The organism is Nostoc sp. 2RC, assembly GCF_014222165.1.
Classification (GTDB): Bacteria; Cyanobacteriota; Cyanobacteriia; order Cyanobacteriales; family Nostocaceae; genus Nostoc; species Nostoc linckia.
The window spans coordinates 1-40,978 of the sequence record NZ_JACKZU010000021.1; the positions used below are offsets into that span (position 1 = coordinate 1).

Annotated in this window: 40 protein-coding genes and 1 CRISPR repeat array; of the genes, 10 read left to right on the forward strand and 30 right to left on the reverse strand. The window is 37.3% G+C overall.

Annotation, left to right across the window (positions count from 1 at the left end; genetic code table 11):
* The first annotated feature begins 82 nt into the window (after positions 1-82).
* The 4 genes from GNE10_RS04275 (at position 83) to GNE10_RS04290 (ending at position 3,308) form a co-directional block, all read left to right on the forward strand.
* On the forward strand, positions 83-751 hold the full coding sequence (locus GNE10_RS04275) for a heme-copper oxidase subunit III (protein ID WP_185563804.1): 669 nt from the start codon (positions 83-85) through the stop codon (positions 749-751).
* A 38-nt stretch (positions 752-789) separates the two neighbouring features.
* Positions 790-1,029, forward strand: coding sequence for a hypothetical protein (locus tag GNE10_RS04280; RefSeq protein ID WP_185563805.1), 240 nt, complete (start codon positions 790-792; stop codon positions 1,027-1,029).
* A gap of 70 nt (positions 1,030-1,099) precedes the next feature.
* Positions 1,100-2,467, forward strand: coding sequence for an NAD(P)/FAD-dependent oxidoreductase (locus tag GNE10_RS04285; RefSeq protein WP_185563806.1), 1,368 nt, complete (start codon positions 1,100-1,102; stop codon positions 2,465-2,467).
* Positions 2,468-2,699: 232 nt separating this feature from the next.
* Positions 2,700-3,308, forward strand: a complete 609-nt coding sequence (locus GNE10_RS04290) for a TetR/AcrR family transcriptional regulator (RefSeq protein ID WP_185563807.1) — start codon at positions 2,700-2,702, stop codon at positions 3,306-3,308.
* Between the two features lie 158 nt (positions 3,309-3,466).
* Here the strand turns inward: GNE10_RS04290 and GNE10_RS04295 are convergent, their stop codons facing one another.
* Positions 3,467-4,333, reverse strand: coding sequence for a DUF4435 domain-containing protein (locus GNE10_RS04295; protein ID WP_185563808.1), 867 nt, complete (start codon positions 4,331-4,333; stop codon positions 3,467-3,469).
* Positions 4,330-5,685, reverse strand: coding sequence for an AAA family ATPase (locus GNE10_RS04300; protein ID WP_185563809.1), 1,356 nt, complete (start codon positions 5,683-5,685; stop codon positions 4,330-4,332). Before GNE10_RS04300 ends, GNE10_RS04295 begins: the two co-directional genes overlap by 4 nt.
* A 603-nt stretch (positions 5,686-6,288) precedes the next feature.
* Here GNE10_RS04300 and GNE10_RS04305 point away from each other — a divergent pair.
* Positions 6,289-7,200, forward strand: coding sequence for a fatty acid desaturase (locus GNE10_RS04305; protein ID WP_185563810.1), 912 nt, complete (start codon positions 6,289-6,291; stop codon positions 7,198-7,200).
* A gap of 183 nt (positions 7,201-7,383) precedes the next feature.
* On the opposite strand, the gene GNE10_RS04310 is transcribed toward GNE10_RS04305, so the two are convergent.
* The 10 genes from GNE10_RS04310 to GNE10_RS04355 form a co-directional block, all read right to left on the reverse strand.
* A complete protein-coding gene (locus GNE10_RS04310; protein WP_185563811.1) occupies positions 7,384-8,133 on the reverse strand; it encodes an SDR family oxidoreductase in 750 nt (249 codons plus the stop codon).
* Between the two features lie 119 nt (positions 8,134-8,252).
* Positions 8,253-9,674 carry an MFS transporter gene (locus tag GNE10_RS04315; protein ID WP_185563812.1) on the reverse strand — a complete coding sequence of 474 codons (1,422 nt, stop codon included), beginning with the start codon at positions 9,672-9,674 and terminating at the stop codon, positions 8,253-8,255.
* 229 nt (positions 9,675-9,903) lie between these two features.
* Positions 9,904-10,530: an rRNA large subunit pseudouridine synthase E gene (locus tag GNE10_RS04320; protein ID WP_185563813.1), complete on the reverse strand. Its 627-nt coding sequence runs from the start codon at positions 10,528-10,530 to the stop codon at positions 9,904-9,906.
* Between the two features lie 582 nt (positions 10,531-11,112).
* Entirely contained in the window at positions 11,113-11,802 is a 690-nt protein-coding gene (locus GNE10_RS04325; RefSeq protein WP_185563814.1) for a DevA family ABC transporter ATP-binding protein, read from the reverse strand.
* Positions 11,803-11,869: 67 nt separating this feature from the next.
* A complete protein-coding gene (gene devC / locus GNE10_RS04330) occupies positions 11,870-13,051 on the reverse strand; it encodes an ABC transporter permease DevC (protein WP_185563815.1) in 1,182 nt (393 codons plus the stop codon).
* Positions 13,052-13,096: 45 nt separating this feature from the next.
* Complete coding sequence (locus GNE10_RS04335) at positions 13,097-14,284, reverse strand: ABC exporter membrane fusion protein (protein ID WP_185563816.1); 1,188 nt, start codon at positions 14,282-14,284, stop codon at positions 13,097-13,099.
* 259 nt (positions 14,285-14,543) lie between these two features.
* Positions 14,544-14,807 (reverse strand): hypothetical protein, encoded by a 264-nt coding sequence (locus GNE10_RS04340; protein ID WP_185563817.1) that lies wholly within the window; start codon positions 14,805-14,807, stop codon positions 14,544-14,546.
* Positions 14,808-14,950: 143 nt separating this feature from the next.
* Entirely contained in the window at positions 14,951-15,163 is a 213-nt protein-coding gene (locus GNE10_RS04345; protein ID WP_185563818.1) for a hypothetical protein, read from the reverse strand.
* Between the two features lie 171 nt (positions 15,164-15,334).
* Positions 15,335-15,529: a hypothetical protein gene (locus GNE10_RS04350; protein WP_099067954.1), complete on the reverse strand. Its 195-nt coding sequence runs from the start codon at positions 15,527-15,529 to the stop codon at positions 15,335-15,337.
* Between the two features lie 755 nt (positions 15,530-16,284).
* Positions 16,285-16,551 (reverse strand): hypothetical protein, encoded by a 267-nt coding sequence (locus GNE10_RS04355; protein WP_099067955.1) that lies wholly within the window; start codon positions 16,549-16,551, stop codon positions 16,285-16,287.
* Positions 16,552-17,778: 1,227 nt separating this feature from the next.
* Here GNE10_RS04355 and GNE10_RS04360 point away from each other — a divergent pair.
* From GNE10_RS04360 to GNE10_RS04375, 4 genes are all read left to right on the forward strand, one after another.
* Positions 17,779-18,426: a sigma-70 family RNA polymerase sigma factor gene (locus GNE10_RS04360; protein ID WP_185563819.1), complete on the forward strand. Its 648-nt coding sequence runs from the start codon at positions 17,779-17,781 to the stop codon at positions 18,424-18,426.
* Positions 18,427-18,608: 182 nt separating this feature from the next.
* The gene (locus GNE10_RS04365) at positions 18,609-19,334 is read left to right on the forward strand and encodes a hypothetical protein (RefSeq protein WP_185563820.1); all 726 of its coding nucleotides are present in this window, start codon (positions 18,609-18,611) and stop codon (positions 19,332-19,334) included.
* Positions 19,335-19,561: 227 nt separating this feature from the next.
* Positions 19,562-20,440 carry a phosphodiester glycosidase family protein gene (locus GNE10_RS04370; RefSeq protein WP_311774785.1) on the forward strand — a complete coding sequence of 293 codons (879 nt, stop codon included), beginning with the start codon at positions 19,562-19,564 and terminating at the stop codon, positions 20,438-20,440.
* Positions 20,441-20,855: 415 nt separating this feature from the next.
* Entirely contained in the window at positions 20,856-21,278 is a 423-nt protein-coding gene (locus GNE10_RS04375) for a hypothetical protein (protein WP_099067959.1), read from the forward strand.
* 4 nt (positions 21,279-21,282) lie between these two features.
* On the opposite strand, the gene GNE10_RS35760 is transcribed toward GNE10_RS04375, so the two are convergent.
* Positions 21,283-21,408 carry a hypothetical protein gene (locus GNE10_RS35760; protein WP_260446799.1) on the reverse strand — a complete coding sequence of 42 codons (126 nt, stop codon included), beginning with the start codon at positions 21,406-21,408 and terminating at the stop codon, positions 21,283-21,285.
* Positions 21,409-21,562: 154 nt separating this feature from the next.
* On the opposite strand from GNE10_RS35760, the gene GNE10_RS04380 reads away from it, so the two are divergent.
* A complete protein-coding gene (locus tag GNE10_RS04380; RefSeq protein WP_185563821.1) occupies positions 21,563-21,817 on the forward strand; it encodes a hypothetical protein in 255 nt (84 codons plus the stop codon).
* 17 nt (positions 21,818-21,834) lie between these two features.
* On the opposite strand, the gene GNE10_RS04385 is transcribed toward GNE10_RS04380, so the two are convergent.
* The 17 genes from GNE10_RS04385 to GNE10_RS04465 form a co-directional block, all read right to left on the reverse strand.
* Positions 21,835-22,326, reverse strand: a complete 492-nt coding sequence (locus tag GNE10_RS04385) for a DUF1499 domain-containing protein (protein WP_185563822.1) — start codon at positions 22,324-22,326, stop codon at positions 21,835-21,837.
* 202 nt (positions 22,327-22,528) lie between these two features.
* The gene (locus tag GNE10_RS04390) at positions 22,529-24,085 is read right to left on the reverse strand and encodes a hypothetical protein (protein ID WP_185563823.1); all 1,557 of its coding nucleotides are present in this window, start codon (positions 24,083-24,085) and stop codon (positions 22,529-22,531) included.
* Between the two features lie 3 nt (positions 24,086-24,088).
* The gene (locus GNE10_RS04395) at positions 24,089-25,699 is read right to left on the reverse strand and encodes a hypothetical protein (protein ID WP_185563824.1); all 1,611 of its coding nucleotides are present in this window, start codon (positions 25,697-25,699) and stop codon (positions 24,089-24,091) included.
* Complete coding sequence (locus tag GNE10_RS04400) at positions 25,689-26,102, reverse strand: hypothetical protein (protein WP_185563825.1); 414 nt, start codon at positions 26,100-26,102, stop codon at positions 25,689-25,691. The genes GNE10_RS04395 and GNE10_RS04400 overlap by 11 nt, the downstream gene beginning before the upstream one ends.
* 172 nt (positions 26,103-26,274) lie before the next feature.
* Positions 26,275-27,114 carry a type III-B CRISPR module RAMP protein Cmr4 gene (gene cmr4, locus GNE10_RS04405; RefSeq protein ID WP_185563826.1) on the reverse strand — a complete coding sequence of 280 codons (840 nt, stop codon included), beginning with the start codon at positions 27,112-27,114 and terminating at the stop codon, positions 26,275-26,277.
* 1 nt (position 27,115) lies between these two features.
* The gene (locus GNE10_RS04410; RefSeq protein WP_185563827.1) at positions 27,116-28,102 is read right to left on the reverse strand and encodes a CRISPR-associated protein; all 987 of its coding nucleotides are present in this window, start codon (positions 28,100-28,102) and stop codon (positions 27,116-27,118) included.
* 124 nt (positions 28,103-28,226) lie between these two features.
* Positions 28,227-29,777, reverse strand: a complete 1,551-nt coding sequence (locus GNE10_RS04415; RefSeq protein ID WP_185563838.1) for a Cas10/Cmr2 second palm domain-containing protein — start codon at positions 29,775-29,777, stop codon at positions 28,227-28,229.
* Between the two features lie 447 nt (positions 29,778-30,224).
* A CRISPR array of direct repeats spans positions 30,225-31,864; the repeat unit is 36 nt; unit sequence CTTTACCGATTGCTCTAAATCGGAATTAATGGAAAC.
* 128 nt (positions 31,865-31,992) lie between these two features.
* Positions 31,993-32,277: a hypothetical protein gene (locus GNE10_RS04420; RefSeq protein ID WP_185563828.1), complete on the reverse strand. Its 285-nt coding sequence runs from the start codon at positions 32,275-32,277 to the stop codon at positions 31,993-31,995.
* A gap of 189 nt (positions 32,278-32,466) precedes the next feature.
* Positions 32,467-32,796, reverse strand: a complete 330-nt coding sequence (locus GNE10_RS04425; protein WP_185563829.1) for a hypothetical protein — start codon at positions 32,794-32,796, stop codon at positions 32,467-32,469.
* Positions 32,797-33,700: 904 nt separating this feature from the next.
* A complete protein-coding gene (locus GNE10_RS04430; RefSeq protein ID WP_185563830.1) occupies positions 33,701-34,681 on the reverse strand; it encodes an aldo/keto reductase in 981 nt (326 codons plus the stop codon).
* Between the two features lie 314 nt (positions 34,682-34,995).
* Entirely contained in the window at positions 34,996-35,742 is a 747-nt protein-coding gene (locus GNE10_RS04435; protein WP_260446800.1) for a thermonuclease family protein, read from the reverse strand.
* A 55-nt stretch (positions 35,743-35,797) separates the two neighbouring features.
* Positions 35,798-36,343, reverse strand: coding sequence for an HD domain-containing protein (locus tag GNE10_RS04440; RefSeq protein WP_185563831.1), 546 nt, complete (start codon positions 36,341-36,343; stop codon positions 35,798-35,800).
* Between the two features lie 19 nt (positions 36,344-36,362).
* Positions 36,363-36,566, reverse strand: coding sequence for a hypothetical protein (locus tag GNE10_RS04445; protein ID WP_185563832.1), 204 nt, complete (start codon positions 36,564-36,566; stop codon positions 36,363-36,365).
* Positions 36,567-36,617: 51 nt separating this feature from the next.
* Positions 36,618-37,157, reverse strand: coding sequence for a DOMON-like domain-containing protein (locus tag GNE10_RS04450; protein ID WP_185563833.1), 540 nt, complete (start codon positions 37,155-37,157; stop codon positions 36,618-36,620).
* Between the two features lie 418 nt (positions 37,158-37,575).
* Positions 37,576-38,736, reverse strand: coding sequence for a phosphotransferase enzyme family protein (locus tag GNE10_RS04455; RefSeq protein ID WP_185563834.1), 1,161 nt, complete (start codon positions 38,734-38,736; stop codon positions 37,576-37,578).
* Positions 38,737-39,057: 321 nt separating this feature from the next.
* Positions 39,058-40,365 (reverse strand): agenet domain-containing protein, encoded by a 1,308-nt coding sequence (locus GNE10_RS04460; RefSeq protein ID WP_185563835.1) that lies wholly within the window; start codon positions 40,363-40,365, stop codon positions 39,058-39,060.
* Positions 40,366-40,578: 213 nt separating this feature from the next.
* Entirely contained in the window at positions 40,579-40,800 is a 222-nt protein-coding gene (locus tag GNE10_RS04465; protein WP_185563836.1) for a DUF4327 family protein, read from the reverse strand.
* Between the last annotated feature and the right edge of the window lie 178 nt (positions 40,801-40,978).

The window sequence follows — 40,978 nt, forward strand, 5'->3', positions numbered from 1 at the left end:
GAGATGGGGAGATGGGGGGATGGGGAGACGCGGGGAATAAGCAATGACCAATGACTAATGACCAATGACTAATGACTAATTTATGACCCGTCGTATTATTCATATAGATGAAAGTCCTATTCGTTTTGAACGATGGCGGCGATATTTACCAAGTTGGTTGCAACGTTTTTTGCCAAGTGGTGGCGGAAATGTGGAAGACCATCATGGTAAAGGGATGTTTGGGTTTAGTGTATTTTTGCTGTCAGAAAGCTTAGTTTTTGTGAGTTTTATATTTACATACGTGGCTTTGAGATTGACGCACTCCAAAAATTGGCTGCCGCCTGGTGTTTCAGGGGTGGAATTGTCTAATTTTGTAATTATTAATACGGTGGTTTTGCTCTCTAGTAGCTTTGTGATTCAACCAGCCGAAAATGCTCTCAAGGATGGCAGATTAAACAGATTTCGGTGGCTTTGGTTAATGGCGATCGCAATGGGAACTTACTTCTTAATTGGTCAAGCAATTGAGTGGAGTAAACTGGATTTTGGATTAACTACAGGACTATTAGGTGCAACATTTTTCTTATTAACCGGTTTTCATGGTCTACACGTTCTCGCTGGTGTAATTCTCCAGATAATTATGCTCATGCGCTCATTTATTCGGGGTAATTACAACAAAGGTCACTTTGGCGTCAGTGCAGCTACTTTGTTTTGGCATTTTGTTGACATAGTGTGGGTATTTTTATTTTCGCTGCTTTATTTGTGGCGAGTATAAAAATATTAAAATAATCAAAGTTTGTCAGGAGTAAATTTATGAAATTATTAGCACAAGAATTACCATCTCCAAGAGCAATTGAAGAAACTCCCTCCCCTGGTATAAATAAAGATCCACTGATTGCGCGTAACTTACAAAAAGAACAGTATGTGGGTATTTTAGGGCTAGCGATCGCTTTAATTGCTGCTGTCGGATTTTTGAGCCGCAGAATTGAATACGCCATTATATTCGCCATGATTCTGAGTGCCATTCTCATTGCTTTCTTTTTATTTGTATAGCGAATTAGTCATTAGTCATTGATTATTCCCCGCGTCAGAGCGTCTCCCCATCTCCTCATCTCTCCACCTTATGAACAGCCAAGTTTATCAAACTATAATTCTCGGCGGTGGTTTTACCGGATTATTTACGGCATTGAACCTCGCTTCCGAACATTATCCTCGTTCTGTGATTTTGATTGATAAAGAAGAACGTTTTTGTTTTAAGCCGTTGCTGTATGAATATTTTGATGGCGAAATGAATAGCTTTCAAGTAGTACCGCGTTTTTCGGAATTACTTCGAGGTAGCGGCGTTATCTTTGTTCAAGATACAGTGGAGTCAATAGATTTGCATCAACAGCAAGTCCAATTAGCTTCGGGTAACTCCTACAAATACAGTAACTTAGTATTAGCTTTAGGCAGTGTTACTGGCTATCATAGCGTTAAAGGTGCAAAAGAAAATGCCTTTGCTTTCTGGACACAAGCAGATGCGATCGCTCTCGATCGCCATTTACGCGGATGTTTCCAAAAGGCAATTAAAATTGAAGATCCAGAACTACGTCAAAAATTATTAACAGTAGTTGTAGTTGGTGGTGGTGCTTCTGGTGTGGAAATGGCAGCTACCTTAGCAGATTTTCTGCCTCATTGGTATGGTGCTTTGGGAGGAAATGCAACTGAAATTCGTGTTATTATGCTCAATCACGGACAAAAAATTCTCGATGGCGATATTAACGATCCGCTACGCTCAATTGCTGAACAAGAATTAAAAAAACGCACTGTACCAATTGAAATTATCACAGAGGCAGAAGCTACTGCTGTTAGTCAGAATGCTGTTGAATATAAAACTAACAATCAAGTCAAGATACTGCCGACACACACCACAATCTGGACGGCTGGTACTTCTGTCCATCCATTAATTCAAAATTTACCAATTCCTCAAGAACATCGAGACCATCACCATCGTCTCTTAGTTACTTCTAATATGCAATTACTGGATTTTCCAGAAGTTTTTGCAGGTGGTGACTGTGCGGCTGTTCGCGATAATTCCTTACCACCAACAGCCCAAGTAGCTTATCAACAAGGAGTTAATATTGCCAGGAATTTGAAAGCAATGGCAATAGGAGAAGACCCCAAACCTGTTGGGGTAAATATCCGAGGAACTCTCTTAAAATTAGGATTAAATGATGCTGCCGCTAACTTATTCAATGTTTTTGAAGTTGTAGGTGAACCAGCACACTTAATTCGTCAAGGCACTTATTTAACATTATTGCCAACCCCAATTCATGACTTCAAAGCTACAACTGAATGGCTGGATGAAGAGATTTTTCATCATCACCTAGACACCCACAAGACTGGTAAAAAAGTAGTACAGGCAGTAGAGTTAATTGGTGCAGGAGTCGTTAGTGTATTAGTTGCAAAAAAATTACTCAGAATGTTAGGAGAAAAAGAAAAAACCGAATAGCAAGTAGTGAATGGGCAATGGAAAAGAGTTTTTTTGCAAACCTGATATTCAATTGTGAAGAAAAAGATAATTCATTGATGAATATGTTTATTTATAACAGTTTGCCTTGAGTTTAGCCTCAGGAATTACGAGCCTCCAGGGTGTTGAAAACTGTTATAAATTTTAGAAATTGGATGATGAATTATCCTTTTCAACATAACCTAGTGATATCAGTGAGTATTTGCCAGCATAAATGAATAAAGCCATCCGTTCGTCAGCCCTTACCCGTAAACGTTTGATTGAAGCAGCCTCGCAGGTATTTGCTAGTTTAGGGGTTCAAGGAGCAACCACCCGTGAAATAGCTCGTGTTGCCAGTGTGAATGAAGTGACTTTATTTCGCCACTTTGCTAGCAAAGAACAACTTTTGGGAGCAGTAATCGAAAATGTTTTGGCACTCCAGATAGAATCCCTTGCACATCCCGAAGCATGGACGCAGGATTTGAAAATTGATTTAGAACGGTATGCCCAACTTTACAATACTATGTTAGAGTCACACGAAGACTTAATTCGTACCTTCATTGGAGAAGCCAAGCGTCATCCAGAGGCCGCCAGACAAGTGATTCAAGAAGCTGCTAAGCCATTAGGGGAAAAACTAGTAGCTTACTTACAATGTGGTCAAAGACGAGGTATTGTCAGAGCAGATATCGATCCGTTTCCAGCAGTTGATATGTTTACAGGAATGTTGTTAGCGGGAATGCTATGTCGTACTGCAAAATTCAATCAAGCTAACTATAGTTGTGAGCGCTATATTGAAACTTGTGTAGATATTTTTGTGCGTGGTATCAGCATGACTCCACTCTAAGGAACTTCCAATCAAATAATATTCCATCAGTCTGATAGCAGGGGGTAGAGAAAGTCATTTTGAAGAAATTAAATTCGATTATTGATTTTTTGAATTTTTCAAATACAGCTTCTATTAAATTGACAAAAAATAATCTGAAATTGTGAAAAGCTACTAAATTAGATATTGTTTGGCAAAACTCTAAATGGATGATTATTGGTTTCCCACGTACGAATATCTGAGTAAAGTTGTGTTTCAAAAAAGTATATTTCTTCATAAGCAAGCCGCAAATTACGCTCAAGACTATTCGGTTCAACATCAGTCGCTTTGTTAGTGCCAAGCACTCCGCGTAAACCAAAAGACAGAATTTCTACTAAATGATGACCACAGCAAACTTGCCAAGGATCGTGATTTTTACTTTTTTTAATTTTTAGTTGTTGTTGCAATTCCTCGTCTTTCAAAGAGTACGCTTGAGATTTATTTTTAAGCTCCTGAATTAGCTTTAGTTCATCAATTTGTAGAGTTTTTTCATCAATCAATTTACTAAATTTAATCCCATCAAAGGTTAGGTTTAATTGGCTGCACCTGGAAATCCAAAGTAAATAACCTACTGATCTTCCAGTTTCAAGTAATACCGATCTTACGTCTAGATTAAACTTGGTAATTTTCTCTTCAGAACCAAACTCGGCAATTACTTTGTTCAATGCTGGTGAGCTAATCAGCATAGTTTCAAGGTCATGAGTATCGATACGAAGAAGATTAGGACTACTAAATGTAGAAGTTTCCAAACGATCAAAATCTGCATCAACAATTGCTAAAATTCCTTGGAAATTTGATTTTTCTAAAATTTCTAAAACCTCTATCACGCGCTGCTTACTTGATGGTTTTCCCGAAACAACGATTAATTTACAAGCTAATTCGTCAACAAAACGATTGTAGAAAGTCTTGTCAGAATCACCTTCCACTAATACAAAAGTTCCTGAATAAGTGCTTCGCAGTAATCTAATTTTGTTCGCATCACGGTCAACTGAAAGCAAATCTCTCATTTCTCAGGCCCTTTTAGTTCAACCGTCAAATCCCAACGGTCTTGAATAATATCTGGTGAATGAGTAGCCATGAGAATATCTAAATTTGCAAGCTTTGTGATTTCTTGCAAGTCTTTTAAAAACTGAATTTGCCATCCTACATGAAGAGATAATTCAGGCTCATCAATTAATACTAAAGAGTTTTGTTGAACTTTAAATAGTAGTTCATAGAGAAGAACTAACTCATGTTGTTCGCCAGATGATAAATCTGTTGGTGAAAGAGTTTTTGAATTTGATGATGGAGATTCATAACTTGTTGTAATTACAAATCCTTTTTCTTTACTAAAGTTTATTTTTTTGTACGAGTAGGCAAACTTCTTATTAATGATTTTTCTTAATAAATCTATTTTGCTTGCTATTTCAGCAAAAACACTCAATTTTCTTTCCACATCTTCAACATATACTGACAAAGCATTTTTAGTACTTTCATCTATATCTTGGGGTTGGATTTGAAATTCTGAATCTTCATCTTTATCCAAAAGACCTACTTCTATAAGACGAGAACGAGTTGCTTCAAGTTCGTTTAGTTGATGACGAAGTTGTTCATCTGTTAAATCTACAGATGGCTGTTGCTTTACTACTCTTACTGGAAAAGTCCTATCAAGAGATTGAGATACTGTACCGTATTCCTTAAATTTATCTTGCATCAGTTTAGCAAGTTCATCAGAATAGGCGGACACAGTTGACAATATTACAGGTGTTCCACGATACATTTTGAAAGAAGCGTTAGGGATAAAGTTAAGTAAACGTTGTGATTCAATTAGGCGAATATAAATACTGCTCTTTAATTTTCTTAGCCACTGAGGCTCTTCTTGTGACCTCAATTTTGAAGGTAATACATGATCGAAGCGCTCTAAAACTTCTTCTAAAGAAAGAGTTTCTCCAGTGGAATCATACAGCCATTTTCGAGCAGCTATTCGCTCTAGCCCTGGAATGACTTTATCTAAAATACTAAGCTGTAAGTCTGTATCACGATGAATCTTGATTGGCTTAATATCAAAAGAAATTGGCTCTTGATCATTTTTATACAGATTTAAAATAATATTATTTTTTTCAGAGTCTTCAACCTTGTTAATATTTTTGATTATTTCAACGCTACTAGTATCATCAAATTCAACTCTAAATTTCTGAAACGGAATAGTTCTCAATTCCGAGTATCGAGAGTTAAAAAAACTATTCAAAATTCTTAGTATGGCTGTTTTTCCAAAACCATTTGGCCCATGAATAATAGTGATTCGTTCATCCATGTTTAATGGAATCACATGGTCAAAAATTCCAAATAAGCCACTGACAGAAATTTCCTGAATTCGCATGGTCACTGAGTCCTATAGCCATTGGCTTTATTAATTTGATTTTAACCTCTATCTTCCTTTATAAAATACAAAAGACAATGTGTAGCATTTTACCTCACATTCTGCACCTCAAAGTGTCACAGATCAAGAGAATCTAACAGTTTAGTACTAATGAACTAAAACTTAGTCAGGGGAAGGTGGAACTATTGACAATAATGCTAAGAAGTATATGTAGTGCGTGTCGTAGCCAAGCGCCGCACCAAAAGCCTTAGAATAAGAATATTGAGATAATTTTTATTTAATAAATAAGCTCTGCTAAAACAACGTGTTAATAATATCAGATTCTCATTAGGCAGCAGGATTTAGAGAGATGTAAGTATGTAATGTAACAGCAATTCTTGTACATTCTCTCAGGATTATGTCTATAAAGGGGTTGTCAAAATTAAATCTAATATTTTCTAGTTGAAGAATTAAGTATTATGTCTAATAATTTTTAGGTATTGTTGAATTTAGATGGCTTGTTTGTGGAATTTATGGTTAATATCTAATGAACGGTGGAAATGTCTGAAAAATTTTGTTTTTAATGTGTGGTGATTCTTGGCGAAGTAGCTATTAGGAGAAATTATGACAGCTATTAATAATATTTCAATAAGAAACAAACAATCTGTAAACCTTGTAATTACTTTATTTTTTTGGTTATTATATCTGTTTTTCCTACCTTATATTTATGCTTCATTCCACATATTTGCAATATTCTTTATGCTTTTTCCTGGAGTCTATCTTCTTTGTTCATTAGCACAACTTATGCATGAATGTTGGCATGAATATTTAGACCGTATTGACAATAAGCTTTTTTACTTAATATTATCTTGGGTGATTTTTCTTGAGCCACAAATTTTTGACATAGTACATCCTTATCATCATTCTCAAGTAAATACTTACAAAGATATAGAGTTTCATCCTTTAGGTGAAATTAAAAATAAATCATTACGAATTATCTACAATTTTTTAGAAATATGTTTTGGAAACATCTTTGTTATACTCGTAACCAATTTCAAAATATCCAGGCATCCGAAACTCAAACATGTGTATTCTTATAAAAAATTAATAGTTTCTATTTTGATGTGGATTATTATTTGGGGAGGAATTGGATACACTTCGCATTTAATATTAGGAGTAAGCACAAGTCAAATTGTAATTTCTTATTTTCTTACCTGTTGGATGGGTTCTTTTATCGTTCATCATTGTGAATTAATAGAGCATGGAAATCTGATTGTAGAGGGAGACCTGAAAGAACGTAACTTACAAACTAGAAACTTGAAACCTTGCGGTATCATAGAAAGATTTTTTCTATTTATTACCCATAATCATTGTCTAGAACATTCGTTACATCATTCGATGTCTAATCTTTACACTCGACCATTTCCCAAAGCATATGTCCTACCAGAAAAAACAGTATATATTTCATTTGGTGAATATTTAGTAATCCTCAAAGATATGCTTACAGGTAAATGCGTAGTTGTTAATCCTAAATAATTGCTTGCAAGGCTAGTAGTTCGCCAAGTTCACTTGGCGGGGTAAAGGGGAAGGGGTAAAGGGTAAAGGATTTAAAACTTTTTCCCTTTCCTCTTTCCCCAGCCCTCATCCAGCAAAGTTGACTTGCCAGAACACCAGGGTGGCACAGCAGTGCTACCCTAACTTCGTTGTTGGTTATTGGTGTTAGTTTTCTTGTCCGGTTGGTCGGATCAAAATTTCGTTGACATTAACGTGTGGTGGTTGAGTGACAGCATAAACGATCGCAGCAGCGATGTCTTCACTTTGCAGAGGTGTGATGGATTTGCGTCGTTCTTGGATACGTTGTTTGCTAACGGGATCGGTAATATGGTCATCAATACCTGTATCAACTAAGCCAGGTTCGATGATGGTGACGCGAATATTATCCTTGTAGACTTCTTGACGCAGTGCTTCCGAGAGAGCATTTACACCCCATTTGGTGGCGTTGTAAACACCTACACCAGCTCGCGCTGTCCGCCCTGCAACCGAGGAAATGTTAACTATATGCCCCGCTTGTTGCTGTTTCAAAATGGGCAAAGCCGTGTGAGTCACATATAACAACCCTAGAACATTGATATCAAAAGAGCGCCGCCAATCTGCTGGATTTCCGGTCTCAATAGTACCGAGCAAAGCAATACCAGCATTATTAACTACAATATCTACTCGACCGAACTCTGTATTGGCTTTGCTCACTAAGTTATTTGCCTGTGTCTCATCAGTAATATCAGTGACAACAGCTAGTGCCTGACCACCACTTGCTTGGATGCGTTCTGCCAATGCCTCAAGAAGCTCACCACGCCTAGCAGCCAGAACTACTTTTGCTCCTTCTGCCGCTAAGGCGATGGCCGTCGCTTCCCCAATTCCCGAAGAAGCACCCGTAATAATTGCTACTTTTTCTTGTAATTTACCAGTCATTTGTCATTTTCCTTAGTGATAGTGATTGGGCATGGGGCATGGGGCATGGAGCATGGGGCATGGGGAGCAGGGAGCAGAGGGGAATAAATTCTAATGACTTACCAGTCATCACTCATCACTCATTCCTTCCTTAATCTCAAAACAGATGCCATTGCTGCCGCACATAGTACTAGGGCGGCAAAACGAAAAGTTCCTTGGAAGCCGATGACAATTGCTTCTGGAGGAGCAACAGATACATCTGCACCCCCAGCCATAGTGGCGATTAAGCCTCCAAATACTGCCCCAAACAGGGAAACTCCGACGGTGTTACCTGAGGTGCGCGATAAAGACAACAACCCAGAACCAATTCCCAGCCGCTCGCGAGGCACTGTTCCCATGACGGCGCTGTTGTTGGGGGATTGAAATAAACCCAGTCCTATACCGTAAATAAAATAACGGGAGATATAGCCTACTTCAGTGATTTGGGCATCAAAGGTGCTAATTCCCAAACAGCCGCCAATCATCAACCCCAACCCAATTGAGCTAATTAATTGAGTGCCAAAGCGGTCTGCAAGTGTTCCAGCTAAGGGGGCAACGAACCCACTCAGTATGGGGGATACTGCTAGTAGTAGCCCTACTTTTGCTGTGGGATATTGCTTTACTCCCTGCAAAAAGAATGGCACGATTAGTAGAGAACCACCAATGACTGTGAAGGCTAGCCACCCACTGAGCAAACTCATACTCAATTGAAGATTGCGAAACAAGTGCAGTTCGAGTAGTGGTTGCTCTATTAGCATTTCAACTACCAAAAAAGTCGTCAAACTAATGGCGGCGATCGCTAGTAATATCAATGCATTAATACTACTAAAACCAAGGCTTTGACCTAGTGTCATACCTAAGCCAAAACTACCCAAAGTCAATAAAGCCAACATTGCTCCAAAAGGGTCAAATTTCTGTTTACCCTCAATGACTACAGAAGGTGGCACTACGCGAGCAACTAAAAAACTAGCTACGATCCCCAGGGGTACATTGACCAAAAATATACTATGCCAGCCCGACCAACCCAGCAGTAGTCCGCCAGCCGAAGGGCCAAAAGCAATACCCAATGACACCACGCTACCGATGATACCCACAGCCCGACCTCGTTCGGAAGAGGGAAAAACTTCTGTAATAATTGCCAAACCAAGGCCAGAGATAAACACAGCACCTAATCCTTGGAGTGCCCGAAAGCCGATTAACCACTCGATACCAGGTGCAAGACCACACAACAACGAACTGAAAGTGAATACAATCAGTCCGCCTTGATATAACGACTTCTTGCCCCACATATCCCCCAGCCTGGTTGCTGCCAACACTAAACCGGAACTAACCAACTGGTAACTCAATACAGCCCATTGAGTTATGGGAAAAGTGGTGTCAAAAGCTTCTACCAATGTGGGTAAAGCAACATTGATAATGCCCACATCCAAGGTAGACATGAATACCCCAAGTCCCACACCAACTAAAACCCAATTTTTTTGAGAGCTTGACAAAGCCAGAGGTTGTGCTTGCAATTTTGCCAACTTTTACTTTCCGCCTTTAACTTTACGATTATCAATAGTTTGCATACGTATATTCATTGTAGGTTGTTACCATTACTGCCAAAGTTAGAGAACTGCAAAAATAACACGTGGTGGTTGACTGTTGACCGTTGACGGTTCACAGTTAACAGTTTTTACTTGTAAGTCTATTAAAATACGTTAAATTGATAGACTTAGTGTATTTTATGCTAAAGTTGAAGCCACACAACATTCAACTAACATCAAAATCACGAATGCGGGAAAAACTTTTTGATTTGCTGAAATTATGCAGAGATTTGAGTTCTGATATTGTGATGTCCCGCCATTGACCGGGTTGTAATTCATTTAATTCTAAGTGGGCGATGCTGACCCTAACCAATCGCAAAGTTGGGAACCCCACAGCCGCAGTCATGCGGCGCACTTGGCGGTTTTTTCCCTCAGTCAAGGTCATTTCCAGCCAAGCTGTTGGTACATTTTTACGAAATCTAATTGGTGGGTTGCGTTCTGGTAGCTGTGGTTCTGCTGGTAATAGCCTAACTTCTGCTGGCTGAGTGCGGTAATCTTGAATTTCCACACCTGTTTGTAATCTTTTTATGGCCTCTGCATCGGGAATTCGTTCTACTTGTACCCAATAGGTACGTTTATGAGCAAAACGGGGATGGGCGAGGCGATGTTGTAATTGTCCGTCGCTGGTTAGTAACAATAAACCTTCGCTGTCCCAGTCTAAGCGTCCCACAGGATAGACATCAGGCACATCAATATAATCTTTGAGAGTGCTATGTGTGGGAGTTTCTTTTGTAAATTGACTGAGAACTCCGTATGGTTTGTAAAAAATTATATATCGATGGTGATTGGTCATTAGTTATTAGTGATTGATTCTTTTGTGCGTTCCTTTTATTTTGTCCAATCACCACTGTGTTGATAGCGATCGCCACTTTCAATAAAATAAATATTACACCTTATTTTACCTAACGCAACATCTTGTATAGCGGTGCATCACGGCTTAGTGTCTAACGCACGCTACTTAAGATTTACTAACCTTACTAAAGATAAAACCAGTTAAAAATAGACCTGGAATAGTCGATTGTATATATTCTGTTATCGTGGAAGTTAATCCCATGAGAACCAAGGTAATAGGCATTTTCAGCATTGTTTATACCACCAGTAGCATTAAATAAATTAACATATATATAACCTCCAAATACAGCCTGACTTTGAGATAAAGTCAAGTTGTTTATAAATACGTCCAAATCATTAGGATGACAATAACAAATTATTATTTTAGCCATTGTTTTAATTGATTTATTACAAAAAATATTTTTAATCTTAAAAATTTATCAATGATAATTCAGAAGTCATTCGTCATAATTCACTATGAATTACAGTTAAAACCAACACTAAAAAATATCCAAATTAAATGTGCCACAGCTTATTATTGATATCAGCAGTAAACTTCTTTAACTAAGCGTCCATCTTCTATATAAATGATTCTATCAGATATATCTAAAATTCTATTGTCATGGGTAACCATTAAAATCGCAGAATTTTGCTCTTTAGCTAATAATTGCATGAGATTCACAATATCTCGACCTGATTTACTATCTAATGCTGCGGTAGGTTCATCAGCCAGAATTAATTTTGGATGCTTTACTAAAGCACGAGCAATTGCTACTCGTTGCTTTTGACCACCAGAAAGTTCGCATGGATAGTAATTAGTTCGATTCCCCAATTGAACAGCTTGAAGCATAGCTTCTGCTTTTTTTTCGGCTTCGGATTGAGGCATATTATTGTCTAATTCAAGTAGCATTTGAACATTTTGCTGAGCCGTTAAGAAATTTAGTAAGTTATGGGATTGAAAAATATAGCCAATATGACGACGTATTTCTCCCAATTCTTCATTACTAGCGCCATAAAGTTCTTGATTAAGAAATTTTATGCTTCCTTTTTGAATGGAACGTAACCCACCAATTAAACTTAGTAATGTTGTTTTACCCGAACCTGAAGGGCCAGTCATAGTGACAATTTCGCCATATTTAATATTGAGGTTGATGTTAAATAAAATTTGGCTTTTTAAGATTTGTTTGCCAAAGTAATAATTGAGGTTTTTGATGCTAATAATAAAGTCTGACATAGGTGGTTAAAAGTTGATTGTTGACTGCGAACAGTCTTCTATGACATATTTTCTACTGATAAATACCTTAGAGATGACTAAAAAAATCTGCGGGATCTATCTTTCGCAATTTTTTTGTAGATATAAACCCAGATGCTAAGCACATTAAAATTATAAAAAACAATACCATAGCTGCTTTGTCTAGGCTCATAGTAATTGGTAAGTTAGTAACACTTTTGGCTACATCATACAAACCTATGGATATGGCAAACCCAGGTATGTACCCAAAAGATGCTAAGATTAAAGCCTGTTGAAAAACTACAATGAGTAGATATTGATTTTTAAAACCCATTGCTTTGAGGGTTGCATATTCCACTAAATGACTAGCGATATTACTATAAAGAATTTGATAGACGACTACTACACCAACAACAAATACCATAGTCACCATCAATTGAAATACAAATCCAATAGGCGCTCTGAGCGTCCAATAATTTTTCTCTAAATTAATAAAATCCTGGCGTGTAATCACTATCACGTCTTTAGGTAATTTAGCAGATAAAATAGCCAAAACTTTTTGGGGGTTAGCATCGGGTTTGAGATTAATTGAGCCTATATCTACATTTTGTGCTGAACGACCTTCAAATATTTGGAAAAAGGTAGAAGCACTCACAATTAAATTGCCATCAACTCCAAAGGATGGGCCGAGACTAAATAATCCACCCACTTTTACTTTGTAACCAATTGGTGAAGTATAGTTAAATATTTCCAGCGTAACAGGTTTTCCTAGTTCAAAATCTTGAGGAATTGGCCCAAATTGTGACCGAGATTTACTATCAAATAAAACTATGTTAGGTAATTGTAATAATTTGTGATTTTTTTGAATATCTGGCAATGTTAAAATTTGTTGGTTTGGATCGAAACCAAGTACATATATGGGAAACTTTATGCCATTAGTTAAATTTTTGAGTTTAGCAAACTGCATATATAAGGGATTAACTGATTCTATGCCGTCGCATCCTAATATTTGATATAAATACCAACGTGAAAAGCTTTGATTGAAAGTCAACGATTGATATTGATTACTGATAATAAATAAATCGCCTTTGAGATTGTTATGTAACTGCGTAGCACTAGTGTATAAAGCGTCTTGAAAACCAACTTGGATAAACATCATTACTGCAATAAAAGCAATTCCAGTGGAAGCCACAAAAAAGCGAGCTTTTTGTCGAGCTAGCTGTAACCAAGCCAGAGATATATTAAGAATCATTTGATAAACCTAAAGTGATACACAAATCAAGCTCGTTCTATAGATTTAAATATCAATGCGTACTTGTACTTGTAAGTTAGTAAGAGCGGTGATTTGTTTGTTATCTTTCATATTATTGATGCGAATTTTTACCTGAATTACTTTGTTGTCTGTATCGGCTTGCAAATTATTAAACATATTTTGTTGCTCGACTTGCAGACCAATATCTGTGACTGTTCCTCGTAATTCCTTTGGTAAAGCATCACTAGTAATCACGACTGACTGACCTAGACGTACTTTTTTAATATCAGTTTCATAAACTTCTGCTATTGCATACATCTGTTGTGTACGACCCAAGTCAGCTATTCCCGCACTACCAATAATTTCTCCAGGACGAGTATTAATTTTCAGAATTTGCCCAGCTATGGGCGATCGCACAGAACTTAAATCCAATTCAGTTTGGGCTTGTTTGACTGAAGCTTTGACACTTTCGACATTAGCTTGTGCTGCTTGCACATCGGTAGAACGCACTTCTGTAATACTTGCAAACTTGGCTTTGGCCTCTATCAACTGCTGTTCAATAGTTTTTACAATTCGATTCTCAGAAGCCTTGGCTTCGTTATACTGCTGTTGAAGAACTTCGACTCGCAAACGCCTAGTCTCTGACTCAGAAGCAGAAATAGCACCCACTTTGTATAAGTGCTGATAACGCTGATTTTCGCTTTCAGCATTACGCAATTCTGCTTCTAGGCGAGCAGTTGTAGCTTGTTGTGCAGACATGGCTCCCAACAAATCAGCTTGTAGGCGAGTAATTGTTGCTTGCTGTGCAGATATGTCTCCAACTTTGGCACCCGCTTTTACTTGATTGAGATTAGCTTGCGCTACTAATACTTGTTTTTGTGCTTTTTCTAAAGCTGCAAGACGTGGATAATAACTATCAAGAACAGCAATTATTTGTCCCTCATGCACCCAACTTCCTGGTTTAACAAAAAGTTTCCCCACTCGAACGCCGCCTTGAAAATTAGGTGCAGATAAACGAATAACTTCTCCTTCAGGTTCCAAAGATCCTAAAGCAGTAACAGCAGTTATTGTGGGAGAATCACTAGGAACAGATGAGTCTAATTTAGAGGTCAACTGAAATCGTGAAAAACTGTAGAAAGAAAGTGTAATAGGAACCACAGCCATAGCAGCTGTCAACATTATCAAATACCAATTTACAGGTTTTGTTAATGGCTGCCTTTGTTTGTATACCATAATTATATTTTCCCAGTTAGTGTGCAAAGCTTTTGCATTCAATCACGCCAACAGTTACAGCATAATTGAAAAGTCAAACAAATTTGATATAGCAGTTTTAAATGAGAAAGCGAAATCTTGTGTAAAAGCTTTTGATTGTTAACAATTGACAGTCAACAATCAACAATTAGCACTGATATTTTTCACAACTCAAATAGGATTGCTATATCTTGCTTGGTTCCCTAAAATTGATACTTCACTCAGTGAAAATCAAAAATATTTAACTCGCATTAGTCAAACTTACAACTTCTGGTGTTCCTATAGGTAAAATGATGACAAAATTAATAGTTAATCTTGAAAAATCAATCGTAAATAACTTGTTGCCATCTAAAGAAAAAAGGCTAAGGCTATTTGAGACGTTATTGATACCATCCTGAATGTTAGCCAAATCAACACCAACAATACCTCCTAATACAGTAGTAGATTTTTCAGAAGATATTTGTGCGAACAGTTCGTTATTTTCGAGATCCAAAATTTGTAGCATATTGTATAGTTAATAGCATCAAAATTAAGAGTGAAGTGACGTTGATTCATAGCGAAAAGGTATTTACATCGTTTTGAGTTACGGGTAGGATTCAGGTAAATATTTTTTAACATTAAATAAAATTCATAACCCAAATCGGAAGATTAAACTTGTGCAAAATTTCCGGCGGTTGGATTGGCCATCTCTGACATCAGAGAACTAACTCCAAAGGCAATTAACCCAGCAAAAAGTCCGGCGGTGAGTGCGGCGGCTGCAAAGGCATAGGGAGCAACTTCACAGCCACTAACACTAACAGATTCTTCATTGGAGATTTCGCTAAAAAGTTCCTTATTTTCGATATCGATAATTTGCAGCATATTGTGTACATCTGCACGCTAAAACAGGATAACTATTGGTGGTTGTTGACCGTTGACAGTTCACAGTCAACGGTCAACTATTAACATCAGAGATTTAATAACACGCCCACTTGATTCACTTTTAAGAACCGAATAAGGGCGCGTTATGTTCTTCAACTTATGGAAAAAAGCTTATTCAAGAGAAGGGTTAATTGCAGTAAATAATAGTATGGCTTGTACAATTGGGTCTTTAAAAACGCCAGTGGCTATTGCAAGAATACTTGCGACACCAAAGGATTCAAGTCCACCGCCAGTAACGCTAGCAGATTCTTCACTGGAAATTTCACTGAGTAGTTTGTTATTTTCGAGATCTATAATTTGCAGCATATTGTGTAATTAAAGGCATTAGGGTCAAGGTATAGTGGCACTTTTTCACAGTGAAAAGGTACGCACATTGTTTTTAGTCACAGTTCGCATTCAGATAAATCAGCTATTACGCTTATAAATTACACAATCAGTCATCAGGTTCGTTGATTGTTAACGATTAACTTTCAATCGTCAACAGCTAACATTAAAAGATGTGCAAGTTAAATGCGTGACAGCATATTAAAGTAAATTCTTTGCTGATAGCCAAACTTCATTGTTTGTGAACTGTTCCTATTATCTTTAACGAACACTCAATGCAGAATATTCCATCAGTTCGCCAAATTGGCGTCAGCTTATTGAGTCTGTGATGTCGATTTTGGATTAAAAGCCTTTGCTACAAAGCTGTTCTAACAACTTCAAACAATACTTCCTATGCAAATTTAGTGTTATATGACAAATAATTTCTCAGACAATTGCTAATGTAGGAATATTTTCCATTCGATATTCGTTAAAGAAAATAAGAACGGAAGAAATAGACATCATTAAATTCATAGATAAATTTAGTTTGGATTGATTAAACCCTGACCTAAGATTTTTTGATATCGATTTCTGCCGTGACTAACTCCTGAATACTTGCTTTATTAACCTCAGTGAATTCACTGGGGATTTTTATTTTTGTTTTTGTATTTATAAAATATAAAAAACCGGATTTATTACAAGTGATAAATCCGGTTTATCAATAATTTATCATGCTAGATCTGCAATAATTATCAAAACTAATAAACAAATCTATTGTATATTGACCTGGAACTGGTTACTGTATTTATATTATTATCATGATAGTTAATTGAACCTGGGCCTCCACCATCATATCTAACACTAGTATCAATGGAATTGATATATGTTCTATCAGTAGTGTTCATGATGCAAAAACCATAGGGAAAACCACCTGCTAATATAGTTTCTGCTTCTTCTTTAGTAAGATTGTGAATTAATTTTTCTATGTAACTAGGATGTAAAGCAGAAATAACAATTTTTTTCATAATGTTAGTTATCATCGGATTTTTATAAATTAATTGTATATTGACCTGGAACTGGTTCTTGTGTTGATATTATTATCATGATAATTAATTGAATTGAAGCCTCCACCATCAAATCTAGTACTATTGTCAGCAGCATTGATATACGTCCTATCAGTGGTATTCATTATCTCAATGCCATAGGGATAAGCACCTGCCAATATAGTTTTTGCTTCTTCTGTAGTGAGATGGTGTATAAATCGGTTTATAAAATTAGAAGACAAGGTATAAATTACTATTTTAGTCACAAATTTTATTCCTCTAATGTTAGTAGGGCTTGGCTTTTAGTTGATTGCATTAGTCCACTTTTCTCACTGATTATTATATGTAAAAGACTATCCTGAAAACAGGTATTTGCAGATATTTATAAGACATAAATCGTTTTGTGTCTTGGAAATTTACAACAATAATATAGGAATCCGCTTTGATTCCTGAATTGATTTGCTTGGTGCGCCTTCGCGCAGCGCAAGCACCATAAGGGAACAGGAAAGAAGGGAGGTAGTAGTACGCCAGTTGGCGGGGTAAAGGGAAAAGAAGAAAGGGGAAAGGTTTTAAATCCCTTACCCTTTACCCGTTTCCTCAGCCCGAAAGAAGCGCATTTTTGGGTTGGTAGACTACTAGAGGAGTATTGATTTTTTTCAAAAATCAAATAGGAGTCCCATAGTAGTTTTCATATACAATACTTGAGTTCAATGAAAGTATTTTATTATACATAATATTTATGTCTGGCAATATCATAGACTAAATTCATTAAATAATGTCATTTCCAAGTTTTTTAGAACTTGAATATTACCTCATTTAATCGCCGATAATTAAGTTACTAATCAATTTATGAAAAGTTTTCATTCTAATTAATAGCTCTTTTTATCTTTTTTTTATGTCTTGATTCACAAAAATAAAACAATAATACCCGTATTATTGTCCATTTTGCTTGTTTAATAACATCATTATTTTCTTTGTTTTCCCTTAAATTTATTTTAGAAAGATAAGTTGTTTTACTAGAACTTACCGAATTATTTCCATAAAACACAAGTAATCCAGCTTGAAAACATAGTCTAGGCTTTTAAATTGCATAATAAAAGTCAGCAATCAACCATTTAATCTGTTGTTTATTTGTTGAAATTTCCTATTGAGTCTGTTTTCAAGATGTAAAAGCATTTGGGATAGAAAATTAATTTTGCTTAATAATTTATGCTATTACAACAAGAATCATTGTCTTCTTATCAAGAAATTCTGCTGAAATTAGACTATCGTCAGAGATTAGAAAAAATAGCTCGCAAATACACCAGAGGAACAAGTTTATCTTGGGAAGATGCTTTACAAATTGCCCATTTAAAAGTTTTCCTGGCTTTTCAAGCGGGAAAGTTTCGCCAAGGGAATGTAAAAGAATTTTATTACTGGGCTATTGCTGTAGCTAGATGTGCAATTATTGATTCTGTTCGTAAAGAAAGTCTGCGGAAGTACCAGAGTTTAGATGATAACCTTCCAGGAACAGATATGTCTCTATTAGACACAATTCCTGATGAATTTAGCACATTGGATGCAATAGAGCGTGCAGATTTAATTGTGAAAGCTCTAGAGTCTATTGACAAACTTGATAAATGCTATCCACACCTAAATTATCTTAAATTATGGCAAGGAAAAGTTGATGGTAAAACACAAACTCAAATTGCTGCTGAATTAAAAATCAGTCAGGGTGAAGTTTCCAAGCGATGGCAAGAACTATTAAAGCAGATTGCAGAGTTATTAGGACTATTGGAAATTAAAAATATGAAGGATAAACTGCAAAAAAAATACCAACATCAAACATCACAACGTAGGTCAATACAGCAGTGGTAAGTTAATAAAATAGGGGCTGAATCAAAGTTATTTCTGTATCTAAATTTTCTCATTTGTTGATGTCTTAACCAACTAAGCTGTTGTTATAGATAAAAAATTTCAATCATTCATTAGATATGGATTGAATACTATCCTATGTTGATGTTTTGGTTGTCAATGAACGTTGATTCAAGAAAAAATTTATGCACGTAAATTTTGGAAAATTAATTTTTTTTAAAAAGCAAAAGTGTAATATCTTAACGCCAAAACCTGGAGAAATTTGGAAAGTTAATGGCTCAATAACAAGTCCTTTAAATTTCCTGAGTAGAGAGCAACAAAATTTGTACTCTTCTTTAGCACGCAATTTTTTAGCAGGTAATTCACCACCTCGCTATGTAATGATTGTTAAAGAACCTGAATTATCAGAAAATATAGCAGAGGAATGGTTGATTGTTTATGTGATGCTGCTATCAGTAGAAACAGATTTTGTGAGTAATATAGATTTGCTGATTCCTGCTAAAATATCAGGTTTAGATCGAGATTTACTAGCAGAGACTTGGCATATTATTCCTACACTGGCTTGTAATTTACTACAACCTGTTGGCAAACGACTTTCCCGTCAGATTTATGATTATTTGCTAACAGTCAGAGACTATCATAATGGGTTGGTTTCTCAACTACCAGCAATGAGAGAAATTCAACACTTAGGGTTGACAGATGATAACTCATACTCTGGAAACAAACAAAAAATTCAAAACTTTCATCAAGCAGAACAAGACTGGAGTGATGTATTAACAGTACCAGTGGCAGCTTACTATACTTACTTAAAAAGTATAAAATTTACGCAAGCAATTTTAAATGAAGCATTGCAATTAGAACAAGATTTGCAATCTGACAAAAATTTGAGATTTTACGGTTTTAATAAATAAGTTATTTTGGTTAAAGCGTTGACTGTTGACTGTTAACAATAGCAGCTTTAATTATTTCATTATTCAGTAATACCTAAAATCAATCTTCATGTGTAGCGATCGCTCCACTGAATTTTCTTTACATTTCTTAAAATATAGCCTCTAAAATTGCAAAAGCTAGTTTAAACTGCATCTGGTTTATAAGCTAGCATCCATAAGAATATGGCAGCTATTTTTGGGGGTAACAAGTGAGGAAAATTTGGCTATTGAATTTGACATTGGTCAGTTTGGGAATGGTGTTGTGGTTTAATATGCGTTCCTTACCGACATCAATACCTACTGTTGCAGTTTCACCACCAAAATCTATCCGCTATGAACAGCGCACTTTAGCCGAAAGCATAGCGAATGTTCTATTCGTTCCAGCTAACAGTCAATTTTTGGTAACTCCTGCACTATCAGACAAAGTAGGTACTGTAGAAGAGTTTGCCCAAAAGTATAAAGCGATCGCCATTTTTAATGCAGGCTTTTTCGATCCAGCCAACCAAAAAACTACATCCTATGTCATCATACAAGGAAAATTGGTAGCTGACCCCAAACAAAACCATCGCTTAGTAAATAATCCCAACTTAAAACCTTACTTAAGTAAAATTCTCAACCGCACAGAATTCCGTCGTTATCTATGCGGGGAAAATATCAAATATGATATTGCTTTGCACAATGAACCACCACCAGACGGTTGTAAGTTAATCGATGCTATAGGCGCTGGGCCGCAACTATTACCACAACTGACGTTAGTAGAAGAAGCTTTTGTAGATAAAGTTAATAAACGAGATGCACTTGGTAGCAACCAACTCAATGCTAGAACTGCTGTAGGAATTACCCGTGATGGAAGTGTTGTTTTAGTCATGGTTAGTCAAAAATCTTTAGGTGGGGCTAATTCGGGAATTTCGTTACCAGCGTTAGCAGATTTTATGAAAACCCTTGGTGTTGAGAAAGCGATGAATTTAGATGGTGGTAGTTCGTCTTCGCTTTATTACAAGGGTAAAACTTTTTACGGAAAAATTGATTTGCAGGGAAATTTCATCAAACGGCCTGTGAAATCAGTTTTAGTGGTTCAAGAAAAATAAACATAACTGGTGGTTTATCGTATTAGTTATGATGAGGGTTTTAAAGAACAAACCGCAAAGTACGCATTCGCGTAGCGTCTCGTCAGAGAAGTACGCAAAGAAAGAGGAAGAAGAAAATAAGTTAAAAAGTTAATTCACTGAGCAAAGTTAATACAATGAACCACTACTTAGAAATATTAGCAAATTGGTAAGTTGTATTTATGACTTGCTGTAATTTCTCACGTCAAGAAAGACAAACTCAGGTAAGACTAATTTTTAGGCAAGACGTTTTAGATTATACAAATTATAATGTAAGCATTCTCGTATTTTGTTGATGTATCCTTGAAGAAACATTAATACTCTATCTCTTTATGGGTAGAGTATTCACCAATTGTGGATTCTGACTCTTGTCTATTAGTCAGCGAGTAAAAGTTATATGAAATTAGTTAAAAAGTTTTTAGCGTTATTTTTTCTCGTATTTGGCATACCATTGTCTGCTGGGATGCTTTGGGAAATTATCAATCCTAAAACTACCCCTGAAGACAAAAAAGGTGCTGTAGCTGCTTTAGTTGTTTTCACAATTCCGTCAACAATGATAGGAAGTTGGTTGAGTTGGTCTGTAATTCAGGAGAGTAAAAAACAAAAAACTTTACTCTTGGAAGCAGAACAAAAGCATCTTCAATCGGTGTTTTTAGAATTAGTTGAGAGTAATTCTGGAACGATTACAGTATTGCAAATGGCGAAAAATGCTGATATATCAACCCAAAAAGCTAAAGAATATTTAGATGAGAAAGCCAAGGAACTAAATGCTTCTTTTGAAGTAGGTGAAAGTGGAAATATTTTGTATCGGTTTTCATAAAAATTTAGAATTGTCTATTCATCAGGGTTGATACCAATTCATTCAAATCTTGATATAAATGCAACAAGTTGTAAGGGGGTGCTGCTAAAGCGATCGCCTGCTTCATTGACTGTTGACGGTTAACTGTCAACAGTCAACAGTCAACATCAAAAGACATACAAATTAAATGCGTGACAACTTATATCTTTTCATACTTAGGGAAGAGGTAATCTTCACTAAGTTTATTGTCATTATGGCAATAGGGTAGTGTACAAAAGCCTTTTGTAGCAGTATGGAATAGTTATATGGATACCTACATCAAAAAAACCACTTTTAACACATTTGTCTTTGAGATGACTGATGAAGATTGGTTTAACTTAGGAAAATCTGATGCTTGGGCTGGGCGGTTTAAAATGTCACCAGAACAAGATTCTCAAGCAGCGAGTATGTATGATTTAGGTTATAGCGAAGGTAAAAATCAACGTCCACCAATTCAAACAATAAAGCAGGAGTCAGGAGTCAGGAGTCAGGAGTCAGAATTCAGAATTCACAATACTTGAATCAGAAATCGCTAAAATCAAATATTTAAATCGCGTAAAGCTAGACGAATTTGTTCTATACGTCTGCGATTAACGCCGAGATCTGATTCTCCAACGCGAGAAGCCGATCGCACATGAATCACTGGTTCATCCACAGGAAAATAAAACTCTACATCATCGATAAATTGAAAAATGCGGCTTTTGGAGAGAGCATGGATGTAATTATCTGTTTGTTCGATAACCTGTGTGCGGGGAACAACGGTGAGGACTTTGAGTAAGGTTTCTTTTGCTACTTCGCGGTTTGTGTGGTAGGCGATCGCATTAATGGCGTGTTTGTCATCTGCGTTTTGACTGACAACACAGTTGTTGGAAGCAGGACAAGCACTCAGATGACCGTTATTAAGTCCTAAGCTAGAAGCAGCCCAGGTAGCGCCAGGAAGCATTAAAGTTAGGAGTATTGTGAGAGTGAGACTCCATAAGAGTCTTTTGGCATAGCCGAGGGTGGCGATCGCTGTTAGCAGGGGAGACATGATAAATTTACTCCTGTTGGTTTGACTCAATTATTTTCGGTCATTTTGGCGCAGTTGTGGGAGTTAATGCTTATACGATGAAAACTGTAATACCATTACACAAAATATTTGTTATACAAATAGACCATTTTGTAGAGACGCGATTCATCGCGTCTTCACCCCAGAATGTGTTGCAATCACTAATTGAATTGGTATTAGATAGTCAAATCAGAGAATTTGCGATTTCTTGAAGTCTCTTAGACAACTTCTCTCTTTTGTAAGAAAGCTTAAAATGATTGATTGCATTCAAAAACGGTTGCTTAACATGATTAACGTAAGCTGACATAACATCAGTTACTTGATGAGTTTTATATCCTAATAAATAATCAATCACTTCACTATCCTCTACGCCGCACAAGTTGTGCATTAATTGGTTACGCAGGTCATCTTCTGTATTTCTATTCGGGTCACAATACCAAAGTAATAACGGCCACTTGACAAAAGTCTTATCTATATTGTTTAACCAAGCAATTAGAGCAAAATTTTTGTTGGTCAATTTAAAATCTTTATCTATATTATATTTATTGACTGGGAATTTTAATTTTTGTAAAATGTCAGTTTTGAAATTAATGCTTTGATTGTTAACAGATTGATGTAAAAATAAACCTGAAGGAGTCCATGCTATCAAATCAGAGGCTTTTTGAGAGCTATTATTTATAATCACAGTTTCATTAATCAATGCTACTTGTGATAAGATAGCTGCCTTTAAAAAAGTTTCTTGAGCCGCCGCTAGTAGACTGATACCTTGGAGATAATTTTTTTGATTAAAGAAAAAGCCTATGAGGTCAATAGCGTCAACAATTCGTTGAGTAGCTTCGGAAATAGTCAAATCTTCAATGCTATTTGTTCGGGGATTATATAGATTGAAGAAATCAACAATACTTTTTAATTCAATAATAGCATTTTTATCTATTCCCTTGATATTTTCTAATATTTTGAGTGCAGATCCAGGAAAGCCACTTATAATTAACTGCTGTGCTTTTTGAATTTGCATCCCCCGCCAATAATTAGAACTTGGAATAGCTTCAGATTTTGATGCCTGCTGATAATTTTCATCAAAATATTCATTACTAACTAAAAAATTAACATTTTTGAATTTGCCTAAACTAACAAATTGCACCGCAGAAGATATGGCTGGTGTTCCAGCTTGATGGCTAACATAAACTGTTTTTAATGGATTATAGTCTAACTGGCGGAATTCTTTTTCTACCAAAGAAAGGGTTTCATTCCAATTATCTATACCTTTCTTATCTGGGTTTGTTGGTTTTATATCTAAAAATTCTAGTTGGCAGTTAAATTTCTCTTGAAATTTCTCTTTAAAATACCATTGTAATAGAGGTTTAAGTGTACAAGTGTCTTGCCAGTAAGGACATTTTTCGTTAATAATTTGACCTTCTTCAAAAATTTTGCTCTGGTCTGTTACCAAAATTATAATTTTTTCTAAATTGATCTTTTCCCTTAGTAAATATTCACAATAAGTATCAAGCAATGGAAACTTTAAATCTCGTTCGTAATAATCAGGCTGGTTTTCATATACTAAACCTAAAACTCTAGCAGGTATAGTATAACCAGCACTTTTATCTTTGGGGTTTAGTGGGAGAGGTAAAGCAAATTCGTCACATTTCAAATCATATCTGACTTCACCATACAAACTTCCCCAATTTTGCTCACGTTTGAGGATGACATCACTATTACCTGTTGTTAAAATCCAAATACTCATAATTTATTCTCCCCAAAGTTTTGTAAAACCACTACTATGTAAAAAATTTAAAAATTCCTGTGTTACTTCATCTTTTTTGTCAGGGAAAATTGTCAATAACTCTACATATTCTCGACCTTTACGCTTGATTTCTCCTTCTTTATTTCTGATATAGTGCGGGTACATACGATGCCAAATTCTACCGATTTGGCTCATTCTACCTGTGATACTTGAACCTTTAATTGATTTGCTTCCTTGGTAATTGGCGTGAAACCATCTCACGGCTAAACTGTCATCTTCATCTTGGGCAATGCGTCCCCAGATTTGGACTTTTTGCGGATGGAATGATTCGCGCCAAGAACTTAATTTATTAGTTGGGGTTTTCCCTTTTAATTTCAGCCAGTTGTTTACAGTTTTTTGAATATCATTCAAGATATTTGTGATATGGCTGAGGCTATTTACTGGGAAGTAATATTGATTTGATTGTGGGGTAAATTGCCAATGACAACCTATCATTGGTTTACCATTTAAATACTCTGGAAAAAAGAGACGGTGGTCAATGCGTCGCCAGGATTTTCCAAAGCCACCAAGCAACATTGCAAATCTTAAAATTTGTGTTGCTAATGTCTTCAATTCTTTTTTATATTCTTTGGAGAATGAACCCATGCAAAGAATATTCAAAGTTCCTACATTTAAGTCATAGGTAGGCATGATATTCCTACCATATTTATATTCATCCATTTCTAAATCAACGGCATTAAAAGAAATTCCTAACTCTCCCACAACTGCGCCATTTCTCCCGGCGAAACCTCCCCAAAGTTGTCTGGTTAATTCTTCGGCTGTGTTTTCATCGGTAACGCTGCTAAATAATCGCAGAGTGTGACCGCGTAAGGCGGCTTTAAAAGTATTTGGTCGAAATTCTCCGGTTTTATCGATTAATTGTGAGGCTAATCCTTGTCCGCGTAGGTTAACAGTTATTAATTTGGTTTCTGGGTGGTTTATCGGTTGACCGTAACCTGCACTAACTCTAGAACCTATACCTTTTTCTATGGCTTTATCCCAAATACTCCAGATGATTTCCCATTCACTGGTGTCTAGTTTTTCGGTGCTGGAAATGCCAAATACTAAGGTGGGTTTATAAAGGGATATCTGAATAAAGGCTGAGTGACTACCGTTATTTTTCACTTGCCAATCTTGTTGAGGGTGAACTACATCAATTAATGGTTCTTCAACCCATGTTGCATCTTTGGGATAACCACCATGAAAGCGTAAAATTCCTGGTTGGGTATCTTTATTAGTTATTTTTCCACCACAGTATTTTTTAGCTTGTTCTGGGGTACAGGCGCGTAAAAATGCGCCTTTCATACTTGCGCCTGGGTAAAAAGGAAATCCTTTAGCAGCGATGACTGGCCGAATGATATCTTCATCTTGTCCGCTATTGGAAACGAAACGCCAAGTTATTTGATATTCTTTTGTTTTAACGTTGCTGCTAAATTTAGGTGGTTCGGTTGCAGCAGCTTCTAACCATTCATCAACCCATCTTTCTGATTGTTCGGGGTTTCTAATATATTGTATTTGTCCGCGTCCGGAAATTTGGGCTTGAAACATTAACGGGACTTCATTACTATTCGTCATCGCCAACTCCTGATTTTTTATAGCGCTGAGTCCACCAAACTAAGCTGTCACAAAATTGAGTGAGGACGGCTAAACAAATTCTTTGGTCTTCAATGGGAAGTTTCCACAATTCGGCTGCGACTTCTTGAATTTTTGCGGTGTTATTATTGCTAACATCTTCTTGGGGTAGTTTAATGCCGGCCTGTTGCATGATTTTGGTAAAGCTTTTCCAGGTATCGCGCCAATATTGACCTTTTGGTGGTTCTTTTTCTAAGAGTCTTAGTTGTTCTCCCCAAAATCTTTCTAAGCCGAATGCTACGGTGATTCGCATTTTGTGAGATTGACCGATGACTCCTTTTTGGTCGCGGTGTTTGAGGACTAGGCGTTGTGCTTCTTGGTCTAAGTCGTAGGATTTCCAGGTCATAAGTGATAGTAATTCGTAATTAAAGATTTGTAGGGTGTGTTATGCCGTAGGCTAACGCACCTTGAATTTCTGATGGTGCGAAACGATACATCTTTTGCTAATTTGGTATGATGATGAGTCAGTTTTTTTATTTCACGCAGAGGCGCAGAGGCGCAGAGAAGAGTTTGAGGGTTTAGACTCCGTTTAAGGTTAAGGTACAGTGACCGAAGCCGATGGATTCTAAGCCACCAAGGTAAATGTCTGTGGTTTGGGTGTCGTTGAAGGGTTGCCATTTTTTTCCTGATTTATCGTCTCTGATGGCGATGGGAAATACTAAGATGGTTCCTTCGGGTAAGGCTTCGGTGTTGAAGAAGCCGCCGCCTTCAACTACTTTTTGATCGGGTTTTAAACGGACGCGACTTTGACGATATAATGCCATGTCGTGAATCATGGATATGTCGCTGTCCTCTACAATTACTGATGGTTTTTCTTTGCCGGATGGGAACCAAGGGGATAAGTCTAATGGATCTTTTTTAATGCTTAAAAAACCTAAGTTGAAAAATAAAGTTTTTTGACTTCCCGAACCTCGCGCTTTTAAGTTTTTGGAACCTGTGTAAGGGTCTGGTATTTCTATTTCTTTGAGAGATTTACCGTTTATTTTGACGGTATCGCCAGCTATTCTTTGGTAGCGTTGGAGTAGACGCGGACTTGTTACCCACACTATTGGTTGACCTGGACAAAAGACTGGTAACCAGAGAATAGAAGCGTATTCAAATTTGATAATTGATTCGTTATTAATTTCTGATTGTTCGGAACCTGCTGCATCACCATACCAATAATTTGCAGCTTGTTCTCCATCTATCAGGCGCATTTCGGAACGCAGGCGGCCGCGAATTGAACTACCTGGAAGTATTCCTGTTTGAGTAAATTGGTCGCGGAATATTAAGTTTAAATTTCCGCTTTCTTCTCCGGCGGTTGCACCTACGTGTAAAGGTGCTAAGGTTTCTATAATTCCATAAGCTTTTTTGTACATCTTAGGCGACTCCTTTAATTTCTATTGGTAAACATAAACCGCATCCTACACGTTTTAGGCTGTAACCTTCTTCGGGGAACCATGCTTCGTCCCATTGATACCAAGGTTTGTTTAAAGGTTCGGCTAAAACATAAACACTACCAGCAGGAACGGCGTAACGTCCTCTTCCTAAGTTACCTTTGGCGCGGTAACGGTAGGGTACTGGTTTATCTGTTAGCATTTCTATGGTTTGAGGAAAGGTTTTATGTTGAGGATGGCGGTGAGAGAAGCGGTTTGAACCCCATGTAGCTGGTGCAATTAAGGCAAAGGTGCGTTGAATTGGCTGATTTAATAGGGTTAAGAATTTTTTATTTTTAAGTTCTTCGCACTCGATTTCGACTATGTGATTTTCTCCGCCGAAGCGATACCAGCCGTTTTCTAGAGGATAGGTTGAGAGATAAACTAAACAACTATCGTCTGACATTTGGACGGAGTTTTCTAGAAAGAGTCCGTCTGATTTTTCTACACAACGTTCAGATGTTTTGATTTTGGGATGGAGAAAGGAAACGTATTCCCAAGGATTTTTAGCTACAGACTCATTAGACTTCAGGGTTTTTGGTGCTATTCCCCAGGAATTTATGGTTTGCCAACGATAATCAGGTTCTAGTTTCTCACTTTTATTTTCTAATTGCCATTGACCATTTTTTAATTCCCACTCATCTACTGCTTTTTTGGCGATGATTTTATTCCAAGGGATGGGTATATAAAAATTTTGCTTGTCTTTGAGTTTCGCCCAAAAAGGGCCAGCTACAAATAGGTTCTCACGCAATTCTTTTTGAGGATATTTTGAGGTAATTTTGTTGACGCTAAACATTAATCCTGAAAGTGTGGCGGCTTCTGGGGGAAATTTTGCACCGGAACGACCGACTAAGTTTTCTGGGGAAAGAAATGCACCTGCACTTCCATACATTAATCCCAATGGATTGATTGTAATTATGTATTTGAACATAGGTACAGTGGCGTTAAGATTTAAGGTTTGTAGTGAGGGCTTTAGCCCTAGTTTGAGGGCTGAAGCCCTCACTACGAACTAAATTTATTTTTGGATTAGTTAACATGTTTGGTTTTATTGTCACTTAATTACATAAATGCCAGCCTACTTGAATTAAGTTACTTATCCACTCAATTGTGGCTTTGTTTCTTTCATAAGCATCATCTTCGTCACTAAAACCGACGAGATGTTTGGCACGTTCAGGATTGAGCAATTCTTTACCTTCGCCTGGGAAATAAATATCGAAGAATTCAATGGGGAATTTTTCGACAAATGTTTTTTTATCAATATTAAATGCACGTCGTGATTCTAGTTGTGCTAAATCTTGATATACATGACTCCAGTTTGATTTTTTCTCTCTGTCTTGGTATTTGGTTAATATGTCTAAATAATCCCAGGGACAAGTCCACTGCACGTATTGACCGCTGTTAAAGACTATGCGAATAGTAACTCTATCTCTTCCTAAAGATTTAGCTAGTTTTTCGGCTTCTCGACAATGTTGTAGGACATCTCGTTGGGGGACGCTACCTGCAACCCAAACAAAACCAACACTGATATTAATCGGCTGTTTATGTTCTTTCCATTTATTGTTTAATGTCATCAACCATTCAAATGCTTTGAATGGGGGAATAGGTTCGGCAGGATTTTTACTGTAAATTATGCCTAGAAAGTCGTCTCCACCTGCATAAACTACTCTACCTAATTTTTCGTGCAAATTGAATTTCTCGCCAAATTCTTTGCCCCAATCACGGATTGCATGAGTAAAATTTTTCAGTTCTTCATCACCATTATTTTTAGCAGCTAATTCTTTTAAATAATCGCCAACTTTATCGCCATCTCCCATAAACCAACCCGTCCATTGTCCAGGGATATTTTTAGTTGGTTGGGGTTTGCGTTGAATTTCTCTAAAACCTTTATCTAATGGTTCTATTTTGAGGTTGTCTCGAATTTCAGGCCAGGTAACTAAACGTTTTACTAATTCGGGAATACTCAGTTTTTCTTTGGGTGCAATAAATTTACCTTCTGGGGTTTCTTCTTCTGGTTCTTCGGTGATTGCTGCTAATGCTTGATAAAATTTCTTAATTTCTTCGTCTTCTAAAGAATAGGTGATAAATTTAGGATCTCTGGCTTTTCCACCCAATCCAGGAAATGCGATTCCATCTGTTCCTGTTAAACTAGAACTCTCTCCTATCCAGTTAAGCGCTGTCCATCCACGGGAAAGTTTGCGGGTTTCTAAGTCGTCCATCGCTAGTGGAATGCTGTCGCCTTCTCCCCAAAAGATTTCCCAGGCGTGGTTTCCCCAGTTTGTCCACTCTCTTTCCCAGTGGTATTTATCTGAGACTTTATCTTCTATCCATGTGCGACATTCGTACAATATTCCTTTCCATGCTGATAAGAGAGTTTTTTCTGCTTGTGATTTGGAAAATTGTCCTTTTATTAGGATGCGATTTGGCATTCCTTTTTGAAGTTTGGGAAGTCCTGGGGATATGACTGTTGTGGTTTTTTGGGCTTCTTTTACTAGCTGCTGGCTGAGGTATGAGAGAATCAATGATGCACCGTACAAGTCTCGGAGTTTACGGGATTTCTCAATAAATCCTTGGACGGGAGCAAAGGTTATGGCTGTATATTTGGTCACGTTTGCTTTTGTCACTGGTTGCAGTCTTGTTTAAATTACTGTAGAATTTTGAGTTTTTATTCAGTGGTTATACTTTGTAATAATTCTCGATTTGGGTAATTAGGAGTTATGTAAGGCTGGGTGAGTTATTGTGACTTTTATATCTTGGCGGAAATTTTGAGGATGTAAAGACCTTTTCATGCGAATGACGAAATTTTTTTTTACAGATGATTTATTTCACGCAGAGGCGCAGAGGCGCAAAGAGGATGAGGAGTTTGAGATGTTCATCGACGCATCTCCCCAAATCGCTGAAACCCTATATTTTTCGTTGAGATGCGTCGATGCTTTACAGGGCAAGGGTTTGAGGTATGTGTTTTACTTAATTCCGCACAAGATGTACAATCTTTTTCAGAGATGCGTCGATTTGGCGGCTGGAAGCCTTACGGGGCAAAGGCTCCTGAACGAACTCTTTACCGATTGCTCTAAATCGGAATTAATGGAAACACAGGGGAATACAGAATATCTGTATAAATCTTTAACCTTTACCGATTGCTCTAAATCGGAATTAATGGAAACTCAAAATAAAGTCCCCTGTTTCTGCTTCCAGAAAATACTTTACCGATTGCTCTAAATCGGAATTAATGGAAACATTTCCCATGCCATTATCCACGGTGCTAAGTTGCCCGTGACTTTACCGATTGCTCTAAATCGGAATTAATGGAAACAAAAAATACCTCTAGATTTTAGCTCTAGAGGTATTTCTTTACCGATTGCTCTAAATCGGAATTAATGGAAACGCAATAATGGTTACCCGCACAAGTGCATAACCAAGAAACCTTTACCGATTGCTCTAAATCGGAATTAATGGAAACACTGTAGACATGACTGTTACCTCGTTTAGGTCAATACACTTTACCGATTGCTCTAAATCGGAATTAATGGAAACTGCACAGTCCGCTCTTGCGTATTGATGATCAACACCCCTTTACCGATTGCTCTAAATCGGAATTAATGGAAACATTAGAATAGGATTTTAGACAAGTTGCTACTTTACCGATTGCTCTAAATCGGAATTAATGGAAACTCCACCATATAGCTGATCATCTCCGATGCCGCCTGCCTTTACCGATTGCTCTAAATCGGAATTAATGGAAACCTTTTTTATCAGATGGGCACTCGGGTGCCTCATCGTTTGCTTTACCGATTGCTCTAAATCGGAATTAATGGAAACTTTCTTTAGGTAGTTTTTCCTTCCCCACCCCACACTTCTTTACCGATTGCTCTAAATCGGAATTAATGGAAACTATATTGTAATTAGCGGCATTGCCTCCTGACGTGAAACTTTACCGATTGCTCTAAATCGGAATTAATGGAAACCGCCAACTATAATCCTAACACCCCAACCCCAAGCAGAAGACTTTACCGATTGCTCTAAATCGGAATTAATGGAAACTTTGTGGGCAATTTTAAGCGCTATATCTCCCCAAACTTTACCGATTGCTCTAAATCGGAATTAATGGAAACCAAAAGGATGATACGCGCTAACATGGCCATTAACGGAAACTTTACCGATCGCCCTAAATCGGAATCAATGGAAACTTGCTGCCCTATTTCGTTAGCCTGGAATCTGTTCCCACTTTACCGATCGCCCTAAATCGGAATCAATGGAAACATTAGAGATAAAACAACCTGAGTATCAAATTTTTTGACTTTACCGATCGCCCTAAATCGGAATCAATGGAAACATTTGAGCCGCCCAACTAGATTTCCACTCTTGGTTTACTTTACCGATTGCTCTAAATCGGAATTAATGGAAACCACGGATGAGCAGACTTGCAAAATATCGACGCGAAACTTTACCGATTGCTCTAAATCGGAATTAATGGAAACACTTACACCGAAGCCAATCTGTGAAAGAGGGACATGTCTTTACCGATCGCCCTAAATCGGAATCAATGGAAACTCGTATACGTTCTAGAACAGAGTTGTCATTTCCGTAAGCCTTTACCGATCGCTCTAAATCGGAATTAATGGAAACACAACAGCAATAATTCCTGTAAAACTTACCAATCCTTTACCGATCGCTCTAAATCGGAACTAAGGATTACCAAAAATATCCAATCTTGTGGGGTGGGCGTCTCGCCCGCCCAGTCCATAGGGCGGACAAGATGTCCACCCCACAAGAAAAAACCCCCGACTTTTTAGAAAAGGCGGGGATTTTATTTTTTTCAACTGCTTATTGCATTAAAATCTGACGGATTAAAATACTCATCACTTCGTCAGCATTGCCAGTTCGTACTAATGGACTCCAGTCGCCGACGCTAGCGTAGCCAATGATTTGCAGATGGTGAATTGTGCCGATAACTGCTTTTGAAGAACCCATTAATAAATGTTTAACCGGTTCTCTTTTGGGTAATGGATTTTGAGCCGGTTGATTTAAGACTGGTATATTTAAGTTCTCGCTATCCAAGTATTGTTGCAGTTCTGATGGATTTTCTACAAACTCTTCTTCTTGTGCCATGATGATAATTAACTCTCAGAATGGGGGTTTAGGGAAAGGCGATCGCAAGCTCTTGCCGGAGGGCGATCGCCTTTCTTATTTGCATATTAAAGTATAATTTTATACTTGTAAAGTACCTTTATGAAAATAATAAGCATTTATTGGTAATTTTTTCAAAAATTTTATCGAAACTTCATGTTTTGGTAAAATTCAATAAGTAAAAGCAGCAATTACTTTCTCAAAAGCAGCTTTTACTTTCTCAAAACAAGCTTTTGCTTTCTCATTTTGGTGTTTTCCGCAAGCAAAAGCAGCTTTTACTTTCTCAAAACAAGCTTTTGCTTTCTCATTTTGGTGTTTTCCGCAAGTCAAATAAGCTTTTGCTTTCTCAAAAGCAGCTTTTACTTTCTCAAAACAAGCTTTTGCTTTCTCATTTGGATGTTTTCTACAAGTCAAATCAGCTTTGATTTTCTCCAAACAAGCTTTTGTTTTCTGATTTTGGTATTTTCTACAAGTCAAATCAGCTTTTACAGCAAATTGCAACTTTGTGAGGTATAGGTAATTGTAAGTGAGATAATAATTTGATTCAAATCACAACATAATTTTCACCCAGTTTCTAGTCCTTTGGTATACTTTTAATGTGATGGAATTAAAAAGGCGATCGTTGGGTTTATGAGTTAATAAGTTCAGATAAGCTGATTTTTTCTTGTCCCTATTCTCTGTTACCTTACTCCACAAATAAACTTTTTTAACTCTAAGCGTATTGGTTTATCAATATTTAGAATGAAGAAGAATCTAGGAATTATTGTATTTTTATTATTAATTTTATATGTTAGCTATTTAATCAAGGCTAATAGCAAAATCAATATTGATATTTTTCCTGGGCATACTCCTAAAAATTTAGAGAAAATATCTAGAGGAATAATCAAGTGTAAGTGGTTTCCCAATCCACATCATTGTGAGTAATGTATTGAGTTATTTTTACAACAATTTTCAGTCAAATAACCCACACTGTAGGGGCTAACGGTTGTTAGCCCCCAATGGTTGTTAGCTCCTACCAGGAATTGTGGTTCAAATAGATCAGGACTTACGCAAGTGTCACAAAAAATCAATTTTTTTTGCTTGTAGTAAGGACTTCAGTCCTTATTAGAGGACTAAAGTCCTTACTACGAACTTAAAATACAGCGTTTTTTAGGTAAATGAAATACATCGATAGGGGCGCAAGGTTATACTAAATCCTTGTTAACTACCCTCTTTTTGAAAAAAGCAGGGGAAGCAGCCGGAGAACAAAGAGGGGTTATAAAAACGGATTTGATATTAAAGGGAAAAGGGAAAATACCAAACCTTTCCCCCTTTCCCCTGCCCCTTTTCCCGACTTCTGCAAGAGGTCTTATACACCAGGAAACAAGCTTTAAAATTGATGATATCTTGTAAAAGATACTTGAGATTAACGGTTAACAGAACTCATGTCTGGGTAGCGATCGCCTGCTGCGACATTTTTGGGTGCAACTGCTTCAATGCGATTCAATTCTTCTTGTGTCAAAGTAATTTCAGTGGCTGCAATATTCTCCTCTAAGTAAGTCCGGCGTTTTGTACCAGGAATTGGCACAATATCGTCTCCTTGAGCCAAAAGCCACGCTAATGCAAGCTGACTTGCGGTTACTCCTTTTTCGCTGGCTATTTCTTTCACTTGCTCCACTAATTGCAGGTTTTTATAAAAATTTTCCCCTTGAAAGCGGGGAGAATTTCTGCGATAGTCATCAGCAGGAAGATCCTCAGGACTTGTAATTGCACCTGATAAAAATCCTCTGCCTAATGGACTATAGGGAACAAACCCAATTCCTAATTCCCGCACTGTAGGTAAAATTTCGTCCTCCGGTTCTCGACTCCAAAGAGAGTATTCTGTTTGCAGTGCGCTAATGGGGTGAACTGCTTGCGCTCGTCGAATCGTAGCCGGAGCAGCTTCGGAAAGTCCTAAATAACGTACTTTTCCTTGTTTAACTAATTCTGCCATTGCCCCCACAGTATCTTCAATGGGTACAGTTGGATCTACGCGATGTTGATAATAAAGGTCAATAACTTCAACTCCCAGGCGTTTGAGGGAAGCATCGCAAGCTTGACGGACGTATTCTGGTTTACCACTAATGCCTTGCCAACCACCATCCTCAGTGCGGACGTTGCCAAATTTAGTTGCTAAAACTACTTTATCGCGACGGTCTTTAATTGCTCTACCTACTAATTGTTCGTTAGTAAAAGGCCCGTACATATCAGCAGTATCAAGAAAATTAACTCCAAGTTCTAATGCTCGATGAATTGTAGCAATGGCTTCAACTTCATCACGACCGCTATAAAACTCAGACATTCCCATGCAACCAAGTCCAATAGTTGAAACTTCTAAACCTTGTTTGCCTAGCTTTCTAATTTTCATCAACTAATCTCCTAAGTAATTGGGAAGACAAATTACACCCTTGTGTATTATCTCTTTCTCAATTATGAAGTCATCTATTATGAGAAATATTCCTTGGGTAATTCCAAAATCGGTTAAAGTGTTGACTGTTGATTGTTGACGGTTGACAGTTCACAGTTCACAATCAACGGTCAACAATAGTAATTGTAAGGGCGAACGGCCGTACCCTACAGTAAAGCAAAGCCTACGCCCCTACATATATACTTGATTTACCTAAACAACGCTGTATATTCTGACTCCTTACTCCTGAATTCTGACTCCTGAATTCTGACTCCTTACTTCAACTGCACTATAGATAAAACTTGATAACCTTCACCTTGGGGCATACATTGTCCATTAAACTCAATAGGACAAGCACTTTCGTTAGGTGCAGGACGAGTACCTGCAACATGCACGGCTGTGATTTCCACTTGTTGATTATTAAATGATTGCAATTGAGAATGAGAAACTCGAATAGATGGACGCAACACTAACCGATTTTGTTTGGGTGAGTTAGTAATCAGAAAAAATTCGTTGCCTTCATAAGCTCTTGTTGACATCACAGGAGGAATTTCTTCATAAATTAATTTTCCCCGCCAAGTAGATGTTTTTGATTCGTTCATACTTTTCTTTGATTGTTGCCACAATCCTAATCCTTTGTTTTTAGCGTTAGCTTCGCCAATCAAATATTGAATTTGGTTTTCATAGCAATTAGATAAAGATGGTTTGTCAACTACAGCGTTACCTTCCTGTACCAAAAGTAGATTAACTGAGCGATTATCCAAAAATACTTCGCCAAGGGTGCGACCATTGTTGACTGGTTCTATATTTTTAATAACTATAGAACTTTGAGGCGGTAGTAGTTGTTTTAATCTTTGTGTTGTTACTAGGTTTACTTGGCGATTAGTTGTTTTTGATGGATTAATACACGCCAATTTTACTGTAATTGGTTGTCCGGTGTTATCCTTAACCAAAATTGTATTTCCATCTACAACGCCAACTACTGTAGCTAGCACCAACATTAATTCTAGTAAATCCATCATTTTATCTCTGGTAATTGATAATTTACAGGTGATTTATAATTTCACATTAATTTAACTACTTGATGAAAACTTTGTAGTCTTCAATTTTGCTAGCCAAGCGCGATGCTAGGAATGGACTTGCATCTTTCAAGGTTTCATAAATTTCAATTCCTTGTTCTCGATAGCGAATAATTTTCTCTTGATTCCAATAATGTGGCGGCGCTTGTAGGTTGCTAATTCTATCGGCTAGCTTTACCATCCATATTTCTGGCGGTTGCTTTTTAATTCTCCGCAAACTATCTGTCATTTGCAAATCTTTAGCAATGGAATTATCTTTAGTGAGTGCAAGTACGCCATTAGCGATCGCTTCTCCAAATTCAGTTTTTATTTCTTCAAAAGTTGTCACTGTGTCTTCAATGATGTCATGCAAAATTGCACATTGAATTGCTAAGTTGCCGTCACGTTTATTTTCGACATATAAAGCAGCAATTACTTCCATACTCACAAAATTCAAGTGCATAATATAAGGTATTTCTGAACCTGGAATTTTCTGCCCTTGATGTGCCTGCGCTGCTTTATTGAAGGCTTTGATATAACTTTCCTGCGACCAATTTTGTTGCATATTTAATTAACACTCTAATTTAATCATCTGGAAATTGCCAAGATGAAATACTTTCTACATCTTTGCTACCGCATTCAACGCAAGTAACATCAAATGTGGAATCTATCCATTCATAACCGCAACTACGACAGTGACAAAAAATATTATTGCGGTTCGCTTGTTTTATACCCTCGTGCCATTTCTGTAGTTTATCAGCAGAAAAAAACGAAAATTTATCAGACACAATTGCAATCAATCCTTTGTATAAACGATGATTTATGGCATTTTTGCCATGTTATAATTCCAGAATGAAACTATCTCGCAAATGAAAATCAGCCTCTGCACCCCGATGAGTTAATCCCCAGTAACTAAAGCCACCATCTTTGTATTGAATAACAGTGGTAATGGCAACTTCAATTATTTTTTCTGGAGAGATAAGTTTATCCAAATCAATGTTTAATGTAAGTACTAATTTATTCGGTTGATTTGTAACATTAAATGCAAGTGTTGTCAAGGCTGCTTCTTCCCTCATTCCTTGACGATAGCCATCAAAACGATATACATTCCAGTGTCCGGCGGGGGAGAGATTGAATTCCCAATATTGTTGAGAATTTTTAATGCTCAGGAAAAACTCAAAACAAGTATTTTCCCACAGTTGATGCTGGCGCGATGGCGTGTTTGATGGTGGAGCAATGGCAATTTGATTTAAATCTCCTATCAGGTTATAACTGATGCTAAATTGATTAATATTTCGGCTGATATCACCTGTAATTTCCAAATTAGCTAGAGATTCGCTAGAAGGAAATGGTTGCAAAGAAAATATCTGGTTATTCATTTGTTTATGGTTGATGGTTGACGGTTACGAGGATGTTTTAAAAGTCTTTTTGTTGGTTAAAAAACGTTTTATATCCCCCTAATACCAATTCACGCATTATGTGGATTAGACACTAAAACCCTTGATTTATCGTTGTAGAGACGTTGCAATGCAACGTCTCTACAGGGCGCACAATCCCTGATATTTCGTTGATTTGGATAATTCACATCATGTCCGCATAATTAGTTATGATTCCCACAGTTATTGCACCCCACCCCTTAATCCCCTCCCCGCAGGCGGGGAGGGGAGACAAAGCGTAGCTTTGGCTCTTTGGGGTTTTTCGGGTTTAATAAGTAATCAAGCGGATACAATATCACATCAGACGTAATTCAAAATCTAAAATTCAAAAAGTGAAATATAGCAACTCAACAGTCAACAATCAACAGTCAACAGTCAACCCTAAAATAATTTTTTTTTGTCCTTCTTGAATATCTTCGATAATTTTACGAATCTGCATTTCTTGGGATTCGATACTCTCAGTGAGTTTAAACTGCACCATCGCCCTTGCTAAATTATGTTCTGGATACTTAACTTTGAAATAGACATTTCCTGCTAAATAATCGGTAAAAAATCTTAATCCTAATTCAAAGGTAATCAAACGAATTGCATCGTAGATATAAGCATAGTCATTTGCGGTGAGAAAAGCCTTAGCCACACTCAGATAACCTGCTAAAATTCTTTGACATAAGTCGGTGTCGAAATAAACGCTTTGGAAATTCTGGGTTTCTTCTCCAACGGGATTGCAACCGGAACGCAAACAATCGCCGATATCGTAATGTACTAAACCGGGTTTTACGGTGTCTAGGTCGATGACGCTGACGGCTTGCTGGGTAGCAGTGTCGAACATGACATTATTGATTTTTGGATCGCCGTGCATCAAACGCAGTGGGAGAATTCCTTGTGTTTTGGCATTTTCTAGGATGTGTGCAAAGGTTTGGCGATCGCTAACAAATTCCAAGCAATAATTAACTTCAGGAGTTTTCGGCACTTTGGTTGTGGCTAAAGCTTGATTGTATTGCTGGAGGTAAAGGGGTGTAATATGAAATCCTTGCAGAGTATCGGCGAGTTTTTCTGGTGGTAAATCGCTAATCAGATTGTGGAACATACCCAAGGCATAACCGATTTCTTGTGCATGTGAGCGATCGTGCATGGTATCAAAGGATTGTGAATCTTCAATAAAGCTAATGGCCCGCCAAAAGGAACCGTCAGCATCTCGCCAGTGGTCTTCTTCGTTTTTAGTTAGTAGTACTTGCGGTACTTCCCAGCGACGATTCAAAGGAGTAGATTGTAACTTTTGGCGAACATGTTCAGTAAAGATACACATGTTCTGCATAATTAGTTTTGGCTGGCGAAATACTTGTGTATTGATGCGTTGTAAAACAAAATGCTGTTGTTCTGAAGAATCTAAAGTTACCAAAAACGTGTCATTTATATTACCACTACCGAAGGCTTTTGTAGCTGTAACCTTTCCCAGTCTGGCGAATTGATTAGCGATCGCAACTAGATTTTCTGTACCTTGTTTATTAAGTTCTTCGATCATATTCGTGTTTATCCTGACTCCTCCTCACCTACATTGCACAAAGGCAATAGGGGATATCGTAGCGCAAGTATCAAAAGAATTTGTAATTCGTAATTCCTAATTCGTAATTTTTAATTTTTCTCAGTCACAGTGATGTGGGGAATTATTTATCAATGATGAATTGGCAAAAATGCTGTCTGGGAATACGGGGTACTCACGCCCCGTATTCATTATACTTGTTGCATAAGTCGGGAAAAGGGTAAGGGGAAAGGTTTTGTGTTTTCCCTTTCCCCTTTTTCCATCTCTTGCAAACAGCACTTTTGCAAGAGGTCTATTCACTAGTTAGCGAATTTCGTCGCTATCAACCCACTCATCATAAGATGAGTCATAACCGATGTAGCGAAGATAGTATTGGTGACCTTGGACTTGTTGAATGGTGGCAGAATACCAAGCTTCTTGGTCATCATCCCAACATTTTACTTTTTGACCAACAGCATATCCATTGTCATCAGCAGAGCGAAGATCGCGAGTACGAATGTCATCTTCACCTACCCATTCATCATAAGATGAACCATAACCAAGGTAATGAATATAGAATTGGTCATTTTGAACTTTTTCAATTGTTCCTTGATACCAATCTTCGTCATCGTTATCCCAAACTTCCACTGTGCTGCTGAGTGCATACTGATTGTTATTTGAGGATTTCGCAGCAGATGAAACATCTTGAATAGGCTTTTGAGGTTGTTGCTTAATTTCCTCTTTCACTAAAGTATGTGCTTGCAAAATCACACTGCGAGCAACAGTTTGAATACCTGTATGTTCGTAGTAATTTGTAGTTTGGTCTAAAAATGCTGCTACAAAATCTAAATTATCATCAGCAATTTGAATAAAATTACCCAAATGACTAGAAATTGATTGCGGTGTGATGCCTGTTTTAGCTACTAAGCCATTCATCCACCCTTGCACAGAGTTGAAACTTTGATTAATAAAACCAAGTTTATCAGAGGGGGTATTGCCTGGTAGAGAGTTATTGACAGCTAAGAAAACAGGATTTTGAGCGACTACGCCAGTATCAACGCCACTAATAACTGAGTGAATTTTCCCTAAGAAATCTGGCCCTAAAGGTAAAATTCCATCAATACAAACTAAAGCAACCATCCGCATCAAAGATGCATTTTGATAGTTGTTAGCCAGAGAATTGGCAAATTGTTGCGGGTTTGGTTGAGGAATACCATTTAGTTTGCAAAAAGCGATGATTTCCACAGCAATTTTAAGTGCTAAATCAATCGATTGAGTGACATCGGCTTTGGGAGTAACGTTACTTAAAAAAGAAAGAAAACCAATTTTCTCACCAACTTTATTAGCTAAAGCCGCCGTGGCCATAGCTGTATCTGCTTTATCAATTATTTGATAAACTTTGATTGCAGCTTGATAGCCCTTTTGAGGATCGTGATATAAGGAAACAGAGCGATCGCGAATTTTTTGGATTATTTGAGGATCTGTTTCTCCAGTGATGGTACGGATGTTATTGTCAAACCCCACCAAATTGTTCCATTCACCTGGTGCTACGTAATCAAGAGCTTTTAAAACTTTAACAGTGATATTGTCAGCTGGTAATTCATCAACCAACTGAATAATGGATTTATCCATCAGCCGCTCCTCAAAACTCTAAATGATTTTTACAATTCGGTTCGTAATTCCATAGGTTAAAAGTATAAAAAGCTACTATAAAATAAGCTATTATAATCAACACTGCGTGAATTACTGAACCGTATTAATAGAGTTCCCAGAATCGGCGAAAAAATAACTATTCTCAAATATTCTGCTGATTCCTCAGCTATTCTGACTCCTGAGTTCTTAGATTCAATCTTCGCTCCAATCTTCACGACCCAAGAGGTCTATAATTTTATCTCGGAGTAAAAATTCATTTTTTTCTAGCTCAAGTTCCACACAAACCCAATCACGACCAGGAATATATCTACACAAAGCGTAAATTGGCTCGTTACGACGAATTACTCCTTTTTTAACCAATTCCCGCGCTTCATCTTTGATAACTTCAATATCATATTTAACAAGAGTATCCATAACAAAACCCCCGGATGTTTACGACGCAGGTTGAGCCTAAGTATTGACACTTGGACTCTAACTTCAATTTATCGAAAGTATTTGAGGATTTTGTGAAGATGTGAACTCAACAGTACTTACACAGCGAGATTAATGGTTATTGGGCATTGGGCATGGGGTAAGCGGGGGGTGTGGGAGG

What these genes read in the sequence shown, in the direction of transcription:
- GNE10_RS04275 (WP_185563804.1), top strand. Translation starts at nt 83, where the DNA reads ATGACCCGTCGTATTATTCATATAGATGAAAGTCCTATTCGTTTTGAA.
- GNE10_RS04280 (WP_185563805.1), top strand. Translation starts at nt 790, where the DNA reads ATGAAATTATTAGCACAAGAATTACCATCTCCAAGAGCAATTGAAGAA.
- GNE10_RS04285 (WP_185563806.1), top strand. Translation starts at nt 1,100, where the DNA reads ATGAACAGCCAAGTTTATCAAACTATAATTCTCGGCGGTGGTTTTACC.
- GNE10_RS04290 (WP_185563807.1), top strand. Translation starts at nt 2,700, where the DNA reads ATGAATAAAGCCATCCGTTCGTCAGCCCTTACCCGTAAACGTTTGATT.
- GNE10_RS04295 (WP_185563808.1), bottom strand. Translation starts at nt 4,333, where the DNA reads ATGAGAGATTTGCTTTCAGTTGACCGTGATGCGAACAAAATTAGATTA.
- GNE10_RS04300 (WP_185563809.1), bottom strand. Translation starts at nt 5,685, where the DNA reads ATGCGAATTCAGGAAATTTCTGTCAGTGGCTTATTTGGAATTTTTGAC.
- GNE10_RS04305 (WP_185563810.1), top strand. Translation starts at nt 6,289, where the DNA reads ATGACAGCTATTAATAATATTTCAATAAGAAACAAACAATCTGTAAAC.
- GNE10_RS04310 (WP_185563811.1), bottom strand. Translation starts at nt 8,133, where the DNA reads ATGACTGGTAAATTACAAGAAAAAGTAGCAATTATTACGGGTGCTTCT.
- GNE10_RS04320 (WP_185563813.1), bottom strand. Translation starts at nt 10,530, where the DNA reads ATGACCAATCACCATCGATATATAATTTTTTACAAACCATACGGAGTT.
- GNE10_RS04325 (WP_185563814.1), bottom strand. Translation starts at nt 11,802, where the DNA reads ATGTCAGACTTTATTATTAGCATCAAAAACCTCAATTATTACTTTGGC.
- devC (WP_185563815.1), bottom strand. Translation starts at nt 13,051, where the DNA reads ATGATTCTTAATATATCTCTGGCTTGGTTACAGCTAGCTCGACAAAAA.
- GNE10_RS04335 (WP_185563816.1), bottom strand. Translation starts at nt 14,284, where the DNA reads ATGGTATACAAACAAAGGCAGCCATTAACAAAACCTGTAAATTGGTAT.
- GNE10_RS04340 (WP_185563817.1), bottom strand. Translation starts at nt 14,807, where the DNA reads ATGCTACAAATTTTGGATCTCGAAAATAACGAACTGTTCGCACAAATA.
- GNE10_RS04345 (WP_185563818.1), bottom strand. Translation starts at nt 15,163, where the DNA reads ATGCTGCAAATTATCGATATCGAAAATAAGGAACTTTTTAGCGAAATC.
- GNE10_RS04350 (WP_099067954.1), bottom strand. Translation starts at nt 15,529, where the DNA reads ATGCTGCAAATTATAGATCTCGAAAATAACAAACTACTCAGTGAAATT.
- GNE10_RS04355 (WP_099067955.1), bottom strand. Translation starts at nt 16,551, where the DNA reads ATGAAAAAAATTGTTATTTCTGCTTTACATCCTAGTTACATAGAAAAA.
- GNE10_RS04360 (WP_185563819.1), top strand. Translation starts at nt 17,779, where the DNA reads ATGCTATTACAACAAGAATCATTGTCTTCTTATCAAGAAATTCTGCTG.
- GNE10_RS04365 (WP_185563820.1), top strand. Translation starts at nt 18,609, where the DNA reads ATGCACGTAAATTTTGGAAAATTAATTTTTTTTAAAAAGCAAAAGTGT.
- GNE10_RS04375 (WP_099067959.1), top strand. Translation starts at nt 20,856, where the DNA reads ATGAAATTAGTTAAAAAGTTTTTAGCGTTATTTTTTCTCGTATTTGGC.
- GNE10_RS04380 (WP_185563821.1), top strand. Translation starts at nt 21,563, where the DNA reads ATGGATACCTACATCAAAAAAACCACTTTTAACACATTTGTCTTTGAG.
- GNE10_RS04385 (WP_185563822.1), bottom strand. Translation starts at nt 22,326, where the DNA reads ATGTCTCCCCTGCTAACAGCGATCGCCACCCTCGGCTATGCCAAAAGA.
- GNE10_RS04390 (WP_185563823.1), bottom strand. Translation starts at nt 24,085, where the DNA reads ATGAGTATTTGGATTTTAACAACAGGTAATAGTGATGTCATCCTCAAA.
- GNE10_RS04395 (WP_185563824.1), bottom strand. Translation starts at nt 25,699, where the DNA reads ATGACGAATAGTAATGAAGTCCCGTTAATGTTTCAAGCCCAAATTTCC.
- GNE10_RS04400 (WP_185563825.1), bottom strand. Translation starts at nt 26,102, where the DNA reads ATGACCTGGAAATCCTACGACTTAGACCAAGAAGCACAACGCCTAGTC.
- cmr4 (WP_185563826.1), bottom strand. Translation starts at nt 27,114, where the DNA reads ATGTACAAAAAAGCTTATGGAATTATAGAAACCTTAGCACCTTTACAC.
- GNE10_RS04410 (WP_185563827.1), bottom strand. Translation starts at nt 28,102, where the DNA reads ATGTTCAAATACATAATTACAATCAATCCATTGGGATTAATGTATGGA.
- GNE10_RS04420 (WP_185563828.1), bottom strand. Translation starts at nt 32,277, where the DNA reads ATGGCACAAGAAGAAGAGTTTGTAGAAAATCCATCAGAACTGCAACAA.
- GNE10_RS04430 (WP_185563830.1), bottom strand. Translation starts at nt 34,681, where the DNA reads ATGAAAATTAGAAAGCTAGGCAAACAAGGTTTAGAAGTTTCAACTATT.
- GNE10_RS04435 (WP_260446800.1), bottom strand. Translation starts at nt 35,742, where the DNA reads ATGATGGATTTACTAGAATTAATGTTGGTGCTAGCTACAGTAGTTGGC.
- GNE10_RS04440 (WP_185563831.1), bottom strand. Translation starts at nt 36,343, where the DNA reads ATGCAACAAAATTGGTCGCAGGAAAGTTATATCAAAGCCTTCAATAAA.
- GNE10_RS04450 (WP_185563833.1), bottom strand. Translation starts at nt 37,157, where the DNA reads ATGAATAACCAGATATTTTCTTTGCAACCATTTCCTTCTAGCGAATCT.
- GNE10_RS04455 (WP_185563834.1), bottom strand. Translation starts at nt 38,736, where the DNA reads ATGATCGAAGAACTTAATAAACAAGGTACAGAAAATCTAGTTGCGATC.
- GNE10_RS04460 (WP_185563835.1), bottom strand. Translation starts at nt 40,365, where the DNA reads ATGGATAAATCCATTATTCAGTTGGTTGATGAATTACCAGCTGACAAT.
- GNE10_RS04465 (WP_185563836.1), bottom strand. Translation starts at nt 40,800, where the DNA reads ATGGATACTCTTGTTAAATATGATATTGAAGTTATCAAAGATGAAGCG.